The following is a 41572-nucleotide window of genomic DNA, read 5'->3' on the forward strand; positions in this document are numbered from 1 at the left end:
AACTAACTAACTAACTAATAAAGGCTTTTATGAATATTTATTATTCTTCGTTGTATTATCTAAATGATTTTTCTAGCGGAGCGAATAAGCGTTTAGACGAAATTGGAAAACGCCTTTTAAAGGAACATACAAATAATTTTAAATGTATTATAACTTTTAATAATAGACCCATTTGGTGCCCCATTGAAAATTGTATATTTATTAAAGAGTATTCAAATAAATTCCAACGAATGGTTTCTTGGCTTGAGCTTTCTTTTAAATTAGCTAGGCTACCTAAAGGAATATTTGTGAACGATTTTATGCCTATACCTTTTTTCAGCTATAGGCATTACCATTTTCAAACGATTTACGACCTGAGAAATTTTGATGGTTTTGGGCGAGGGGGACTTGGTTTTCTCACCGAATCATTTCAAAAGAGGCAATTGGCTAGTGCCGACAAAGTAATAACTATTAGTGAGTTTACATCTAAAGCAATTCAAAATTACTGTTCAATTAAAGAAAGCGATATTATTGTTTCTTACTGTGGGATTGACGATAAAAAGATTGAATATCAGAATAATGAGCGTGATATAGACATTCTTTATGTAGCAACTTTTGAAAAAAGAAAAAATCACATAAACCTAATCAAAGCGATAGAGCTATGTGAGGGGTCTTTGAATATTACTTTTGTTGGCTCAGACAACGGCCTTAAAGACGAAATAGTTAATTTAGCCTCAAAACTTGAAAGTAAAGGTCATAATATTATTTTTTTAGAGCAAATATCTGAAAAAACACTATGTGAAATGTATAGTAGAGCAAAAGTTTTTTGCTTTCCGTCATTTTATGAAGGCTTTGGTATGCCTTTAATCGAAGCGTATCAATTGGGTTGTAATGTTGTTTGCTCTGATATTGATGTATTCAAGGAGATTACTTTGAACAAAGCAATCTACTTTGATCCTAATAGTCCAAAAGATATAAGCGATAAGTTACGTAGTTCGCTGAAATTGAATAGCTGCGATGACAGTATAAGAGAAGAAATAATTAACTTTTATTCTTGGGATCATATATTCAAATCCTTTAACTCAACAATAATGGATTCTATTTCGAAGAAAAGTAAAAATCTTTAAGTAATTAGTTAGTTATGTTTTTAAAAAATAAGTTTTTCATTTAACATATTAAAAAAGCAGTTTTGATATGCTATTTAATCTATAGGAAAGAATATGAATAAAACAGCGGTTGTAACAGGTGTTACCGGGCAGGATGGCGCATACTTAGTTGAGTTGTTATTAAGTAAAGGTTATAAAGTTTTTGGCGCGTACCGAAGAACAAGTAGTGTTGATTTCTGGCGACTGGCAGAAGTAAAGGTATTAGAACATCCTAATCTTGAATTAATTGAATTTGATTTAACGGATTTATCTAATAGTATTCGCTTGATAGAGAAGTGTAAGCCAGATGAAGTGTATAATTTGGCTGCACAAAGTTTTGTAGGTGTCTCATTTGAACAACCTATTACCACTGCAGAAATAACTGGTATCGGTGCTGTTAATTTACTAGAAGCAATTAGAATTGTAGATTCATCAATAAAATTTTATCAAGCTTCAACTTCAGAAATGTTTGGCAAGGTGCAAGAAATCCCTCAAACAGAGTCTACTGCTTTTTATCCTCGAAGCCCTTATGGTGTTGCTAAATTATATGCTCATTGGATGGTTATTAATTATCGTGAGTCATATGGAATGTTTGCTACCAGTGGTATTTTATTTAATCATGAATCACCTCTTCGTGGTAAAGAGTTTGTAACTCGAAAAATCACAGATTCAGTAGCGAAAATTAAATTAGGAAAACTAGACGTTTTAGAGCTTGGTAATATTGATGCTAAACGTGATTGGGGATTTGCTAAAGATTATGTTGAAGGAATGTGGCGTATGTTACAAGCTGATAAGCCTGATACTTATGTTTTGGCAACAAACAGAACCGAAACAGTAAGAGATTTTGTTACTATGTCTTTCAAAGCAGTAGGCATCGCTCTTGAATGGTCAGGAACAGAAGAGAATGAAGTAGCAAAAGATATTTCTTCTAATAAAATAGTTGTAAGAGTCAATCCTAAATTCTATAGACCTGCAGAAGTTGAATTACTTATTGGAGACCCAACTAAAGCTAATAATGAGTTAGATTGGCAGCCCCGAACAACTTTGGAGGAGTTATGTGAAATGATGGTGCAAGCTGATTTAGTTCGTAATGAATCAGGGTTTTCTAATTAATGTCTAATAAAACGGTTTTAGTTACAGGAAGTTCAAGTTTCACGGGTGCTTATGTTTTGTCTGAGCTAAAATCTCAGGGATTTTCATTTATTGATAATGTAGATAAATCCGTTGATTTACGAAATTATGATAGCGTAGTCAATTTGGTTAATAAAGTAAAACCTGATTATGTAATTCATCTGGCAGCATTATCGTTTGTTGGTAATACTAATATTAATGAAATATATGAAACAAACCTACTTGGAACTTTAAACTTACTTAGAGCATTAGATGAGTCTGGTTTAAACCTTCGTAAAGTCGTTTTAGCTAGTTCTGCAAATATATATGGGAATGTTGAAGGAACTATTAGTGAGAGTCAAAAACCTGAACCAGTAAATCATTATGGTATATCGAAATTTTCTATGGAGATGGCGGCACGGCAATGGAAAAATAAATTGCCTTTATTGATTTGTCGTCCATTCAATTATACTGGTATTGGGCAAGCAGAGCACTTTTTAGTTCCTAAGATAATCAAACACTTTCAAGAAAATAAAGCTTTTATAGAATTAGGCAACATAGATGTATATAGAGACTTTTCAGATGTGAGAGACATTGCCCAATGGTATGTAAAAGCTCTTGACTCAAAAGAAGTTAATTTAAATGTCAATTTTTGCTCAGGGAGCATGTTATCCCTCCGTGATATTATTCATGAATTAAACGAATTATCTGGTTATACGATTGATGTCCGGGTTAATCCTGACTTTGTAAGAGATAATGAGATAATAAGGTTATGTGGTGATGACCAATTGTTACGAACAATTATAGACATAGATGATCGTAAGTCTATTAAAGAAACCCTGCGGTGGATGTATAACTCGAAATAAATCTTCACTAATATCACTATAATAAATAAATAAATAAATAAATAAATTAAAACTAAATTTGGATAATAAATGATTTTACCTGTAATTATGGCTGGCGGCTCAGGGTCGCGATTATGGCCTTTATCGCGTCAGACTTTTCCAAAGCAATATTTAACTTTACATGGTGAACATTCAATGTTGCAAAGCACAGCATTACGCTTAGTTGGTATTGAACACCAACCACCTATGGTTATTTGTAATGAAGAACATCGTTTCTCAGTTGCGGAACAATTTCGTGCTAATGATATTGCTAATAGCGGCATTATATTAGAGCCCGTTGGCCGTAATACTGCACCCGCAATTGCGTTAGCCGCATTTAAAGCTTTACAAGATTGTAATGATGCTTTGTTATTAGTACTGGCCGCTGATCATTTAATTCTTGATAATGCTGCATTTTGTCAATCTGTTCATCAAGCAAGTGAGCATGCAAAGACAGGTAAGTTAGTTACTTTTGGCATTGTGCCTACAGCACCTGAAACGGGTTATGGCTACATTAAACGTGGCGAAGCTATTCATGGGGCTGCTTTTACAGTATCTGAGTTTGTTGAAAAGCCAGACTCTCAAACTGCAGAACGTTATATTGATTGCGGTAATTATTACTGGAACAGCGGTATGTTTTTATTCAAAGCTAGCCGTTATTTAGAGGAATTGAAAGCACATCGTCCTGATATATATCAAGCATGTGAAAAAGCTATGGCAGATATTCAATCTGATGCTGACTTTGTACGGGTGAATAAAGAAGCTTTTGAAGCTTGTCCTGATGATTCTGTCGATTATGCGGTTATGGAAAAAACCACTCAAGCGGTTGTTGTACCGATGGATTGTGGTTGGAGTGATGTTGGTAGTTGGTCTGCACTTTGGGAAATTGAAAATAAAGATGAAAGTGGTAATGCATTCAAAGGAGATGTTTTAGCTATTGATACTACAAATTCATACATAAATGCCCAAGATAAATTAGTAGCTGTTATTGGTCTGGATGATGTAGTGGTAGTTGAAACTAAAGATGCTATTTTAGTGTCGAAAAAGTCAGAGGTACAAAAGGTAAAAAATATTGTTAATCAATTGAAAGCTCAAGATAGAAGCGAATTCAAGTCTCACCGTGAAGTTTATCGCCCCTGGGGGAAATACGACTCTGTTGATAGTAGTGAACGTTTTCAAGTCAAACGTATTACCGTAAAACCTGGCGCTAAATTATCAGTACAAATGCATCATCATCGTGCAGAACATTGGGTGGTAGTTTCAGGTACGGCAAAAGTGACCAACGGCGATAAAACTATTTTATTAACTGAAAACCAATCCACCTATATTCCTATTGGTGTAATACATGCCCTAGAAAATCCAGGTAAAGTAGAGTTAGAGTTAATCGAAGTTCAGTCGGGTTCATATTTAGGCGAAGATGATATTGTTCGCTTTGAAGATAATTACGGGAGAGCCTAGTAATGCCTGCAACTATAGGTAGTACTACACTTACCTGCTTCAAAGCCTATGACATTCGTGGGCAATTAGGTGAAGAATTAAATAATGATATCGCCTATCGTATTGGCCGCGCTTATGGTGAATTTTTACTTAGCGATGACAATAAAGTAAAAACGGTCGTTGTTGGTGGTGATATTCGTTTAACCTCTGAAGAATTAAAGTTTGCCGTAGCTGGTGGTTTGATGGATGCCGGCGTGAACGTCATTGATTTAGGGATGACAGGTACTGAAGAAATTTATTTTGCTACATCACATTTGAATGTCGATGGTGGTGTTGAAGTTACCGCAAGTCATAATCCTATGGATTACAATGGTATGAAATTGGTGAAGAGCGAATCAAAACCAATTAGTGGTGATACGGGGCTATTTGATATTCAAACACTTGCTGAGACTCAAGCTTTTGCTGAAAAAGCATTAGTGCGCGGCAGTTACCAATTAAGTTCGACCCTTTATGCCTATGTGCAGCATTTACTAACTTACATCAGTGTTAAAAATATTAAGCCTCTTAAGCTTGTTGTTAATTCGGGTAATGGTGCTGCAGGTCATGTGATTGACGCCCTTGAAGCACAGTTTCTTTCCTTGCATGTACCAATAGAATTTATAAAGATAAATCACGAGCCTGATGGTAATTTCCCTAATGGAATTCCTAACCCTCTTTTAATAGAAAATCGTCAAGACACAATAGATGCCGTTCTTAAACATAAAGCAGATATGGGAATTGCTTGGGATGGTGACTTTGACCGTTGTTTCTTGTTTGATGAAAAAGGTCAATTTATAGAAGGTTATTACATCGTAGGGTTATTAGCTGAAGCATTTTTGCAAAAAAATGCAGGAGCTAAAATCATTCATGATCCACGTTTAACTTTGAACACTATTGATGTAGTCACTCTTGCTGGTGGAGAGCCAGTACTATGTAAAACCGGCCATGCTTTTATTAAAGAACGCATGCGCAGTGAAGATGCTGTTTATGGTGGTGAAATGTCTGCCCATCATTATTTTCGTGATTTTATGTATTGTGATTCAGGAATGATCCCTTGGTTATTAGTCGCTGAACTACTTTGTGTTAAAAACCTCAAGTTATCAGATGCTGTTGCTCAGCGCATTACAGCTTACCCATCTTCAGGGGAGATTAATTTAAAACTTGAAGACCCTAAGTTAGCAATTGCACGGGTGTTAGAAAAATATCAAGCTAATGCCGTATCGGTTGATTACACTGATGGAATATCTCTTGAATTTATTGATGCTGATGGAGAATGGCGTTTTAATTTGCGAAGCTCTAATACCGAGCCCGTAGTTAGGTTAAATGTAGAGTCTAAAGGTAATGTTGAGTTGATGAGTGTTAAAACTGAAGAAATTTTAATTTTATTAAGAACGTAAATACACTTGAGATTTTAATGTTATTTTCAAATAAATGATATCAATATAACTATAACAAGCACAGGTTACGTAGGCATTATCAGCAGCAATGCTATTATCGGTGAAACTAAAACCAATATTTGAAACTGACATTGCTAAAACAGTTGCTTGGTATTCAAATAATGAGCAATGGTGGCAGTCGGTAATGGATGGTTCTTATCAAAACTGTATAGCTGCCCAATACAAATAATGCAGGACTAGCTAACTACAAAAGCGATATCAACTGATATCGTTTTTTATTTTTTGTTGATAGATTATTTTCTTATTTATTAGTAGTGACAATAAATTAAAGACTCTTTACAATAAGTTATTAATAATACTTTAAGGATGAGAATGCAAAACAAAATAACAAAAGCAGTAATACCTGTAGCAGGCCTAGGTACTCGGATGTTACCAGCTACTAAAGCTATTCCCAAAGAGATGTTGCCTATTGTTGATAAGCCGATGATCCAATACATCGTTAATGAATGTGTTGCGGCGGGTATTAAGGAAATTGTGCTAGTTACCCATTCTTCAAAAAACGCGATTGAAAACCATTTTGATAAGTCCTTCGAGTTAGAAACTACTTTAGAAAATCGTGTAAAGCGTCAGTTGCTCGAAGAGATTCAAGCGATTTGCCCGAAAGACGTTACCATACTGCATGTTCGTCAAGGTGAAGCGAAAGGCTTGGGTCATGCTGTAATGAAGGCCCGTCCTATTATTGGTAACGAACCTTTTGTTGTGGTACTTCCTGATGTTATTTTAGATGATGCTACAGCAGATTTGAAAACCGAAAATTTAGCGGCGATGTTAACGCGTTATAACGAAGTGGGTGGCTACAGCCAGATTATGGTTGAACCTGTGCCAATGGAGCAAGTAAGTAGTTATGGTGTGGTTGATTGTGGTGGTGTTGAGCTTGCCCCAGGTGAGTCAAAAACTATGACGGCTATTGTTGAAAAACCAGCGATGGAAGACGCGCCATCAAACTTAGCCGTTGTTGGTCGCTATGTCCTTTCTGAGAAAATTTGGGATTTATTAAAGTTAACCCCTCCAGGTGCTGGTGATGAAATTCAATTAACTGACGCTATTGCGATGTTAATGGAAAAAGAAACGGTTGAAGCTTTCCATATGACAGGTAAGTCACATGACTGTGGTTCTAAACTAGGCTATATGAAAGCGAATGTTGAATACGGTTTACGCCACCCAGAATTAGCTGATGATTTCAGAGCATATTTAACCGACTTGATGAAGTAACGTCTATTTTTTCTTTTGTACTTTGTACTCTTGTCGTCATGCTGAATTTATTTCAGTATCTGGTTTTTGTTGTTGCAAGTACAGATCCTGAAACAAGCTCAGGATGACGGAGAGTAGTGTTCAGGATGAAGGCGTTGGTATCAGGATGATGATCCAACTGGATCACGTTTAGCCCACGGGATGACGTTATTGGTATCAGGGAGTCGTTAATCGTTTAGCACTTTTGTCGTCATGCTGAATTTATTTCAGTATCTGGTCTTTGTTGTTGTAAGTACAGATCCTGAAACAAGTTCAGGATGGCGGTGATGGTATCAGGGTGACTGTTATCCCACATGATGACGTTATTGGTATCAGGATAACGGTTATCCCACAGAATAACGAGCCTTCACCTATTTTAAATTTACTATAAGAAAAGTATAAATATGGATATATCTTCTTTATCAGCGCTTTCGAAAGCGGCTAAGTCTCGGGCAATTGTTTCATTGTTCTCCACTGACCAAAGCCGTGTTGATCAATACTCAACTAGCAATGCTGGTCTATACCTCGACTTCTCTAAACAAAACATTAACGTAACAGAACTTAATCAGCTTTTTGAATTAGCAGAAAAGTCTAGTTTAGCTGAAAAAATCAACGCGCAGTTCTGTGGCGAGGTTATCAATAACACTGAAAAGCGTGCCGTGCTTCATACCGTTCTTCGTGCCCCAGATGAAAAAAAACAAGCGATATTAGGTGTACAAGCTGACGAAGTTATTGCCACTGAGCAGCACATGGCCGACATTGTTAATGATATTAGTTCGGGAACGTTACTTTCAGCTTCTGGTGAAAAGTTCACTGATATTATCGCGATTGGTATTGGTGGCTCTTATTACGGTATTAAAGTGGCGCTTTCTGCATTAAGTACTTTTCATACCACCGGCTTGGATGCCCATGTTATTGCCAATGTTGACGGCGCTGCAGTTGAAGAGAAACTCGCTAAGCTGAATGTTGGTACCACCTTGGTTGTTGTTATTTCTAAAACCTTTACCACCCAAGAAACTTTACTTAACGCATTAGCGGTTAAAAATTGGATGCTTAAACATTCAACTTGTTCTGATATTATTGAAAAACAGTGGTTTGCGGTTAGTACTAATATTGCTAAAGCGACTGAGTTTGGTGTTTTAGAAAAAAACATTCTTCCGATGTGGGATTGGGTAGGCGGACGATTTTCTCTTTGGTCTGCTGTTGGTTTACCGCTGGCGCTAGTTATTGGCAATGAAAATTTTAATAAGCTTAAGCAGGGCGCTTATCAAATGGACCAGCATTTTCAAAATGCTCCCTTTGAGCAGAATATGCCGGTGTTAATGGCACTGCTTGGTATTTGGAATCGTAATGCTTTGCAGTATTCAAGCCTTGCTATTTTACCGTACGACCATTCTTTGCGGGCTTTACCCGGTTATCTACAACAAACTGATATGGAAAGTAATGGTAAGTCAGTGTCTAATACTGGCGAGAAGTTAGCGTGGCAAACCGCCCCCACTGTTTTTGGTCAAGAGGGGACAAATGGTCAGCATGCTTTTATGCAATTAATGCATCAAAGCGATGACATTATTCCTACCGACTTTATTGTCTGTTTAAAAGGCGCGAGCAATTTGCCTGAGCATCATCAAGTATTAGTGGCTAATTGTTTTGCGCAAAGTGAAGCGTTAATGCGCGGTAAAACCTTAGCAGAAGTTGAAGGTGAACTTGACGCCGCAGGCTTAACAGCTGACGAAATTTCTACACTTGCGCCACATAAAACCATGAAAGGTAATACACCTAGTAACACGTTATTACTTGAAGAAATGACACCCGAAAATTTAGGGGCCTTGCTTGCACTTTATGAGCATAAAATTTTTGTACAAGGTGTTATTTGGCAGTTAAATTCTTTTGACCAATGGGGTGTTGAACTGGGCAAACAATTAGGCAACAGTATTTTATCAGCAATCAATGGTGGCGAAATGTCAATGCTGTCAGCTTCAAGTCAAAATCTAATCAAACGTTTTAATAGTTCTACTAATAAATAGCATTCAAATATGAACAATAACTAGTCATAAAAGTGGCTAGTTATTGACTTTTTCACGGCAAATCTATAGTATTCCCGCGCTTTTACCTTGATATACCCTCAAATAAGTCAATTAACGCTTCTTGTTAAGTTTTCCTATTATTAGGACGTCGTCAGGTTACACCCCACTATCCATAAAATGAGAGTGCAATGTTCGAATTACATGCCAGTAAAGTTTCTAACCTGAAGAACGATGTTCTTTCAGGACTTACCGTCGCCTTAGCGCTAGTGCCCGAAGCTGTTGCTTTTGCATTTGTTGCTGGTGTCGACCCTCTTGTTGGTTTATATGCTGCTTTTATGGTGGGTTTAATTACCTCTGTTTTCGGTGGACGCCCTGGCATGATTTCTGGTGCAACCGGCGCTATGGCTGTTGTCATGGTGAGTCTAGTGGCTATTCATGGTGTTGAGTATTTATTCGCTACGGTGGTATTAACAGGCTTACTGCAAATTCTTGCTGGTATATTTAAACTGGGTAAGTTTATCCGCTTAGTACCCCATCCCGTTATGCTTGGCTTTGTTAATGGTTTAGCTATCGTTATATTTTTAGCTCAGCTTGGTCAATTCAAATTTACTAATGACGCGGGTGAATTAGAATGGATGCAAGGAGCACCTCTTTATACCATGGCAGGGTTAATTCTTTTAACCATGGCAATTATTCATTTTTTCCCTAAGTTAACTAAAGCGGTACCTTCAACATTGGTCGCGATAGTTGCTGTGTCATTCTTAGTTTTTGGCCTTAATCTCGATACTAAGTTAGTGGGTGATGTTGCCTCTATAGCCGGCGGATTACCAACATTTAGCATACCTAGCGTACCATTTGATTTAGAAATGTTAAAAATCATCTTTCCATTCGCTATCGTATTAGCAGCGATTGGTTTAATTGAATCATTATTAACGTTAACCCTTATTGATGAGTTAACCGGTACTCGTGGTCGTGGTAACCAAGAATGTATTGCACAGGGTGCAGCAAATACTGTTACGGGTTTCTTTGGCGGTATGGGTGGTTGTGCAATGATTGGTCAATCAATGATCAACGTGAACTCAGGTGGTCGAGGTCGAGCCTCAGGCATTACTGCGGCACTAGCATTACTTGGCTTTATTTTATTTGCCTCAGGTTTAATTGAACAAATCCCTCTAGCGGCCTTAGTTGGCGTTATGTTTATTGTTGTTATTGGTACCTTTGAATGGTCGAGTTTCCGCATTTTAGGCAAAGTGCCGAAGGCTGATGCCTTTGTGATAATTCTTGTCTCAGGTGTTACTGTTTATTCAGATCTTGCTATTGCTGTTGTTGTTGGTGTTATTGTCTCAGCGTTAGTTTTTGCTTGGGAACACGCAAAACACGTTACTGTGCATCGTTCAACTAACGAGCATGGCTCAACCGTTTATGATGTTAAAGGACCATTGTTTTTTGGTTCGGTTTCAAACTTTTTAGAGCAGTTTGATATGGATGAAGCAAGTAGCGACATTATCGTAGAATTTAAAAATTCACGCGTTGTTGACCATTCTGCTATTGAAGCGATTGATACCTTAGCTGACCGTTATTTGTCGCGCGGCAAAACCATGCACTTAAGACATTTAAGCAGTGAATGTACAAAGTTATTAACCAAAGCGGGTAGTCTAGTTGAAATCAACGTGATTGAAGACCCTGACTATCATATTGCTACTGATAAATTAGACTAATATGATACAAGCCTATACATTATGTATAGGCTTTTTAAGTTTGGCCGAAGGTTATTATGCAATTAGAGTTTTTTGATGTTCCCAGCCCTTGTGTGGGTGTGTGTCAGTCTGATGAAAAAGGCAATTGTCTTGGCTGTTACCGTACGCGTGAAGAACGCCACACGTGGATAAACTTAACGTCTGATAACAAACAAAAAGTAGTTAAACGCTGCTTGCAACGCAAAAAACGTAAAAATGCCAAACCGAAAGTTAAAGTTATTCCAACCCAGATAGAAACGCAACAACCTTCGTTACTTGAACCCCAATCAAAAGCAAAGCCAGATCCCTCAACAGATCTCGATTTTGGTGACTTTGAACTCTAAGACTATCATTCTCAACAGACTCTTGAGTCTAGAAAATACGTTGTTATTCTGAACAAATATTTCACCTTTCACGAATAATTCAGTCCTGAACGAATACCGTCATCCTGAACTTGCTCTACAAAGACCAGATACTGAAATAAATTCAGCATGACGACATGGGAGTGAGATAATGCGAATCATCAACAAACCACTTTCCGTCATCCTGAACTCGTTTCAGGATCTGTTCTTGTTCTACAAAAACCAGAGACTGAAATAAATTCAGCATGACGACACGGGAGTGAGACAATGCGAATCATCAACAAACCACTTTCCGTCATCCTGAACTCGTTTCAGGATCTGTTCTTGTTCTACAAAGACCAGATACTGAAATAAATTCAGCATGACGACATGGGAGTGAGATAATGCGAATCATCAACAAAACACTCTCCGTCATCCTGAACTCGTTTCAGGATCTGTACTTGTTCTGCAAAGAGTAGATACTGAAATAAATTCAGCATGACGACAAAAAGGCTACACGATTACCGACTCCCTGATACCAACACCGTCATCCTGAACTCGTTTCAGGATCTGTACTTGCTCTACAAAGACCAGATACTGAAATAAATTCAGCATGACGACATGGGAGTGAGAAAATGCGAATCGTGAACAAACCACTCTCCGTCATCCTGAACTCGTTTCAGGATCTGTACTTGTTCTACAAAGAGCAGATACTGAAATAAATTCAGCATGATGACATGGGAGTGAGACAATGCGAATCATCAACAAACCACTTTCCGTCATCCTGAACTCGTTTCAGGATCTGTCCTTGTTCTACAAAGACCAGATACTGAAATAAATTCAGCATGACGGCATGGGAGTGAGCAAAAAACAGAAGGCAAATTTACTATGTGCTTTTAGTATCTGAAATACTCTTATTTATTTGCTTCATTCTCCATTCACCGTGAATGTATAACCATTGGACGTAATTGGCTCAGGTTCACTTGCCGTATTGTTCAAATCATTTTATTGTTGACTATTAAACCCCAAAATAATAATCCGCACAGGAAGCATTAAATGCATATCAAGCAAAGCATCGCGCCTACGTTGTTGGCGCTTAGCGTATCACTCGCGTTATCTGGCTGTTTAGAGTCTGAGCAGCAAGACCCAAAAGTGTCTATTAATAAAAACCCTTATCCGAGTACTTATCAACCTCTACCTAAGCAAACTACATTAATCAAAAATACCACGGTATTAATTGGTAATGGTGAGCGTTTTGATAATGCTGATGTGTTGATGACTGATGGAAAAATATCTCAAGTGGGCAAAAACTTGTCCGCTGCGGGTGCTGTCGAAATTGATGGAACAGATAAATGGGTTACGCCTGGTGTTATCGATGTGCATTCGCACTTAGGGGTTTATCCAAGCCCGTCGGCTGAGTCACACTCAGACGGTAATGAAATGAGTTCGCCCAATACCTCTGAAGTTTGGTCTGAACACAGTATTTGGCCACAAGACCCTGGTTTTAATGCTGCCCGTGCTGGCGGTGTTACTACAATGCAAATCTTACCTGGCTCTGCTAATTTATTTGGTGGACGTGGTGTAACGCTTCGTAATGTATCAAGCCATACGATGCAAGGCATGAAATTTCCAGAAGCGCCTTATGGTTTAAAAATGGCTTGTGGTGAAAACCCTAAGCGTGTTTACGGTAGCCGTAAAATATTACCCTCAACTCGTATGGGTAACATGGCAGGTTACCGCATGGCTTGGGCAGAAGCGACTGAGTATAAACATGCCTGGGAAAAATACGACCGTGACTATGAAGCGGGGAAAAATCCTTTAGCGCCAGCACGAGATTTAGAGCTTGATACCCTTCGTGGCGTGCTCGACGGTGAAATTTTAATTCACAATCATTGTTACAAAGCTGAAGAAATGGCGATGATGATTGATCTGGGTAAAGAGTTTAATTACCAGTCAGGGACTTTTCATCATGCGATTGAAGGTTACAAAATTGCTGACTTATTAGCTGAAAATGGAAACTGTGCAGCCATGTGGCCTGATTGGTGGGGTTTCAAAATGGAAGCTTACGACATGATCCACGAAAACGTTGCGGTTGTTAACGCGGTGAAAAACTCTTGTGCGATTGTTCACTCAGACTCAAACAGTACTATTCAGCGTTTAAACCAAGAAGCAGGTAAAGTAATGTACCGTGCTAACGAGAATGGTTTTGCCTTAAAACCTGCAGAAGCTATTCGTTGGATCACTTTAAATGCAGCTAAATCTTTAGGTATTGATGATAAAACCGGTAGTTTAGAAGCGGGTAAAAATGCGGATGTAGTGCTTTGGAATCAAAGTCCTTTCAGCGTTTATGCACAAGCTGAACAAGTATTTGTTGATGGTGCAAAAGTGTATGACCGTTTTGATGATAAATACCAAGCAACAAGTGACTTTATGTTAGGGCAAGCTGAAGTTCCTGCTTTACCTAAAAAGGGAGGGCAGTAATCATGAAAAAAATTAAGTTATTTAAAGCCTCGTTAGTTGCACTTGCTTTAGCGGCAATAAGCCATGCTAACGCAGAAAGTTTAGCAATAACCAATGCCACTATTCATACGGTTACTGAACAGGGCGTTTTAACAAATGCCACGGTTGTTATTGATGACGGAAAAATTATTGCGATTAACCCTGAAAAAATTGTTGCTGATGTAACCTTCGATGCGATGGGGAAAATATTGACACCGGGTTTAATTGGTTCTATGAATTCATTAGGTTTGGTTGAGGTGAATGCCGTATCAAGAACCCGTGATGCTAGTGATAAAAAAGCAGACATCACTTTTGATGCATCAATCGCTTTTAACCCACGCTCAACGGTTGTGCCTTATACACGCAAAGGTGGTATCACCAGTAACGTTTCAGTGCCTAGCGGTGGTGATAGTATGTTCAAAGGGCAAACCTTTGTAACAGACCTCTCAGGCGAGTTTGACAGTGTTTACATTAAAGAAAATGCCGTCATCATAGATCTTGGTGCTAAAAGCAGTGGTTCACGCGCTCTAAACTTACAAAAACTGCGTTACACGCTTGAAGACGCCCAAAAAGCCTTAACCAAGGTTGCTGAAGACGCTAAAACAGCGAAAAAAGATAAAAAGGCTGACGAGAAGCAAAAAGAACCAAAAGAATTAAAGCGTGATGAAAAAATTATCAACGCCTTATTAGCCGGTGATAAACCGCTTGTAGCTTATGCTGACCGCGCCACGGACTTACTCGAATTACTGAAATTAAAAGCTGAGTTTAATCTTGATTTAGTGATTGCTGGCGGTGCTGATGCGATATTAATTACCGAGCAATTAGCTACAGCGAAAGTCCCAGTTATATTTGGCGCTTTAGATAACTTACCAAGTAGTTTTGATTCGCTACATTCATCTTTAGACAATACGGCGAAATTAACTCAAGCAGGTATCAATGTTGCTTTAGCCATAAGCGACGCACATAACTTGTATCAGCTGCGTTTTGAAGCGGGTAATGCAATTGCTAATGGTTTAACTAAAGACCAAGCACTTGCCGCTGTTACTGCCAATGTTGCCGATGCTTTTAACATTAATGCGGGTCGTATTGCCGTTGGTAAAAAAGCCGATTTAGTTTTATGGAGTGCAGACCCTTTCGAGCTTAGTACGAAAGTAGATAAAATGTGGATTAACGGCAAAGAGACCTCAACACAGAGTCGTCAAGACAAACTGCGTAAACGCTATACCACTGAGAGTGATATGCCAAGAGGTTACACGAAGTAACCCTTATTGGCAGTTTGCTATTTTATGGCGAAAGGCATTAAACGATAATTCGTTTAATGCCTTTTTTTTGCGCTTTGTTATTTAGCACTTTTGCCGTGATGCTGAGTTTATTTCTCTAGTCGACATACTGAATTTATTTATCTAGTCGTCATACTGAATTTATTTCAGTATCTGGTCTTTGTTGTTACAAGTACAGATCCTGAAACAAGTTCAGGATGACGGAGTTGGTATCAGGGAGTCGGTAATCGTGTAGCCTTTTTGTCGTCATGCTGAATTTATTTCAGTATCTGGTCTTTTTGGTTATAAGTACAGATCCTGAAACAAGTTCAGGATGACGGAGAGTGGTATCAGGATGACGGTGTTGGTATCAGGGAGTCGGTAATCGTGTAGCCTTTTTGTCGTCATGCTGAATTTATTTCAGTATCTGGTCTTTGTGGTTATAAGTACGGATCCTGAAACAAGTTCAGGATGACGGTGTTGGTATAAGGGTGACACAGTAGTGTTCAGGATGACGAAGTAGTATTCAAGATGACGGTTATTTGTATTATCGTTATAATGATTTATTTATTACTTTCTAAATACCGCTTGGGGTTGTATGTCATCAATTATTGCTGAAAATGAATTTGGTCAAATTAAGCAAGTTTCGCTTACCGATCAGATAAATGCACTAGAAATTATCCATAATACTTGTACAGCAAAAATAAGTTTATATGGTGGTCACGTTCTCGCTTGGCAACCCGCTAACCAAAAAGCGGTATTTTGGCTTAGTGATGACGTTATTTTTGAACAGGGAACGCCTATTAGAGGTGGGATCCCTTTATGTTGGCCATGGTTTGGTCCATATCAAGCACCTAGCGGTGAAAAAGCGGGTAATCATGGTTTTGCTCGTCAACGAAATTGGCAACTTAATGACGTGATCGTTGCTAAAGACAGGGTTACGGTAACTTTATCTTTGTCTGGAGAAAATGAGCACCCATTATGGCCTCATCAATACCAATTGAAGCAGCAGTTGGTTTTTTCTGAACAATTTGAACAAAAATTATTTATTAGTAATTTATCATCCAAGTCGTTTGAATATTCAGCGGCATTACACAGTTACTTCGCCGTTAGTGCACCAGAAAATATTACGGTAGCACCGTTAGCTGAGTTTCCCTTTGATGACAAAGTTACGGGTAAAGAACAGCAGCTTGCTGCTTTAGAAAATTGTCTGGGTGAAGTTGATCGTATTTATTACACTAACCAACAATGCTTAATCGAAGATAAACAATGGCAAAGAACGCTTAATGTATCGTCAACAAATTGTCAGCAGTGGGTTTTATGGAATCCCGGCGTTGAGGTTGCTCAGCGAATGAAGGATCTTCATGTTGGTGCTGAAAAAGAATTTGTTTGTTTAGAGGCAGCTAATACTGACAGGCAAGTTGTCCAAGCGAATGAGACCGTGATGATCGGGCAGAAAGTCACGCTAACATAAACACATCAAAAACAGCACTCAATTTAAGCCACTAGACTTTGTCGCTATTATCCTTTATCTTTTGATGATTAATTAACAGGTAATACCAGTTGGTATTACCTTTTATAATTTTGGTGGCTGTGTGAATACAAGTCGTAGAGAATTCTTTAAAGTTAGTCTGCTTGGCAGTGCCATCTTGTTGGTTGGCAGTAGCTTGTCTGCTATAGCACTAGCCAACCCAAGTACAAAAAACCTACAAAAATTTGATTTTCTTCAAGCATCTGATGCTGATTTTTTATTAGCGCTTGCCCCTATTATGTTAAAGAGTAACTATCCTGGTGTATTAGCTAAAGACGCTGGAGTGCGCTTATTAATGGCTGTTGACCAACAAATCATTACTTTAGGTGAACACTCCCAAAAGCAATTACGGCAGCTGTTTGATTTAATGTCATCGACGACATTTCGTTATCTTGTTGGTGCACCGACCAGTGATTGGAACGTAACCTCAGCGAAAGAAATTGAAAGCTTCCTACAAGGTTGGAAAAATAGCCTATTTTCATTAAAACGTACTGGCTACGCTTCTTTAGGTAAGCTGATTATTATGAGTTGGTATGCTCAGTCAGAAAATTATTTACAAGCGGGATACCCAGGCCCTCCTAAAATATATCCATCGCAGGAATAAAACGTGAAAATAGTCTCTGAAATTCGTGGTATTAGCGATCCGTACTCAGCAAATAAAGCGATCACTAAGCAAACGGTCAATGCTAATCAGCTAGATACCAATATTATTAGCGCTGATGTCATTATTATTGGCACTGGGGCTGGTGGTGGCACAAGTGCTGAAATATTGGCACAGGCAGGGCTAAAGGTGTTGATGATAGAAGAAGGGCCATTAAAGTCGACCCGTGACTTTAAAATGGATGAACGAACTGCCTATGCCGATTTGTATCAAGAAAATGCTGGGCGAGCCACAAAAGATGGTGGCATTGGTATCTTGCAAGGGCGCTGTGTTGGCGGAACTACGGTAATCAACTGGACCTCAAGCTTCAGAACACCGTCACCAACCCTAGATTATTGGCAAAAAACATTTCAGGTAAAAGGCTGTAGTAGCAGCGATATGGTCCCTTGGTTTGAACAAATGGAAAAGCGCCTAAATGTCACGCCATGGCAAGGTGGAGCGAATGAAAATAATACGGTGCTAAAAGAAGGTTGTGAGCAACTCAATATTCCATGGAAAGTTATTCCGCGCAATGTCAAAGGCTGCTGGAACTTAGGTTACTGCGGTATGGGGTGTCCGACCAACGCAAAACAATCGATGCTAGTTACCACTATCCCAGATGCGCTTGAACATGGTGCCACATTACTTTATCAAGCTCGTGTCGAACGGTTAATTATTGAGAATAATAAAATAACAGCCGTAGAATGTTTTGCGCTCGATGATAATAAGAAAAAGACAGCGAAGAAAATCATCGCCAAAGCACCTTATATTATTTTAGCAGCTGGTGCGATTAACGGCCCAGCACTGATGTTACGCTCTAAAGCGCCAGATCCGAATAATCGTATTGGTAAAAGAACCTTTTTGCATCCAACTGTTTTCTCCTTTGCTCAATTTGATAAAGAAATATCGCCCTTTTATGGTGCGCCACAAACTATTTATAGTGATCATTATCAATGGCAAAATGGTGCTACCGGGCCGTTAAGTTATAAGTTAGAGGTACCGCCATTACACCCGGCTATGTCATCAATTATGTTAATGGGCCACGGCACTAAACATGTTGAGGATATGGCAAAGCTGAATAATACCCATGCAATGTTAGCCTTGTTACGTGATGGCTTTGACGCTGATAGTGAAGGCGCTGAAATAACGCTTTCTGATGACGGTAGCCCGATTGTTGATTATCCGATGAATGATTATTTATTTGATGGGGTTAAACGCGCTTATTTGTCTATGGCTGAAGTGCAGTTTGCTGCTGGTGCTAAAAGAGTTCGCCCCGCACATCAACACGGACAATGGTTTGAAAGCTTTGAGTCTTTTAAAGCCGGTTTTAATGAACTTGAGCATAAAGTAAGCAACAACTTAATTGGTAGCGCTCACGTTATGGGAGGCTTAGCGATGGGTGAAAACAAAGCACTATGCTTAGTCGATAGTGATTGTAAGTACCATTATTTAGATAATTTATGGGTATTTGATGGTTCTGTTTTTCCCACATCTATTGGTACTAACCCGCAACTTTCTATTTATAGTTTAGTTTGTAAACAAGCGACCAAACTTGCTAAAAAATTGAATGAATTATAAAGGTTTTATTTTTGGCGTTAGACAAGAAAACAACTAAACTTACAATGAAAAATAGACCGAATTATAATTATTAGCACAATTTTCATCGTGTTGAATTGATTTCTCTTGCTGCCATGCTTAATTTATTTCAGTATCTGCGTTTTTGGTTCTAAGTACAGATCCTGAAACAAGTTCAGGATGACGGAGATGTGTTCAGGATGAAGGCGATGTGTTCAGGGTAAGGCTTTGTGAGCAAGATGACGGTTCTCGCTTTACGCTCTTGTCGTCATGCTGAATTCATTTCAGTATCTGCTTTTTTGGTTCTAAGTACAGGTCCTGAAACAAGTACAGATCCTGAAACAAGTTCAGGATGAAGGCGATGTGTTCAATATGACGGCTTTGTGTTTAGGATAACGGTGTTCGCTTAACACTCTTGTCGTCATGCTGAATTCATTTCAGTATCTGCGTTTTTGGTTCTAAGTACAGTTCCTGAAACAAGTTCAGGATGACGGTGTCGTGTTCAAGATGATGGTGTTGTGTTCAGGACTACGGTGGTTGTTAAGGGTAACAGTGCTCGCTTTTCACTCTTGTCGTCATACTGAATTCATTTCAGTATCTGCGTTTTTGGTTCAAAGTACAGATCCTGAAACAAGTTCAGGATGACGGTGTCGTGTTCAGGATGACGGTGTTGTGTTCAGAATGACGGAGATTATTCAGGATGACAGTGCTCGCTTAACACTCTTGTCGTCATGCTGAATTCATTTCAGTATCTGCGTTTTTGGTTCTAAGTACAGGTCCTGAAACAAGTTCAATATGACGGCTTTGTGTTTAGGATAACGGTGTTCGCTTAACACTCTTGTCGTCATGCTGAATTCATTTCAGTATCTGCGTTTTTGGTTCTAAGTACAGATCCTGAAACAAGTTCAGGATGACGGAGATGTGTTCAGGATGAAGGTGTTGTGTTCAGGGCAAGGCTTTGTGAGCAAGATGACGGTGTTCGCTTAACACTCTTGTCGTCATGCTGAATTTATTTCAGTATCTGTGTTTTTGGTTCTAAGTACAGATCCTGAAACGAGTTCAGGATGACGGTGTCGTGTTCAATATGATGGTGTTGTGTTTAGGACTACGGTGGTTGTTAAGGTTAACAGTGCTCGCTTAACACTCTTGTCGTCATGCTGAATTTATTTCAGCATCTGTTTTTTTGGTTCTAAGTACAGGTCCTGAAACAAGTTCAGGATGACGGATATGTGTTCAGGGTTATGGGTAGCATTCAGGGTTTTTGGCTGGGGTATCTTATGTTTACTTTGTTCAAAATAGCTATTCAATACACATGCTAAAGCAGTTGATTATTTGTTAATTAAACCCCCTTTATATATTTATGCACATATTTAGAATAAACGAAAGCTATATGTATATTGTATATTATACTGGTTTTTATCTCGCTAGCTCAGCAATATAAGAATACTATATTGTATACAATATGGTAAATATACAGTTTTTTCTTAATAAAATGCTAAAAATACTGAATATTTACTCTAATCTAGATTGACACGAAATTATTTTTATGAAACTGCAATAATTAGTTTGCTTTTTAGGCATTGGAGTGATTATTCTAATAAAACTTTTTGTTTGAATGAGACTTTTCATGGAACACCTAAATCAATTATTTGTAGAAGCGGGCACGTTAATGTTTGCTGGCATGGTCTTCGTTTTTATCTTTTTGGGATTAATGATTGTTTTTATTAATGTCGTTTTAAAACGCCTCGCCATCAAATTTCCAGATGCCGTTATCCAAACAAGATCTACCCGCTCAAATCAAAAAACAAAACAAAATGTTGATGGTGTTTCACCTAAAGTGGTGGCAGCAATTACTTCTGCTGTATCGCAATACCGAAAACAACATAATCAACCCTTAAGCAACCATAAAACTAAATAGGAATAAACTCATGACAAAGCCATTAGGTATCACTGAAGTTGTTTTAAGAGATGGTCATCAATCATTGCTCGCCACTCGTTTACGCCTTGAGGATATGTTACCCATTGCGCCAAAACTTGATGAAATTGGTTTTTGGTCAATCGAGTCTTGGGGTGGTGCTACGTTTGACTCTTGTATTCGCTATTTAGGTGAAGATCCTTGGGAACGTTTACGCGCATTAAAAAAAGCGATGCCAAAAACTAAACAACAAATGTTATTTCGCGGTCAGAATATTTTAGGCTACCGTCATTATGCTGATGATGTGGTCGAGAAGTTTGTTGAACGTGCTCATGTTAACGGTATTGACGTGTTTCGCATTTTCGATGCAATGAATGATGTACGTAATTTACAAACAGCGATTAAATCAGCAGTAAAAGTCGGCGCTCATGCGCAAGGCACATTAAGCTATACCGAGAGTCCAGTGCATACCCTTGAAGGTTGGCTGACGATGGCTAAGCAAATTGAAGATATGGGCGCGCATTCTTTATGTATCAAAGACATGTCTGGTCTATTAAAACCTTACGACGCTGAAGAATTGATTGGTCGTCTAAAAGAAACGGTCTCTTTACCTATTGCTTTACATTGTCATGCGACCACAGGTTTAAGTATTGCTACTCACATGAAGGCTATTGATGCCGATGTAGATGTTATCGATACGTCTATTTCTTCAATGAGTATGACTTATGGTCATTCACCGACAGAAACGATTGTTTCGATTGTTGAAGGTACCAAACGAGATACCGGTTTAGACATGGTTAAGCTTGCTGAAGTTGCCACTTACTTTCGTGAAGTTCGTAAAAAGTATGCCAAATTTGAAGGTAGCTTAAAAGGTATCGATGCGCGTATTTTACTTGCACAAGTTCCTGGCGGCATGTTAACAAATATGGAAATGCAGTTAAGAGAACAAGGCGCTGCAGACAAGCTTGATGAAGTATTAATTGAAATTCCAAAAGTAAGAAAAGATTTAGGTTATATCCCATTAGTGACACCAACCTCGCAAATTGTTGGTACGCAAGCGGTATTAAATGTATTGACGGGTGAGCGTTATAAGTCAATCACTAAAGAAACAGCCGGTGTTTTAAAGGGTGAATATGGCGCAACTGCCGATAAAGTTAATGCCGAATTGCAAGCGCGTGTTTTAGATGGCGCTGAAGCGATAACTTGTCGTCCTGCTGATTTAATTAAACCTGAACTTGATAATCTTACTGCAGAATTAGAAGAACTTGCTAAAGAGAAACAGATTGATTTAGCCGATGAAGTGATTGATGACGTTTTAACGTATGCATTGTTCCCGCAAATAGGACTGAAATTTCTAGAAAATAGAAATAATCCGGATGCATTTGAACCTGTGCCTACGATTGAAGATGCGGTAGCAGCCTCTGCACCCGCTAAAAGTTCAACTGCGCCAGAAAGTTATGCCGTTAGTGTTGATGGTCAGGTGTTTGACGTTGTTGTAGGCCCTGGAGGCGATATTAGCCAAATTACTCAGCCTAGTAGTAGTCAGTCATCAAAACCGTCCTCATCAACTTCTGAAGCGTTAAATGCACCACTTGCTGGCAATATATTTAAAGTGTTAGTTAATGAAGGTGATGAAGTTGCAGCCGGTGAAGTTGTTATCATTATGGAAGCAATGAAAATGGAAACTGAAATTCGTGCAGTTAACTCAGGTACCGTCACTTCAGTGGATATTAAAGAAGGCGATTCTGTAACTGTTGGTCAAGCTTTATTGAGTTTAGGATAGATAATAATGGATTCGTTAAATAAACTTTGGTTGTCTACTGGCTTAGCTAACTTCGAGTCAGGTCAGGTGATCATGATGATAGTTGGCTGTTTGCTACTTTATCTTGCAATAGCACGTAACTTTGAACCGTTATTGTTATTACCTATGGGCTTTGGTGCGATATTAACCAATATACCATTGGCTGGATTTTCAGAAGTTGGTGGTTTATTACATTTCATCTACTATGCGGGTATTGATACGGGGATATTCCCGTTGATTATCTTTATGGGGGTGGGTGCAATGACCGACTTTGGCGCGTTAATCGCTAACCCTAAAACCTTATTACTTGGTGCTGCAGCCCAATTCGGTATCTTTGCCACCTTATTTGGTGCTATTGCTTTAAACGCAATACCTGGTATTGAATTTACGCTTAAAGATGCATCAGCTATTGCTATTATTGGTGGTGCAGATGGTCCGACCGCGATATTTTTAGCATCAAAACTAGCGCCAGAATTATTAGGTGCTATTGCTGTTGCTGCTTATTCTTACATGGCTTTAGTGCCAATTATTCAGCCACCTATTATGCGCGCATTAACCACTGATGCTGAACGTAAAATTGAAATGGAGCAATTACGCCCAGTAACAAAAATTGAAAAAATAGTATTCCCGTTAGGTGTCCTCATGATGACTATTTTCTTTTTACCATCAGCAACACCTTTAGTTGGCATGTTCTGTTTGGGTAATTTGATGCGTGAATGTGGTGTGGTTGAACGATTAAGCTCAACAGCGCAGAACGAGTTAATTAATATCACCACCATATTCTTAGGTTTAGGGGTTGGCTCTAAATTAAGTGCCGAAGCCTTTTTGAATATAGAAACCTTAGGTATTTTAGGTTTAGGTGCCGTGGCATTCTCAATTGGTACTGCTTCTGGGGTATTAATGGCTAAGTTAATGAATAAACTTTCATCAACACCTATTAATCCTCTCATTGGCGCTGCCGGTGTTTCAGCAGTACCTATGGCGGCACGTGTTGCTAATAAAGTGGGTCTGGAAGCTAATCCACACAACTTCTTATTAATGCATGCGATGGGGCCTAACGTTGCTGGTGTGCTTGGTTCAGCGGTTGCGGCAGGTATCTTACTGGCCTTAGTGGGATAGGAGTTGCGGTACGCTTAACGCGTTAACTAATAAAAACGGGAAGCTTTGCTTCCCGTTTTTTTTCATTTTAGCTGCGCTAATGCCCAGGTATGACAACAAATGACATCTTTGCTGGCTTAGCTATATTTTACTCAATTATACCGTTATCAGGCAATTTGGCGTAAGGGGCTATTTTTTTAAAGTAGTGAGCGGTATCGTCAGACAGCAAGGCATCTAATTGTTTTTTTAGCTTTGCTCCTACTGCATCGTTTGCAACAGCAAGACTTGCTGCAATAACTTTAAACTTTTGATAATAAATTTTTTGTGGGCTTTCGGGGGAGTTGAATTCTGTTGGAACTTTGGTGGAGAGGTCGTCTTGTAATTCTTTAATCGTTGACATCATAGCCACCCGTTCGAAAAGTATCACTTTAAGTCTCCCGCGTGCCATCATCATAATTAATTGCGCTAAACTACTTACTTCAACGAACTTTTCTCTGGGAACTTGCGCTAATTCAGCGAAAAAATCAGCATTACCAATTAGCGTACCAATGCTCCCTTCGGGCAAATTTTTGATGTCAAAGTTAGCGGGGGATGTTGAATAAAGATCAACGGTAGTGTCAAAGTGCCAAGATAACTCTTGTGCGTATTGGTAAAAGCTTTGTGTTTCACTATCTTTAGGCGTTAAACCTACCATGTCGATACGGTAACTTTTTAATTCCAGCTTCGCTCGAGCATAGGTCATTATTTGATAATTAAACGTTAGTGTCGAATTTTCTTGCAGGCCATTAAGCATATCAATAACAAAACCACTGCCGTCTTCGTTTACTAAAGGAGGAAATGGCTCCAAGCCAACTAAAATATTAGTAGGGTTGGCTAATGATTTAACGCTAAATAAAGCACATAAAACAGCAACACCGACAACTTTATATAACACTGATATGTTGTTTGAAATAGACATCTTATAAATACTGTTTGAATATTTAAATATAGCCATTAAGGGTTCAATTTAAATTGATGCCATAGTACCTTTTTGTCATCTTGATTTTGCTCTTGTTCAAAGCAAATACGGTCATGTAAACGATTAGCTCGACCTTGCCAAAATTCAAGGTAATGAGGTTTTATTCGCCAACCGCCCCAAAATTCAGGTAAGGGAACTTCTTGGCCAGCAAACTTTTTAGTGTAATAAGCTTCGCTCTGCTTTAATGCTTCTTTACTCGCCAGTGGTGAGCTTTGCTTTGACGCCCATGCGCCAATTTGGCTACCGCGGTCTCTGCTATGAAAATACTGTTCTGATTGTTCAGGCGTTACTTTTTCTACTCTGCCTTCTATCCTGACTTGGCGTTGCAGTACATTCCAATGAAATAATAAGGCTATCTTATTATTCTCATTTAAATTTTGGCTTTTTCGGCTGGCGTAATTAGTATAAAAAACGAAACCATCGTCATTAAACTCTTTTAACAACACCATACGTGAGCTAGGTTGACCGTTTTGATCGCAACTGCTGACAGACATAGCTTCAGGTAATAAAATGCCTGATTTTTTTGCGTCATCAAACCATTGGCCAAACAATTCGATGGGTGTTGTTTGTTCAGAAATATCGGGCAATGGTAAGGCAACACCTTGACCAAATGTTAATAAGCAGCGTAATTTTTCAAATAATGTCATAACGGTAAATTTAAATGATGTAGGGAGAATAGGTTCGTTAGATAGTAGCATGAATGTTTTATCTGACAATAAGAGATTATCGGCTTAATGCAATCAAAAGTTAATGCAGTGATGACTATATTTCCCAATCATCACTGAAGTCTAATGCTTCACGAAGGCGTTTTTTTTCAAGCAAATCATCGATACGTTTACGCACCTTGCTATTTTTATCTGCTTTTTTACCGGTGGCGAGATCTTTGTCGTAGTTATCAGACTCGTCATTTGCTTTATATTCATCTGCCATTATCGTGTTTTTCTCACGGTTAAGTATTTTTATTAATAAGGATTAATTTCAAGATAGGCAACAACTGAGAAAATTTCAATAAATTAGCTTAATCGCCTACTATTAATGCCATTATTTTTAGTAAATAACCGCAGATAAAAATAAACTATTTGAATTGCGGTAGCACATTGATAAACTGTTTTCACTTTAGTTTTACTGAATTTAGCGCCTGCTTATGTCTAACCGTAATTTCGTCGAATGGCTTGAAGAAATGCAATGTCAGGCTTTGATCAAATTTCAGCGACAACTGGTGTTACTGGTCGGTGATGCTTGCTGGGTCAAACAGTTACTGCAACTTAATGAACAAAACCAGAGTAAAGACGCTTGGCTGGTGTTTAGTCACCACCCCGAAATTTCTGCCACGATCAACAACAAACACTTTGCTCAGCAACTCGGTAGTGAGCATAGTCGAATATTATTTTCAGGTGTTGAAAATAGCGACTGTTCTGCGCTTAATAGTATCAATTTGGATGCTTTTGCGGCGCTCTCTGGCACGCTAGTCGCTGGCGGTGTTATGTGTTTATGGCTTGAAAAACCATTAATACAAGCGATTGAGCAAACAAAGAAAGCTTCACTTAAGTATTTTTATCGACAACTACTCGACAATAAAGCCTTAATTACGATTACACAAAATGACGAGCAAACGTTTCCGTTGTTAGATGGTATAGCACCAGTAATATCGACCGTCTCTAGTGATTTTTTATATCAATGTAAAACCAAAGAACAACAAATAGCCGTTGAACATATTATTAAGGTCAGCCGAGGCCATCGAAACCGCCCATTAGTGTTAACTGCTGATCGTGGTCGTGGAAAATCATCAGCGCTTGCTATTGCTTGTGTTGAGCTCATTGCAAATAACACCGCTATGGGCCATGAAAAAATTAATATAGTTATTACCGCACCCCATGTTCGTTCTTTATCGGTTTTTTACCGCCAACTTGCTTGTTCATTAGCGGCACTTGGCGAAAAATTTGACTATGCTAATACCAGCAAAACCGCTTTGGTTCACCCCTTGGGTTCGATAACTTTTGTTGCGGTCGACCAACTCATTCGCCGCGATGATCCATTGAATATTTCGCTATTAATGGTTGACGAGGCAGCTGCCATTCCGGTGCCTTTATTAACAAGCTTAACGGCTCTTTTTTCTCGTGTTGTTTTTTCAAGTACGGTTCATGGTTATGAAGGAGCAGGGCGCGGCTTTACGGTAAAGTTTCAACAAGCGTTAACAAAGCAAGTGCCGCAGTGGCGAAGCTTTCATATGCATCAGCCTATTCGCTGGCGTCAAGACGATCCGTTAGAAGTCTTTGTTTTTGAAAGTTGTTTACTTAACGCCAAGTTAACAGAATTGCCGTTACTAACTCAGCCTGTAACCGAAATTTCTTTGGATAAAGCAACCTTAAGCCAATCATCAACAGTGCACTTTGCTAAAGAATCGTTATCTTTTAGCCAAGTGTCATCAACCTCGTTGATTGAAGACACGGCGTTATTAAAGCAAGTTTTTGCTGTGCTGGTCACCGCTCATTACCAAACGTCACCGAACGATATTACGCTATTACTTGACAATAAAGCGCTACAATTATTTGTCGCCAAATTAGGTGATGATATTGTCGGTGTTGCCTTACTTCTTGAAGAGGGGTGTAATAAAGCAGCCGATATTCAAGCGATAGCAACAAATCAACGTCGACTAAAAAATCAGTTTATTCCCCAGTCTTTATTAACTCATTGTGGTTTTAGTGAAAGCTTTAGTTATCAATATCTGCGGGTTTTACGCATAGCTATTCATCCACAATATCAAGGGTATGGTTTTGGCCGTTGTTTTGTTAAAGCGCTAGAAAATTTTGCAAAAAAGCAGCAAGTTGATTTTATTGGCGCGAGTTTTGGTGCCAATGCGCAGTTACTTAAGTTTTGGCAAGATGCTGATTATCAAATTGCTCGAATAGGTTTTACTAAAGACCAAGCCAGTGGTGAGCATTCCGCGCTGGTGGTTTCTGCAATGAGCGACCGGGGGCAATTTTTTGAACGAAAAATTGCCAGTGAATTTTATAGTTCATTCGATTATTTACTCACCGATGAATACAAAGGTTTATCGCCTAAGTTAGTGTGGCAAATATTACATCATTGCCCTGATAAAAGTTTACCGCAGTTAAGCGCCCATCAGCTGAGCAGCATTAGCGATTTTATTCAACAAAAACGCCAGTTTAGTCATTGCGTAAAAGCGTTACATTATTGGTGTCTTTTACACTGTAAAGAAAATTATCAAGCAAGTATACTCGTGTTAATCGAGCGTATTTTACAGAAAAAGCCCGTTGATGAAGTATGTAAGAATCATCAGTTAACCGGTAAAAAAATGCTAAATCAGGCATTAATTGACTACATTGCGCAGGCTCAAGCGCAATAGCTATTCAATCTGTTGTTGCCAAAATTTAAGCATAGTAAAATAATGGCAAGGCTGACTGGCGAAAGCGGTGAAGTCGTCATGTTTGATAAGGCGAGTTAAATAATAGCTGATCACCTTTGCTAATCCATTACTGGGATGCTGCGCATAAGTCTTGGTCAATACGCTCAACCAATCTTCTATTTGATAAAGCTCACTTGAATATGCAATAGCGCAATGAATACTATCTTTGTGAGAGCCCGCAGAATAAGTTAACGGCATGTTGATTGCTCTCCCTGTAAGCTGCTTAGTAAGAGTGATTGCCACAATGTTTTACGCGCAGCATCATCTAAGCACCTGCACTCATTACCGGGCAAAGCGCCAGACAAGATTAACTTTTCTAATAATATGATGGGTAATTCAACTTTTGCCTTTTCAGTGTGTATGTGGTGATAATTGTCTTGAATATTTTTTCTATTGATAGAATATTGTTGCGCACCCATGATGAAACTCCTTTGCTTTGTCGATAACGTTAGATTTAATTTAATGTAATAGTTGCCACAATGCAAATGATAATTATTATCATTTGCATTGTGGCGGTATTTTATTGTTTTTAGTGATGTGATCTTTACACAGATCCCATTACAATAATGAGCAAGCATTAGGTATTATTAGGAAAGTTATGACACAGAGTCAGCAACGGGTTGGTCAAACAAAAAACGATGTTATTGAAGTTAATCATTTAGTTAAAAGTTATAAAGGCGTGCAAGCGGTTGATGATATTAGTTTCACCATTACTAAAGGACACTGTTTTGGTCTGTTAGGACCAAATGGTGCAGGAAAAACGACGACCATTGAAATAATGGAAGGGATAATTCCAGCGACCAGTGGTGAAGTGCTTTACTCAGGAAAAAGCATAGGTAAGGATATAAGTCAGCAAATTGGCATTCAATTTCAAAGTACTGCTTTGCAAGATTTTTTAACGGTACAAGAGACCTTAAATTTATTCACCGCATTTTATGACAACACTGTACCTCATCAGCAATTAATTGAGCTCTGTGGCTTAAAAGATTTTTTAGATAGAGATAATCGTTTGTTGTCGGGTGGACAACGCCAACGGTTATTATTAGCACTGGCGTTAATTAATGACCCCGATATTATTTTTCTTGATGAACCCACCACTGGGCTTGATCCACAGGCGAGACGTAATTTTTGGCAATTAATAAAAAATATTAAAGCCCAAAATAAGACGGTTATTTTAACCACTCATTACATGGACGAAGCGGAACAACTTTGTGATGAAGTAGTTATTATGGACAATGGTAAAATTATTGAAAGTGGCACACCTAATCGATTACTTGCTAAGCATTTTCAAGAGGTCTTTATTTATTTACCTCTAGAGCAAGTACCGCAGCCATTAATTGAAAAACATCAGTGGACTATCGAACACGAGCGGGTCGAAATAACGACGCAACATGTGGAAGAAACTATTAGCTTGTTAATTGCTGAGAAAATTCCATTAGAAGGTTTACAAGTAAAGTCTCCAAATCTTGATGATCTTTTTCTAAAATTAACCGGCCATTCATTGAGAGAGTAAAACATATGAATTTTAAACGTTTTTTTGCGGTAGTCAAAGCCCGTAATATTGAATTTTTTCGCGATCGTTCATCGTTAGGGTGGAATTTATTTTTCCCTATTCTCATGTTAGCGGGTTTATCTTTTGTTTTTTCTGGTGACGGAAAAGCCGTTTATAAAGTGGGGGTTATCGACAGTAAAACCGTTCAATCGAGTTTTATGGAAACACGTTACGTTGACTTTATTGACTATCAAGATAAGGCGTTAGCAACCGTAAAATTAGAACAGCATGCTATTGATTTTTTAGTCGACTTTAGCCAAAAAAGTTATTGGGTTAACCAAGGTTCACCAAACAGTTACCTGGTTGAAAAAATCTTTTTAGGACAACACAATAACTTTCAACGCCTAGAAACCTATGGTAAGAAAATTCGTTATGTCGACTGGGTGCTGCCTGGGATCCTTGGAATGAACATGATGTTTAGTTGCCTATTTGGTGTTGGCTACGTGATAGTACGTTATCGGAAAAATGCGGTATTAAAACGTTTAAAAGCGACACCGCTTTCAGCGTTTGAATTTGTATCAGCACAATTAGTGTCACGTATTTTTATTGTGATGTTTATGTCGAGTGTTGTTTATATTGGCTGTAATTTCTTTTTTGATTTTTACATGCTGGGCAGCTATTTTGATCTATTTATCATCGCAGTTTTAGGCGCTATTAGCTTAATATCTTTAGGTTTGCTGGTCGCGAGCAGAAGTAAGAGTGAAGAGCTTATTGGCGGTTTACTTAATTTGACCTCATGGCCAATGATGTTGTTATCAGGTGTTTGGTTTAGTCTAGAAGGTGCACCCCATGCGGTAAAAGTTTTTGCTGACTTTTTACCTTTAACTCATTTAGTGGCTGGAGCGAGAAAAGTGATCACAGAAGGTGCAACCCTAGCTGATATCAGTTATCACCTGAGCGCACTTTTGATTATGAGTACTATTTTTTTAGCGTTAGGCTCTTACTTATTTAGTTGGAATACCGAGCGATAATAGCGGTTGCTGTTTTATAGCGAGACCTATCAATAATTATACTAGGTCTCGTTGCGTGACAAAAACCATCGGTAACACCTCGCTGTTGAGCAAAGATAACCTTGTTATAAATCAGTGAAATTTAAAGTGCTTAAAAAATATTTTTTTATTAGATAAAATATATTATGCTTAATTCATAGCAGTTAAGGATAGTTATTAGTGATTACCAATCGTGTGTTTATTAAGTTTATTTGCCTTTTAAGTGTGTTTTTTTACTGTAATACCAGTATTGCGACAGATATATTACGTGTCAGTATTCCTCAAATGCCAGTTCATGCGGTAAGTAAAGATGAAGGGGTTTTGGTCGATTTTGTTAAAGTGCTTGCCAAGAAACTAGACCAAAATATAGAAATCCAGATAGTGCCTTTTTCGCGTTCTATCTATTATGTTATTACTAATCAAGTTGATTTTCATTTACCCTTTATTAAGCCCAAAGCTGAGAATTCGCCTCAAGATAACTTTATTTACTCAGACGAAACTATTTTTCATGTCAACTTTGTACTTTATACCCATAAAGATAGGTTTGTTGATCTCACTAAACTGGTAAATTATAAGATTGAAACTGATGCTGCTCACCTGCCTTTTTTTAGTGAATTAAAGATGGGTTCTAGTTGTATCCTTTGTAGTTTAAAGAAAGTGCAGCACAAAATGACCGACGGTTATATTTTTGCTGATTCTTCCACCGATCCTCTTTTACGTGAAAATTTGCCGTTGTTAGCTGCTGTTAAACGTCAACTTTATAAAAAGTTTGAAGTTAAAATGGTTTTTCCAAAGACAGAGAAAGGACAAAGTCTTAATAAAGCACTTAGTGTAATTGTTAATGAAATGCGCTTGTCAGGAGAGCTACAGCAGTTATTATCCTCAGTTGACTTTATCTATAATGATTGGCAAATAGAATGAACGAACTGCTAGCACAGAGGCTCTTAAAACTTACTGGTTTGTTCTTTGTAGGTCTTGCTCTACTGGGTGTGGTACTGCCGATTCTTCCTACCACACCTTTTCTGTTAGTTGCGGCGAGTTGTTTTGCTAAGTCTTCGCCACGTATGAATAAAATATTACTTAGACATAAAGTTTTTGGCCCCTTGATTTACCATTGGCAAACATCAGGCAGTATTCCTAAAAGGGCTAAAACAATCGCTTTAAGTACTATTATCTTAGCCACCATGGGTTCGTGCTATCAATTAGACAATAACCTACTGCGAGTGTTGGTCATCGTTTTAGTTGCAGGGCCCTTTATTTTTCTATGGCGTTTACCTCTTTCAGCAGAGGAACAGCAAACTTAACTGTTAATTATTAATCAGCGAGTGCTTTACCCACTAAGGTCGCTAAATGGTTAGGTAGTGTTAATGAAAGTGCTATTTCGTGGCCACGCGCTGACATTTTTCCCCAAGTTTTCTTTACTATCCTTATGATTTTAGCTTCGTTGTCTGCTTCGGTATATTTAGCGGCAAAAGCGTGAAAGTAATATTGTAAAAAGACTAAGCAAGCGACATCCTCTAACGTTTGCGTGTTGGCATTTGTTTTGAGCTGTTCTTTTCTTAAAATACAAGCGGTCAATTCAGCCTCATGCTCAGAATAATCATTTTCTAACATTAATGACTTAGTGAGCTCAGCGTGGAACTTTCCTTGGGAAATCCGCCACTGATAATAGCCAGCTTTACCTTCATCAAATTCGGTACGCTTTAAGTCCCAGCGTTTAATATGCTGTGCCCGCACAGCTATTTGTAATAATTCATTTGACTGAGGAAAATACTGCTCAAGACAAGAGGTCATGTATTGACCATAAAGTAATTCATTGGCTTGAGGATGCCCATTAACAAGTGTTTGATTGGGATCTTCACTATTTATTTTATCGATAGCACAAAGTACGGCGGTTAAACGAGATGAAGTCATAAAGGGTATCCAATGCCTAGGGTGAATTAAAACAATATGTTAGCTTTTTATCGATAAAATAAACACAGTGATTAAATATTTTTGTCAAAATAACAGAAATTGATCTGTAGATCATATTGTCGTGGTAGCTAGTTTTAAGTATAATGTTTTCCCGTCCTGCTAGGTTGGTGCGTTTTTCAAAATCATGACTAAACTTACCTCATTATTCGCTAATTAATTCGTATAATAAGCTAGCAAAACAACTTAAGTAAAACACACAAAATTCCTGCTCACTCTGACTTTTGGTATCACATGACAACTAGATATATTTTTGTAACCGGCGGCGTTGTATCGTCTCTTGGTAAAGGTATTGCCGCGGCTTCTCTTGCTGCAATTCTTGAAGCACGCGGCTTAAAAGTCACAATGTTAAAACTTGACCCTTATATTAATGTTGACCCGGGTACGATGAGTCCTATTCAACATGGTGAAGTATTTGTTACCGAAGACGGCGCGGAAACTGATTTGGATTTAGGGCATTATGAACGATTTATTCGTACCAAAATGACCAAGCTTAATAACTTCACCACCGGCAGAATATATCAAGATATTCTTGCACGTGAGCGCAAAGGTGAGTTTTTAGGTGCCACTATTCAAGTTATTCCTCATATTACTAACGACATTAAGCGTCGCGTTATTGAGGGTGCTGAAGGTTATGACGTTGCTATGGTTGAGATTGGCGGCACGGTTGGTGATATTGAATCACAACCTTTCTTAGAAGCTATCCGCCAGTTAGGTACCGAATTAGGACGTGAACGTGCGATGTATATGCATCTAACGTTAGTGCCTTATATTAAAACAGCCGGCGAAATTAAAACAAAACCAACTCAACATTCAGTGAAAGAGCTACGCTCAATTGGTATCGTCCCTGATATTTTAGTGTGTCGAAGTGAACGCACTGTGCCTGCTAATGAGCGAGCAAAAATATCTTTGTTTACCAATGTTGCTGAAAAAGCGGTTTTATCAATGCGTGACGTTGATAGCATTTATAAGATTCCGGCGTTACTTAAAGCCCAAGGTATAGATGAATTAGTGGTTAAACGTTTTGGTCTTGATGTACCTGCAGCCGATTTAAGTGAATGGGAAAAAGTACTCTATCAAGAAGCTAACCCTTTTGGTGAAGTTACCATAGGCATGGTAGGTAAATATATTGAATTACCAGACGCGTATAAATCTGTTAACGAAGCATTAAAACATGCCGGCTTGAAAAACCAAGTAACGGTAAACATTAAATACATTGACTCACAAGATCTTGAGAGCAAAGGAACTGATGTTTTAGGAACCGTTGATGCGATATTAGTGCCAGGTGGTTTTGGTATTCGTGGCGTTGAAGGAAAAATTTTAGCGGCGAAATATGCCCGTGAAAACAAAGTGCCTTATTTAGGTATTTGTTTAGGTATGCAAGTGGCGCTTATTGATTATGCCCGCAATGTTGCTGGTCTTACTGACGCTCATAGCACCGAATTTAACCCTGAAACCCCACATCCAGTGGTTGGTTTAATTAATGAATGGTTAGATGAAGAAGGCCAAGTTGAATACCGTCATGAAAATTCAGACTTAGGCGGCACGATGCGTTTAGGTTCACAATTGTGCCACCTTGTGAAAGGTACCAAGGCATATGACGTATATGGCAGTGAAACAATTTATGAGAGACACCGTCATCGTTATGAGGTAAATAATAACTACCGTGAGCAAATTAGCAAAGCTGGTTTGGTTTTCTCGGGGTTATCTACGGATAAAACATTAGTTGAGATGATTGAAATACCGGATCATCCTTGGTTTATTGCTGGGCAGTTTCATCCTGAGTTTAATTCAACTCCACGTGATGGACACCCATTGTTTGAAAGCTTTATTGCTGCTTCATTTGAGCATCAAAAACAGCAATCAAGTTAAACCTGAAAATTAATAAAACCGTAGCATAGTGCTGCGGTTTTGCTTTCTGGCATAATTATTTATGGCAAAATGTTTTATCAGTAAAATGTAAACTAAAAACTATTACCAACTTAATAGCGGTTCATTCGCTGTAGTGCACTCAATTTAAAGGAATTATAATGTCGAATATCAGTAAAATTATCGCCCGTGAAATTATGGACTCTCGTGGTAACCCAACCGTTGAAGCTGACGTTTTTTTAGCATCGGGTGCTTGGGGTCGTGCTGCTGCACCCTCTGGCGCATCAACCGGTTCACGTGAAGCGTTAGAGTTACGTGATGGTGATAAGTCTCGTTATTTAGGTAAAGGCGTATTAAAAGCGGTTGCGGCGATAAACAATGACATTCAAACGGCATTGATCGGACAAAGTGCTTTAGAACAAGCCACTATTGATCAAATCATGATCGACTTAGACGGTACTGAAAATAAAGAAAAATTTGGCGCCAATGCTATTTTAGCGGTTTCATTAGCAAATGCAAAAGCAGCCGCAATGGAAAAGAAAGTACAATTATTTGAACATATCGCTGATTTAAACGGAACTCCGGGGCAATACTCATTACCTTTACCTATGATGAATATTATCAATGGCGGTGAACATGCAGACAATAATGTTGATATTCAAGAATTCATGATCCAACCGGTAAGTGCTAAAAGTTTCAGTGAAGCATTACGTATGGGCGCTGAAATATTTCATGCTTTGAAAAAAGTATTATCTGCAAAAGGTTTAAATACTGCCGTTGGTGATGAAGGTGGTTTTGCACCTGATTTAGCCTCGAATGCTGACGCCTTAGCGGTTATTAAGGAAGCCGTTTCTGCTGCCGGTTATGAATTAGGTAAAGACATTACGTTAGCGATGGATTGTGCTGCTTCAGAGTTTTATGATAGCGAGAAAGGCATTTACGACCTGAAAGGCGAAGGCAAGCAATTTACAGCTAACGAATTCTCTGATTTTTTAGCAACGCTATGTGAAGAATACCCTATCGTTTCTATTGAAGACGGTTTGGACGAGTCTGACTGGGATGGTTTTGCTTACCAAACAAAATTATTAGGCGATAAAATACAAATTGTTGGCGATGATTTATTTGTAACGAATACTAAAATCTTAGCTCGTGGTATTGAACAAGGTATTGGCAACTCAATTTTAATTAAGTTTAACCAGATTGGTACCTTAACTGAAACATTAGCGGCGATTAAAATGGCGAAAGATGCTGGTTTTACTGCCGTTATTTCTCATCGTTCAGGCGAAACTGAAGATGCAACGATTGCTGATTTAGCGGTAGGTACAGCGGCAGGCCAAATTAAAACCGGTTCACTTTGTCGTTCAGACCGTGTTTCTAAGTATAACCAATTGCTACGTATTGAAGAGTACCTTGGTGATAAAGCTATATTTAATGGCCTGTCAGAAGTTAAAGGCCAATAACGATTAAACTATGTTTATTTCTTCCTACCACGTTGTTAGAAGTACTCATTGACTATCGTCAACTCCGTGCGTCTGCCTAGTGGTAGTTTGAACTAACTCATATTTTAATTCGTTATTTTTGCTATAAATATAGTGATAAAAGCCACTCATTTGAGTGGCTTTTTATTTTTAGGAATAACTGATTTAGACAGGAGGCTAGTTTAATAACCTAGCTAAACTATGTTTATTTCTTCCTACCACGTTGTTAGAAGTACTCATTGACTATCGTCAACTCCGTGCGTCTGCCTAGTGGTAGTTTGAACTAACTCATATTTTAATGCGTTATTTTAATTATAAATATAGTTATAAAAGCCACTCATTTGAGTGGTTTTTTATTTTTAGGGATAACTGATTTAGACAGGAGGCTAGTTTAATAAAACATCAATTGTCATGATTGGTGTTTTTTTGTTTCTGTTGATGCTTAACAATATAAAATATAGACACTTAATGATCACAGACTGTCGAGGGGGTAATAAGCTAGGGGCAGGGTAGTGTCTTTTGAAAGCCTTTTACAGGCATCTCTACTATATCTTTTAGGATTTTAGCCGGCCTAACTCGATGCAACTTTATTACGTTAAGTGGTTAATATTCTGGGCTAAGTTACTGGCTAGTTAAATGCTATTAATTAGGCTTTAGGTTATAATATTTGTGCGAACATGCTCGCTAAACTTACTGCTTAAACTCATTATTAATATGCTTTTAGAGAACTTTTATGTCAAATAAGTCTGTACCTACAGCGCCAACAAGTACTTCTACTTTTACCAACCGACTACCTTTATTGATTTTAGTTGCTATTTTAGTCGTCTTAATTGTTTATTTGCAGTGGCCTGAAGCTAAGCAGGAAGAAAGTAAATTTGAACGTGTTGTTGCGGTAAAAATGGTGCCAGTGGTACTTACTGAATTTATTGAGAGTGTTGAAGCTGTTGGTACAGCGCGCGCTAATGAACAAGTGATTATTACCAGTAAATATTCAGATCTTGTTGATACAATTAATTTTGACGATGGTCAAAAAGTAAAAAAAGGTGCTGTGTTAGTCAAGCTGAATAATCAAGAAGAGCTGGCAAAAGTTAACGAGTTAACCGCTAACTTGTCAGAATCACAGGCACATTTAACGCGTTTAACTAAGCTGCTTTCTAGCAACACAACCTCTAAATCTTTAGTCGAGCAGCAAGAAGCAAAAACTAAAGCGATTGAAGCACAACTTGTGAGTGCAAACAGTAAAGTAAATGATTTAATTATTCGTGCACCATTTGCTGGCGTTCTTGGTTTTCGTGAAGTGAGTAAAGGAGCTTATCTTGATGCGGGTGATATTATTACCAGCTTAGATGACCTGAGCAGTGTTAAGGTAGACTTTCATTTACCTGAGCGTTTACTCACTCATATTCATGTGGGTCAACAAGTGACTGCTTTTAATAGCGCCTATCAAGGTAAAGAGTTTATTGGTGAAATTACAGCGCTTGATAGCCGTATTGATGCAAGCACGCGCAGTATTAAAGTTCGCGCTACTCTCAATAATAAAGCGTTAAAACTGCGACCTGGTATGTTGCTTAATATTAGCGTGTTATTACAAGTAGAAAATATTTTGCAATTACCTGAAAGCAGTATTATTCCTATAGAGAATATTCATTACGTTTTTGTTGTTAGAGAAGACAAAGCTGTGCGTAAGGCGATAAAAATTGGTCGACGTCACCCCGGAGTGGTAGAAGTTATATCAGGCTTAGTTGCCGGTGAAGAAGTGGTTGTAGAAGGAGCACTGAAACTTCGTGATGGCTCTGCTGTAAGTATTAGTGGTCAAAAAGCTGAAACAGATATTCCTGAAAATGGGAGCAAGACCTAGTGATATTGTCTGACTTATCGGTTAAAAGACCGGTTTTTGCTACCGTTATAAATTTACTTATTATTACTTTTGGTATTGTTGCTTTCTTGATGCTGCCATTACGAGAGTACCCTGATATTGACCCTCCTATTGTTAATATCAGTACTAATTACCCCGGAGCGTCAGCGGCGATTGTCGAGACTAAAATAACCCAATTACTTGAAGACAGAATCAGTGGCGTTGAAGGAGTTAAAACCATTAACTCAAACAGCCGTGTTGGTCGTTCTAGTATAACCATTGAATTTAATTTAGATCGAGATATTGATGCGGCGACTAATGATGTACGCGATCGTATTTCTCGAGCACTAAATAACTTACCAGAGCAAGCCGATCCTCCTGAAGTATCTAAAGCCAATGATGATGAAAACGTCATCGTTTGGTTTGTTTTACAAAGTGAAACCATGAGCACACTAGCGCTAACTGATTATGCTAATCGATATATTGTAGACCGTTTTGCTGTGGTTGATGGTGTTGCTCGCATACGGGTTGGTGGTGGACGTACTTATGCAATGAAAATACGCCTAAACCGCGCATCAATGGCAGCGCGTAATATTACGGTACAGGATATTGAACGTACTTTACGTGATGAGAATGTTGAATTACCAGCGGGACGCATTGAGTCAGTTGAACGAGATTTCTCTATTCGTGTAGAGCGCAGTTATTTATCAGAACAAGATTTTGCCAATATGGTTATTGATCGTTCTGAAAGTAATTCACTGGTACGTTTAGGTGATGTTGCTGAAGTTTTTATTGGCGCGCAAGATGATGAAAACATGTTTCGTGGTAATGGCAAAAATATGGTTGGCTTGGGGGTTATTAAGCAATCTAAGGGGAATACCTTAGATGTTGTTAAGTCAGCAAGAAAAGAGATGATCGCTATTCGTAGTACGCTACCTGTTGGTACCACTATTACTAATAGTTACGACAGCTCTGTTTTCATTCAAGGCTCTATTGATGAAGTCTATAACACGTTAATTATCGCCATGTTGATGGTGGTATTGGTTATCTTTTTATTTTTAGGTAATGTCCGAGCCACTCTTATACCTGCAATTACGGTACCCGTTGCTTTAATTGGTTCAATGATGGCGCTGTCATGGTTTGGTTTTTCTATTAACTTATTAACCTTACTCGCCTTAGTACTCGCAATTGGCTTGGTGGTTGATGATGCCATCGTTGTACTTGAAAATATTTATCGTCGTATCGAAAATGGTCAAACACCATTGATGGCAGCGTATGAAGGAGGTCGGGAAGTTGCTTTTGCTGTTGTTGCAACTACGTTGGTGTTAGTAGCCGTATTTGTACCTCTTGTCTTTTTATCGGGCAATATGGGCCGATTATTTACCGAATTTGCTATCGCTATATCCGCCGCAGTAATATTTTCAAGCCTGACTGCTTTATCGCTTACACCAATGATGTGTTCAAAAATGTTAAAACACAGAGAGCGGAGCTCTTCCTTTGGTCAAAAGCTAGATCATGCTTTTGCTCGTTTTGAAGCGTCTTATGGTCGCGCCCTTAAAAGTAGTATTCATCAACCCATGCTTATCGTACTCGTGTTGGGCTTAGCATTAGCCGCAGTGTTTTTGCTGTTTAATAAATTACCTTCTGAATACACCCCAAAAGAAGATCGCGGTAATTTCTTTTTAATGATGCAAAGCGCTGAAGGCGCAAGTTATGAAAACAACGTTAAAAATATGCATGAAATTGAAGAAAAGCTTCTAGCTTATCAAGCTCAAGGTGAGTTAGACCGAGTGTTAGTGCGTGTACCTGGTTTTGGAGGGAGCGGTGGTGTTGCTATTGTTGGTTTACCTGAATGGGATAAACGTAGCATTGATACATTCAGTTTTATTAATAAAATAAACGCAGATATGCAAAGCGTGACTGATGTACGAGCTTTTGCCATTATGCGCCGTGGCATTGGCGGCGGTGGCGGTGGTGATAACCCCGTGTCTTTTGTTTTACAGGGGAACACCTTTGAAGAGCTAGCACAGTGGCGTGATATTTTGATCACAGAAGCGCAAAAAAATCCTAACTTGTCGAATATCAACAGTGATTATCAAGAAACATATCCTCAGTTATTAGTTCAAATAGACCGTGAACGTGCCTATGATTTAGGTGTGACAGTGGGTGATATCGCCCAAACCCTAGAGACTATGCTAGGTCAACGTCGTGTTACAACGTTTGTTGATCGAGGTGAAGAGTATGATGTAATTGTTGAGGGTAATGAAAAGCAATTTCAAAGCCCTGCAGACATTGAAAATTTATATATTCGCTCTCGTACTACCGACAAATTAATACCATTAGCTAGTGTTTTAAATATTGGTGAAAATGCAACCTCGTCTCAACTTAATCGTTATAACCGCCTGCGTAGTATTACTGTTACGGCAAATTTGACTGATGGTTATGCTTTAGGTGACGCACTAGATTTCCTTGTCGATGTGACTAAAAATAAACTGCCAGAACATGTGCAAGTGGATTATAAAGGCGAGTCGCTATTGCTAAAAGAATCAGGTAATTCCATCATGTTTGTTTTTTTGTTGGCCTTATTAATTACTTATTTGGTGTTAGCTGCCCAGTTTGAAAGCTTTATTCATCCTTTTGTTATTTTACTTACCGTACCGTTAGCACTGGTTGGTGCACTTGCTGGGCTCGAATTGATGGGCATGAGTTTAAATATCTACAGCCAAATTGGTATTATCATGCTAATAGGCTTAGCAGCTAAAAATGGTATTTTAATTGTAGAGTTTGCCAACCAGTTACGTGACAAGGGTATTGCTTTTGAAGAAGCATTAATTAGTGCTTCACAGCAAAGATTACGCCCTATTGTTATGACAACATTTACAACGGTAACCAGTGCTATTCCTTTAGTGTTTGCGGTCGGTCCTGGAGCTGAAAGTAGAATGGTGATTGGTGTGGTGATTTTTGCGGGTGTATCACTAGCGAGTATATTTACCTTATTTATTGTGCCAGGCGCATATTATTGGTTGTGTCGTAATACCGGCTCTCCACAGGCGATTGCTAATAAAATTGAACAGCAAAGCTAATGGCCTAGAGGTTTTAATGTTTAAATAAAAAAGCCTAGCAGACGTGAATCGCTTATTACTAATCACTTATTCAAAGATAAAAATATTAATTTATCGTTGAACGATTGGAAGCAGAAATTACTATGCCACCCATAATTACTTTCCGCAGAAATTACTATGCCACCCATAATTACTTTCCGTAGTAATAGAAATTACTATGCCAGCCATGATAATGCTGCACAATAATAATGCTCTGAAAAACAGCTATCCATTGGTCAGCAACAATGCATGTACTGCATCTTGTAAGCTTTTGCCTATCGATTTTTATAGAAGTTGATTAAATGAGTGAATTTCAGGCAAGCTTTACTTTCTACCCCAAGGTAGCTGTATTTTTCTTGCTGTTTTTGAATATAGCTATGTTTACGCGCTATTCAAACAAGCTTGGGCATTTGCTTTACCGTGTGCGCGCTTTAACCCCACGTGCTCAGTAAATTCACACAAATGCTCTGCGGTGCCGACTGCACCAGTGAATATACCTTCAAAGTTTGTGGTGAGTTTGAGCCAACTTTCATCGCTGATGTGAAGTCTTGACAGTATATTTGCGGTTTTGTTATCGATAGCGCCTCGTTTGTCTGCTCTTATTACGCGACC

General features: G+C 38.6%; 34 protein-coding genes and 1 pseudogene. 28 read left to right on the plus strand and 7 right to left on the minus strand.

Annotation, left to right across the window (positions count from 1 at the left end; genetic code table 11):
• Positions 1-29: 29 nt before the first annotated feature.
• The 19 genes from H4J56_RS17510 (at position 30) to H4J56_RS17595 (ending at position 23721) form a co-directional block, all read left to right on the plus strand.
• On the plus strand, positions 30-1106 hold the full coding sequence (locus H4J56_RS17510; protein WP_182259669.1) for a glycosyltransferase family 1 protein: 1077 nt from the start codon (positions 30-32) through the stop codon (positions 1104-1106).
• A 93-nt stretch (positions 1107-1199) separates the two neighbouring features.
• Positions 1200-2237, plus strand: coding sequence for a GDP-mannose 4,6-dehydratase (gmd, locus tag H4J56_RS17515; protein ID WP_182259670.1), 1038 nt, complete (start codon positions 1200-1202; stop codon positions 2235-2237).
• Positions 2237-3100 carry an NAD-dependent epimerase/dehydratase family protein gene (locus H4J56_RS17520; protein WP_182259671.1) on the plus strand — a complete coding sequence of 288 codons (864 nt, stop codon included), beginning with the start codon at positions 2237-2239 and terminating at the stop codon, positions 3098-3100. The genes gmd and H4J56_RS17520 overlap by 1 nt, the downstream gene beginning before the upstream one ends.
• Positions 3101-3169: 69 nt before the next feature.
• On the plus strand, positions 3170-4576 hold the full coding sequence (locus H4J56_RS17525; protein ID WP_182259672.1) for a mannose-1-phosphate guanylyltransferase/mannose-6-phosphate isomerase: 1407 nt from the start codon (positions 3170-3172) through the stop codon (positions 4574-4576).
• A gap of 2 nt (positions 4577-4578) precedes the next feature.
• Positions 4579-5991 carry a phosphomannomutase CpsG gene (locus tag H4J56_RS17530; RefSeq protein WP_182259673.1) on the plus strand — a complete coding sequence of 471 codons (1413 nt, stop codon included), beginning with the start codon at positions 4579-4581 and terminating at the stop codon, positions 5989-5991.
• Positions 5992-6091: 100 nt separating this feature from the next.
• On the plus strand, positions 6092-6220 hold the full coding sequence (locus tag H4J56_RS17535) for a hypothetical protein (protein ID WP_259368203.1): 129 nt from the start codon (positions 6092-6094) through the stop codon (positions 6218-6220).
• A gap of 143 nt (positions 6221-6363) precedes the next feature.
• Positions 6364-7263: a UTP--glucose-1-phosphate uridylyltransferase GalU gene (gene galU, locus H4J56_RS17540; RefSeq protein WP_182259674.1), complete on the plus strand. Its 900-nt coding sequence runs from the start codon at positions 6364-6366 to the stop codon at positions 7261-7263.
• A gap of 422 nt (positions 7264-7685) precedes the next feature.
• On the plus strand, positions 7686-9305 hold the full coding sequence (gene pgi / locus H4J56_RS17545) for a glucose-6-phosphate isomerase (RefSeq protein ID WP_182259675.1): 1620 nt from the start codon (positions 7686-7688) through the stop codon (positions 9303-9305).
• A gap of 188 nt (positions 9306-9493) precedes the next feature.
• A complete protein-coding gene (locus H4J56_RS17550; RefSeq protein ID WP_182176065.1) occupies positions 9494-11023 on the plus strand; it encodes a SulP family inorganic anion transporter in 1530 nt (509 codons plus the stop codon).
• A 56-nt stretch (positions 11024-11079) separates the two neighbouring features.
• On the plus strand, positions 11080-11385 hold the full coding sequence (locus H4J56_RS17555; protein WP_182259676.1) for a DUF1289 domain-containing protein: 306 nt from the start codon (positions 11080-11082) through the stop codon (positions 11383-11385).
• 1053 nt (positions 11386-12438) lie between these two features.
• Positions 12439-13863 (plus strand): amidohydrolase, encoded by a 1425-nt coding sequence (locus H4J56_RS17560; RefSeq protein ID WP_182217337.1) that lies wholly within the window; start codon positions 12439-12441, stop codon positions 13861-13863.
• Positions 13864-13874: 11 nt separating this feature from the next.
• Entirely contained in the window at positions 13875-15143 is a 1269-nt protein-coding gene (locus H4J56_RS17565; RefSeq protein ID WP_182259686.1) for an amidohydrolase family protein, read from the plus strand.
• A 595-nt stretch (positions 15144-15738) separates the two neighbouring features.
• Positions 15739-16614 carry a D-hexose-6-phosphate mutarotase gene (locus H4J56_RS17570; RefSeq protein WP_182259677.1) on the plus strand — a complete coding sequence of 292 codons (876 nt, stop codon included), beginning with the start codon at positions 15739-15741 and terminating at the stop codon, positions 16612-16614.
• Positions 16615-16735: 121 nt separating this feature from the next.
• Entirely contained in the window at positions 16736-17275 is a 540-nt protein-coding gene (locus H4J56_RS17575; protein WP_182259678.1) for a hypothetical protein, read from the plus strand.
• Positions 17276-17278: 3 nt separating this feature from the next.
• Positions 17279-18889, plus strand: a complete 1611-nt coding sequence (locus H4J56_RS17580) for a GMC family oxidoreductase (protein WP_182259679.1) — start codon at positions 17279-17281, stop codon at positions 18887-18889.
• 227 nt (positions 18890-19116) lie between these two features.
• On the plus strand, positions 19117-19242 hold the full coding sequence (locus H4J56_RS19825; RefSeq protein WP_259368204.1) for a hypothetical protein: 126 nt from the start codon (positions 19117-19119) through the stop codon (positions 19240-19242).
• A gap of 1271 nt (positions 19243-20513) precedes the next feature.
• Positions 20514-20804 (plus strand): OadG family transporter subunit, encoded by a 291-nt coding sequence (locus tag H4J56_RS17585; RefSeq protein ID WP_182217344.1) that lies wholly within the window; start codon positions 20514-20516, stop codon positions 20802-20804.
• Between the two features lie 10 nt (positions 20805-20814).
• Entirely contained in the window at positions 20815-22584 is a 1770-nt protein-coding gene (gene oadA, locus H4J56_RS17590; protein ID WP_182217346.1) for a sodium-extruding oxaloacetate decarboxylase subunit alpha, read from the plus strand.
• A 6-nt stretch (positions 22585-22590) separates the two neighbouring features.
• Complete coding sequence (locus tag H4J56_RS17595) at positions 22591-23721, plus strand: sodium ion-translocating decarboxylase subunit beta (RefSeq protein ID WP_182217347.1); 1131 nt, start codon at positions 22591-22593, stop codon at positions 23719-23721.
• Positions 23722-23848: 127 nt separating this feature from the next.
• On the opposite strand, the gene H4J56_RS17600 is transcribed toward H4J56_RS17595, so the two are convergent.
• From H4J56_RS17600 to H4J56_RS17610, 3 genes are all read right to left on the minus strand, one after another.
• Positions 23849-24694, minus strand: a complete 846-nt coding sequence (locus H4J56_RS17600) for a transporter substrate-binding domain-containing protein (protein ID WP_182259680.1) — start codon at positions 24692-24694, stop codon at positions 23849-23851.
• The gene (gene pdxH / locus H4J56_RS17605; RefSeq protein ID WP_182259687.1) at positions 24694-25365 is read right to left on the minus strand and encodes a pyridoxamine 5'-phosphate oxidase; all 672 of its coding nucleotides are present in this window, start codon (positions 25363-25365) and stop codon (positions 24694-24696) included. Before pdxH ends, H4J56_RS17600 begins: the two co-directional genes overlap by 1 nt.
• A gap of 115 nt (positions 25366-25480) precedes the next feature.
• The gene (locus tag H4J56_RS17610; protein ID WP_157470838.1) at positions 25481-25648 is read right to left on the minus strand and encodes a PA3496 family putative envelope integrity protein; all 168 of its coding nucleotides are present in this window, start codon (positions 25646-25648) and stop codon (positions 25481-25483) included.
• A gap of 214 nt (positions 25649-25862) precedes the next feature.
• On the opposite strand from H4J56_RS17610, the gene H4J56_RS17615 reads away from it, so the two are divergent.
• Positions 25863-28085, plus strand: a complete 2223-nt coding sequence (locus H4J56_RS17615) for a GNAT family N-acetyltransferase (protein ID WP_182259681.1) — start codon at positions 25863-25865, stop codon at positions 28083-28085.
• Here H4J56_RS17615 and H4J56_RS17620 read toward each other — a convergent pair whose 3' ends face one another.
• Both H4J56_RS17620 and H4J56_RS17625 read right to left on the minus strand, forming a co-directional pair.
• Positions 28086-28343, minus strand: a complete 258-nt coding sequence (locus H4J56_RS17620) for a hypothetical protein (RefSeq protein ID WP_182259682.1) — start codon at positions 28341-28343, stop codon at positions 28086-28088.
• Complete coding sequence (locus tag H4J56_RS17625) at positions 28334-28564, minus strand: hypothetical protein (RefSeq protein ID WP_182251352.1); 231 nt, start codon at positions 28562-28564, stop codon at positions 28334-28336. The genes H4J56_RS17620 and H4J56_RS17625 overlap by 10 nt, the downstream gene beginning before the upstream one ends.
• A gap of 179 nt (positions 28565-28743) precedes the next feature.
• On the opposite strand from H4J56_RS17625, the gene H4J56_RS17630 reads away from it, so the two are divergent.
• The 4 genes from H4J56_RS17630 to H4J56_RS17645 all read left to right on the plus strand — a co-directional run bounded on the left by H4J56_RS17630 (position 28744) and on the right by H4J56_RS17645 (position 31990).
• A complete protein-coding gene (locus tag H4J56_RS17630) occupies positions 28744-29658 on the plus strand; it encodes an ABC transporter ATP-binding protein (protein WP_182245064.1) in 915 nt (304 codons plus the stop codon).
• Positions 29659-29663: 5 nt separating this feature from the next.
• Positions 29664-30668, plus strand: coding sequence for an ABC transporter permease (locus tag H4J56_RS17635; protein WP_182259683.1), 1005 nt, complete (start codon positions 29664-29666; stop codon positions 30666-30668).
• A 198-nt stretch (positions 30669-30866) separates the two neighbouring features.
• Entirely contained in the window at positions 30867-31607 is a 741-nt protein-coding gene (locus H4J56_RS17640) for a transporter substrate-binding domain-containing protein (protein ID WP_182245065.1), read from the plus strand.
• Positions 31604-31990, plus strand: a complete 387-nt coding sequence (locus tag H4J56_RS17645; protein WP_070374525.1) for a YbaN family protein — start codon at positions 31604-31606, stop codon at positions 31988-31990. The genes H4J56_RS17640 and H4J56_RS17645 overlap by 4 nt, the downstream gene beginning before the upstream one ends.
• A 10-nt stretch (positions 31991-32000) precedes the next feature.
• On the opposite strand, the gene H4J56_RS17650 is transcribed toward H4J56_RS17645, so the two are convergent.
• Entirely contained in the window at positions 32001-32600 is a 600-nt protein-coding gene (locus H4J56_RS17650; RefSeq protein ID WP_182222862.1) for a DUF4202 domain-containing protein, read from the minus strand.
• 291 nt (positions 32601-32891) lie between these two features.
• Between H4J56_RS17650 and H4J56_RS17655 the strand changes: the two genes are divergently transcribed.
• The 4 genes from H4J56_RS17655 to H4J56_RS17670 all read left to right on the plus strand — a co-directional run bounded on the left by H4J56_RS17655 (position 32892) and on the right by H4J56_RS17670 (position 40942).
• The gene (locus H4J56_RS17655; protein WP_070374523.1) at positions 32892-34529 is read left to right on the plus strand and encodes a CTP synthase; all 1638 of its coding nucleotides are present in this window, start codon (positions 32892-32894) and stop codon (positions 34527-34529) included.
• A gap of 158 nt (positions 34530-34687) precedes the next feature.
• On the plus strand, positions 34688-35986 hold the full coding sequence (eno, locus tag H4J56_RS17660; RefSeq protein ID WP_182222863.1) for a phosphopyruvate hydratase: 1299 nt from the start codon (positions 34688-34690) through the stop codon (positions 35984-35986).
• Between the two features lie 751 nt (positions 35987-36737).
• On the plus strand, positions 36738-37862 hold the full coding sequence (locus H4J56_RS17665; protein WP_182259684.1) for an efflux RND transporter periplasmic adaptor subunit: 1125 nt from the start codon (positions 36738-36740) through the stop codon (positions 37860-37862).
• Positions 37862-40942, plus strand: a complete 3081-nt coding sequence (locus tag H4J56_RS17670; protein WP_182259685.1) for an efflux RND transporter permease subunit — start codon at positions 37862-37864, stop codon at positions 40940-40942. The genes H4J56_RS17665 and H4J56_RS17670 overlap by 1 nt, the downstream gene beginning before the upstream one ends.
• Before the next feature lie 399 nt (positions 40943-41341).
• On the opposite strand, the pseudogene H4J56_RS17675 reads toward H4J56_RS17670, so the two are convergent.
• Positions 41342-41572: pseudogene (locus H4J56_RS17675) on the minus strand (transposase); the annotation flags it as partial.

Source organism: Colwellia sp. BRX8-4 (genome assembly GCF_014077345.1).
Taxonomy (GTDB): Bacteria; Pseudomonadota; Gammaproteobacteria; order Enterobacterales; family Alteromonadaceae; genus Colwellia_A.

Excerpts from the sequence above, each read along its gene's own strand:
- H4J56_RS17520 (WP_182259671.1), top strand. The coding sequence starts at position 2,237 with ATGTCTAATAAAACGGTTTTAGTTACAGGAAGTTCAAGTTTCACGGGT.
- H4J56_RS17555 (WP_182259676.1), top strand. The coding sequence starts at position 11,080 with ATGCAATTAGAGTTTTTTGATGTTCCCAGCCCTTGTGTGGGTGTGTGT.
- pgi (WP_182259675.1), top strand. The coding sequence starts at position 7,686 with ATGGATATATCTTCTTTATCAGCGCTTTCGAAAGCGGCTAAGTCTCGG.
- H4J56_RS17510 (WP_182259669.1), top strand. The coding sequence starts at position 30 with ATGAATATTTATTATTCTTCGTTGTATTATCTAAATGATTTTTCTAGC.
- H4J56_RS17530 (WP_182259673.1), top strand. The coding sequence starts at position 4,579 with ATGCCTGCAACTATAGGTAGTACTACACTTACCTGCTTCAAAGCCTAT.
- H4J56_RS17570 (WP_182259677.1), top strand. The coding sequence starts at position 15,739 with ATGTCATCAATTATTGCTGAAAATGAATTTGGTCAAATTAAGCAAGTT.
- H4J56_RS17625 (WP_182251352.1), bottom strand. The coding sequence starts at position 28,564 with ATGGGTGCGCAACAATATTCTATCAATAGAAAAAATATTCAAGACAAT.
- H4J56_RS17615 (WP_182259681.1), top strand. The coding sequence starts at position 25,863 with ATGTCTAACCGTAATTTCGTCGAATGGCTTGAAGAAATGCAATGTCAG.
- H4J56_RS17585 (WP_182217344.1), top strand. The coding sequence starts at position 20,514 with ATGGAACACCTAAATCAATTATTTGTAGAAGCGGGCACGTTAATGTTT.
- H4J56_RS17550 (WP_182176065.1), top strand. The coding sequence starts at position 9,494 with ATGTTCGAATTACATGCCAGTAAAGTTTCTAACCTGAAGAACGATGTT.
- H4J56_RS17610 (WP_157470838.1), bottom strand. The coding sequence starts at position 25,648 with ATGGCAGATGAATATAAAGCAAATGACGAGTCTGATAACTACGACAAA.
- H4J56_RS17560 (WP_182217337.1), top strand. The coding sequence starts at position 12,439 with ATGCATATCAAGCAAAGCATCGCGCCTACGTTGTTGGCGCTTAGCGTA.
- H4J56_RS17600 (WP_182259680.1), bottom strand. The coding sequence starts at position 24,694 with ATGGCTATATTTAAATATTCAAACAGTATTTATAAGATGTCTATTTCA.
- galU (WP_182259674.1), top strand. The coding sequence starts at position 6,364 with ATGCAAAACAAAATAACAAAAGCAGTAATACCTGTAGCAGGCCTAGGT.
- H4J56_RS17595 (WP_182217347.1), top strand. The coding sequence starts at position 22,591 with ATGGATTCGTTAAATAAACTTTGGTTGTCTACTGGCTTAGCTAACTTC.
- H4J56_RS17620 (WP_182259682.1), bottom strand. The coding sequence starts at position 28,343 with ATGCCGTTAACTTATTCTGCGGGCTCTCACAAAGATAGTATTCATTGC.
- H4J56_RS17630 (WP_182245064.1), top strand. The coding sequence starts at position 28,744 with ATGACACAGAGTCAGCAACGGGTTGGTCAAACAAAAAACGATGTTATT.
- H4J56_RS17655 (WP_070374523.1), top strand. The coding sequence starts at position 32,892 with ATGACAACTAGATATATTTTTGTAACCGGCGGCGTTGTATCGTCTCTT.
- H4J56_RS17650 (WP_182222862.1), bottom strand. The coding sequence starts at position 32,600 with ATGACTTCATCTCGTTTAACCGCCGTACTTTGTGCTATCGATAAAATA.
- gmd (WP_182259670.1), top strand. The coding sequence starts at position 1,200 with ATGAATAAAACAGCGGTTGTAACAGGTGTTACCGGGCAGGATGGCGCA.
- pdxH (WP_182259687.1), bottom strand. The coding sequence starts at position 25,365 with ATGACATTATTTGAAAAATTACGCTGCTTATTAACATTTGGTCAAGGT.
- eno (WP_182222863.1), top strand. The coding sequence starts at position 34,688 with ATGTCGAATATCAGTAAAATTATCGCCCGTGAAATTATGGACTCTCGT.
- H4J56_RS17665 (WP_182259684.1), top strand. The coding sequence starts at position 36,738 with ATGTCAAATAAGTCTGTACCTACAGCGCCAACAAGTACTTCTACTTTT.
- H4J56_RS17525 (WP_182259672.1), top strand. The coding sequence starts at position 3,170 with ATGATTTTACCTGTAATTATGGCTGGCGGCTCAGGGTCGCGATTATGG.
- H4J56_RS17635 (WP_182259683.1), top strand. The coding sequence starts at position 29,664 with ATGAATTTTAAACGTTTTTTTGCGGTAGTCAAAGCCCGTAATATTGAA.
- H4J56_RS17645 (WP_070374525.1), top strand. The coding sequence starts at position 31,604 with ATGAACGAACTGCTAGCACAGAGGCTCTTAAAACTTACTGGTTTGTTC.
- oadA (WP_182217346.1), top strand. The coding sequence starts at position 20,815 with ATGACAAAGCCATTAGGTATCACTGAAGTTGTTTTAAGAGATGGTCAT.